General features: G+C 68.2%; 47 protein-coding genes and 1 pseudogene (1 of these 48 only partly in view). 15 read left to right on the top strand and 33 right to left on the bottom strand.

The window, feature by feature from the left end:
- Positions 1 to 3193 carry the 5' portion of an ATP-dependent helicase gene (locus JK358_RS18265; protein ID WP_201948971.1) on the bottom strand. 362 nt of this gene lie to the left of the window's left edge, so only the first 3193 of its 3555 coding nucleotides appear in the window; its start codon is at positions 3191 to 3193; its stop codon lies off the left edge, out of view.
- Positions 3194 to 3560: 367 nt separating this feature from the next.
- Here JK358_RS18265 and JK358_RS18260 point away from each other — a divergent pair, with 367 nt between their 5' ends.
- Together JK358_RS18260 and JK358_RS18255 are read left to right on the top strand one after the other, a co-directional pair.
- Positions 3561 to 4349, top strand: a complete 789-nt coding sequence (locus JK358_RS18260) for an alpha/beta hydrolase (RefSeq protein ID WP_201948970.1) — start codon at positions 3561 to 3563, stop codon at positions 4347 to 4349.
- 4 nt (positions 4350 to 4353) lie between these two features.
- Positions 4354 to 4659 (top strand): MGMT family protein, encoded by a 306-nt coding sequence (locus JK358_RS18255; RefSeq protein WP_201948871.1) that lies wholly within the window; start codon positions 4354 to 4356, stop codon positions 4657 to 4659.
- A gap of 7 nt (positions 4660 to 4666) precedes the next feature.
- Here JK358_RS18255 and JK358_RS18250 read toward each other — a convergent pair whose 3' ends face one another.
- The 3 genes from JK358_RS18250 to JK358_RS18240 all read right to left on the bottom strand — a co-directional run bounded on the left by JK358_RS18250 (position 4667) and on the right by JK358_RS18240 (position 7193).
- Positions 4667 to 5419: an MmyB family transcriptional regulator gene (locus tag JK358_RS18250; protein ID WP_232851419.1), complete on the bottom strand. Its 753-nt coding sequence runs from the start codon at positions 5417 to 5419 to the stop codon at positions 4667 to 4669.
- 330 nt (positions 5420 to 5749) lie between these two features.
- Complete coding sequence (locus tag JK358_RS18245; RefSeq protein WP_201948869.1) at positions 5750 to 6538, bottom strand: AfsR/SARP family transcriptional regulator; 789 nt, start codon at positions 6536 to 6538, stop codon at positions 5750 to 5752.
- Positions 6539 to 6797: 259 nt separating this feature from the next.
- Positions 6798 to 7193 carry a DUF7144 family membrane protein gene (locus JK358_RS18240; protein ID WP_201948868.1) on the bottom strand — a complete coding sequence of 132 codons (396 nt, stop codon included), beginning with the start codon at positions 7191 to 7193 and terminating at the stop codon, positions 6798 to 6800.
- Positions 7194 to 7294: 101 nt separating this feature from the next.
- On the opposite strand from JK358_RS18240, the gene JK358_RS18235 reads away from it, so the two are divergent.
- The gene (locus JK358_RS18235) at positions 7295 to 10291 is read left to right on the top strand and encodes a helix-turn-helix transcriptional regulator (protein WP_201948867.1); all 2997 of its coding nucleotides are present in this window, start codon (positions 7295 to 7297) and stop codon (positions 10289 to 10291) included.
- Between the two features lie 135 nt (positions 10292 to 10426).
- Here JK358_RS18235 and JK358_RS18230 read toward each other — a convergent pair whose 3' ends face one another.
- The gene (locus tag JK358_RS18230) at positions 10427 to 12283 is read right to left on the bottom strand and encodes a glycoside hydrolase family 15 protein (protein WP_201948866.1); all 1857 of its coding nucleotides are present in this window, start codon (positions 12281 to 12283) and stop codon (positions 10427 to 10429) included.
- A gap of 193 nt (positions 12284 to 12476) precedes the next feature.
- Between JK358_RS18230 and JK358_RS18225 the strand changes: the two genes are divergently transcribed.
- The gene (locus tag JK358_RS18225) at positions 12477 to 13217 is read left to right on the top strand and encodes a VOC family protein (RefSeq protein WP_201948865.1); all 741 of its coding nucleotides are present in this window, start codon (positions 12477 to 12479) and stop codon (positions 13215 to 13217) included.
- Between the two features lie 36 nt (positions 13218 to 13253).
- Here the strand turns inward: JK358_RS18225 and JK358_RS18220 are convergent, their stop codons facing one another.
- Positions 13254 to 13508 carry a WhiB family transcriptional regulator gene (locus JK358_RS18220; RefSeq protein WP_201948969.1) on the bottom strand — a complete coding sequence of 85 codons (255 nt, stop codon included), beginning with the start codon at positions 13506 to 13508 and terminating at the stop codon, positions 13254 to 13256.
- Between the two features lie 80 nt (positions 13509 to 13588).
- Positions 13589 to 14011, bottom strand: a complete 423-nt coding sequence (locus tag JK358_RS18215; protein WP_201948864.1) for a hypothetical protein — start codon at positions 14009 to 14011, stop codon at positions 13589 to 13591.
- Between the two features lie 221 nt (positions 14012 to 14232).
- On the opposite strand from JK358_RS18215, the gene JK358_RS18210 reads away from it, so the two are divergent.
- On the top strand, positions 14233 to 15066 hold the full coding sequence (locus JK358_RS18210) for an alpha/beta fold hydrolase (protein WP_201948863.1): 834 nt from the start codon (positions 14233 to 14235) through the stop codon (positions 15064 to 15066).
- Here JK358_RS18210 and JK358_RS18205 read toward each other — a convergent pair.
- The gene (locus JK358_RS18205) at positions 15042 to 15827 is read right to left on the bottom strand and encodes an MmyB family transcriptional regulator (RefSeq protein WP_232851418.1); all 786 of its coding nucleotides are present in this window, start codon (positions 15825 to 15827) and stop codon (positions 15042 to 15044) included. The genes JK358_RS18210 and JK358_RS18205 overlap by 25 nt on opposite strands.
- Before the next feature lie 397 nt (positions 15828 to 16224).
- On the opposite strand from JK358_RS18205, the gene JK358_RS18200 reads away from it, so the two are divergent.
- Positions 16225 to 17973, top strand: a complete 1749-nt coding sequence (locus JK358_RS18200) for an NTP transferase domain-containing protein (protein ID WP_201948862.1) — start codon at positions 16225 to 16227, stop codon at positions 17971 to 17973.
- Between the two features lie 6 nt (positions 17974 to 17979).
- Here JK358_RS18200 and JK358_RS18195 read toward each other — a convergent pair whose 3' ends face one another.
- The 7 genes from JK358_RS18195 to JK358_RS18165 all read right to left on the bottom strand — a co-directional run bounded on the left by JK358_RS18195 (position 17980) and on the right by JK358_RS18165 (position 26595).
- A complete protein-coding gene (locus tag JK358_RS18195) occupies positions 17980 to 19152 on the bottom strand; it encodes a thiolase family protein (protein ID WP_201948861.1) in 1173 nt (390 codons plus the stop codon).
- Between the two features lie 20 nt (positions 19153 to 19172).
- Positions 19173 to 20345 (bottom strand): AMP-binding protein, encoded by a 1173-nt coding sequence (locus JK358_RS18190; RefSeq protein ID WP_201948860.1) that lies wholly within the window; start codon positions 20343 to 20345, stop codon positions 19173 to 19175.
- 210 nt (positions 20346 to 20555) lie between these two features.
- Entirely contained in the window at positions 20556 to 21341 is a 786-nt protein-coding gene (locus JK358_RS18185) for an MmyB family transcriptional regulator (protein ID WP_307817601.1), read from the bottom strand.
- A gap of 217 nt (positions 21342 to 21558) precedes the next feature.
- Positions 21559 to 23250, bottom strand: coding sequence for a dipeptide ABC transporter ATP-binding protein (locus tag JK358_RS18180; RefSeq protein WP_201948859.1), 1692 nt, complete (start codon positions 23248 to 23250; stop codon positions 21559 to 21561).
- Positions 23247 to 24053, bottom strand: a complete 807-nt coding sequence (locus JK358_RS18175; protein ID WP_201948858.1) for an ABC transporter permease — start codon at positions 24051 to 24053, stop codon at positions 23247 to 23249. Before JK358_RS18175 ends, JK358_RS18180 begins: the two co-directional genes overlap by 4 nt.
- Entirely contained in the window at positions 24050 to 25009 is a 960-nt protein-coding gene (locus tag JK358_RS18170) for an ABC transporter permease (protein ID WP_201948857.1), read from the bottom strand. Before JK358_RS18170 ends, JK358_RS18175 begins: the two co-directional genes overlap by 4 nt.
- A complete protein-coding gene (locus tag JK358_RS18165; RefSeq protein ID WP_201948856.1) occupies positions 25006 to 26595 on the bottom strand; it encodes an ABC transporter substrate-binding protein in 1590 nt (529 codons plus the stop codon). Before JK358_RS18165 ends, JK358_RS18170 begins: the two co-directional genes overlap by 4 nt.
- 168 nt (positions 26596 to 26763) lie before the next feature.
- On the opposite strand from JK358_RS18165, the gene JK358_RS18160 reads away from it, so the two are divergent.
- Positions 26764 to 29076 carry an arylsulfatase gene (locus JK358_RS18160; protein ID WP_201948855.1) on the top strand — a complete coding sequence of 771 codons (2313 nt, stop codon included), beginning with the start codon at positions 26764 to 26766 and terminating at the stop codon, positions 29074 to 29076.
- A 4-nt stretch (positions 29077 to 29080) separates the two neighbouring features.
- On the opposite strand, the gene JK358_RS18155 is transcribed toward JK358_RS18160, so the two are convergent.
- Entirely contained in the window at positions 29081 to 29818 is a 738-nt protein-coding gene (locus tag JK358_RS18155; RefSeq protein WP_201948854.1) for an alpha/beta fold hydrolase, read from the bottom strand.
- A 121-nt stretch (positions 29819 to 29939) separates the two neighbouring features.
- Positions 29940 to 30569 carry a TetR/AcrR family transcriptional regulator gene (locus JK358_RS18150; RefSeq protein ID WP_201948853.1) on the bottom strand — a complete coding sequence of 210 codons (630 nt, stop codon included), beginning with the start codon at positions 30567 to 30569 and terminating at the stop codon, positions 29940 to 29942.
- Between the two features lie 71 nt (positions 30570 to 30640).
- Between JK358_RS18150 and JK358_RS18145 the strand changes: the two genes are divergently transcribed.
- Positions 30641 to 32089, top strand: coding sequence for a carotenoid oxygenase family protein (locus JK358_RS18145; protein WP_201948852.1), 1449 nt, complete (start codon positions 30641 to 30643; stop codon positions 32087 to 32089).
- A gap of 39 nt (positions 32090 to 32128) precedes the next feature.
- On the opposite strand, the gene JK358_RS18140 is transcribed toward JK358_RS18145, so the two are convergent.
- A complete protein-coding gene (locus JK358_RS18140) occupies positions 32129 to 32569 on the bottom strand; it encodes a YdeI/OmpD-associated family protein (protein ID WP_201948851.1) in 441 nt (146 codons plus the stop codon).
- Between the two features lie 441 nt (positions 32570 to 33010).
- Between JK358_RS18140 and JK358_RS18135 the strand changes: the two genes are divergently transcribed.
- Genes JK358_RS18135 through narI form a run of 4 tightly spaced genes read left to right on the top strand, consistent with a single transcriptional unit; the run spans position 33011 to position 39886 of the window.
- The gene (locus tag JK358_RS18135; protein ID WP_201948850.1) at positions 33011 to 36730 is read left to right on the top strand and encodes a nitrate reductase subunit alpha; all 3720 of its coding nucleotides are present in this window, start codon (positions 33011 to 33013) and stop codon (positions 36728 to 36730) included.
- A gap of 11 nt (positions 36731 to 36741) precedes the next feature.
- Positions 36742 to 38478 carry a nitrate reductase subunit beta gene (narH, locus tag JK358_RS18130; protein WP_201948966.1) on the top strand — a complete coding sequence of 579 codons (1737 nt, stop codon included), beginning with the start codon at positions 36742 to 36744 and terminating at the stop codon, positions 38476 to 38478.
- Positions 38475 to 39155, top strand: coding sequence for a nitrate reductase molybdenum cofactor assembly chaperone (narJ, locus tag JK358_RS18125; protein ID WP_201948849.1), 681 nt, complete (start codon positions 38475 to 38477; stop codon positions 39153 to 39155). Before narH ends, narJ begins: the two co-directional genes overlap by 4 nt.
- Positions 39152 to 39886 (top strand): respiratory nitrate reductase subunit gamma, encoded by a 735-nt coding sequence (gene narI / locus JK358_RS18120; RefSeq protein ID WP_201948848.1) that lies wholly within the window; start codon positions 39152 to 39154, stop codon positions 39884 to 39886. Before narJ ends, narI begins: the two co-directional genes overlap by 4 nt.
- A gap of 6 nt (positions 39887 to 39892) precedes the next feature.
- Here narI and JK358_RS18115 read toward each other — a convergent pair whose 3' ends face one another.
- Genes JK358_RS18115 through JK358_RS18105 form a run of 3 tightly spaced genes read right to left on the bottom strand, consistent with a single transcriptional unit; the run spans position 39893 to position 41038 of the window.
- Entirely contained in the window at positions 39893 to 40093 is a 201-nt protein-coding gene (locus JK358_RS18115) for a hypothetical protein (protein ID WP_201948847.1), read from the bottom strand.
- Entirely contained in the window at positions 40090 to 40728 is a 639-nt protein-coding gene (locus JK358_RS18110; RefSeq protein WP_201948846.1) for a hypothetical protein, read from the bottom strand. The genes JK358_RS18115 and JK358_RS18110 overlap by 4 nt, the downstream gene beginning before the upstream one ends.
- 52 nt (positions 40729 to 40780) lie before the next feature.
- On the bottom strand, positions 40781 to 41038 hold the full coding sequence (locus JK358_RS18105) for a three-helix bundle dimerization domain-containing protein (RefSeq protein ID WP_201948845.1): 258 nt from the start codon (positions 41036 to 41038) through the stop codon (positions 40781 to 40783).
- Positions 41039 to 41219: 181 nt separating this feature from the next.
- Here JK358_RS18105 and JK358_RS18100 point away from each other — a divergent pair, with 181 nt between their 5' ends.
- The gene (locus JK358_RS18100) at positions 41220 to 41606 is read left to right on the top strand and encodes a VOC family protein (protein WP_201948844.1); all 387 of its coding nucleotides are present in this window, start codon (positions 41220 to 41222) and stop codon (positions 41604 to 41606) included.
- 34 nt (positions 41607 to 41640) lie between these two features.
- Positions 41641 to 42252 carry a PadR family transcriptional regulator gene (locus tag JK358_RS18095; protein ID WP_201948843.1) on the top strand — a complete coding sequence of 204 codons (612 nt, stop codon included), beginning with the start codon at positions 41641 to 41643 and terminating at the stop codon, positions 42250 to 42252.
- A gap of 27 nt (positions 42253 to 42279) precedes the next feature.
- Here the strand turns inward: JK358_RS18095 and JK358_RS18090 are convergent, their stop codons facing one another.
- From JK358_RS18090 to JK358_RS18070, 5 genes are all read right to left on the bottom strand, one after another.
- Complete coding sequence (locus tag JK358_RS18090) at positions 42280 to 43062, bottom strand: SDR family NAD(P)-dependent oxidoreductase (RefSeq protein WP_232851417.1); 783 nt, start codon at positions 43060 to 43062, stop codon at positions 42280 to 42282.
- 26 nt (positions 43063 to 43088) lie between these two features.
- Positions 43089 to 44774: an N-acyl-D-amino-acid deacylase family protein gene (locus JK358_RS18085; protein WP_201948964.1), complete on the bottom strand. Its 1686-nt coding sequence runs from the start codon at positions 44772 to 44774 to the stop codon at positions 43089 to 43091.
- A gap of 66 nt (positions 44775 to 44840) precedes the next feature.
- Positions 44841 to 46499, bottom strand: coding sequence for a steroid-24-oyl-CoA synthetase (gene casG, locus JK358_RS18080; RefSeq protein WP_201948842.1), 1659 nt, complete (start codon positions 46497 to 46499; stop codon positions 44841 to 44843).
- Positions 46496 to 47647, bottom strand: a complete 1152-nt coding sequence (locus tag JK358_RS18075) for a serine hydrolase domain-containing protein (protein WP_201948841.1) — start codon at positions 47645 to 47647, stop codon at positions 46496 to 46498. Before JK358_RS18075 ends, casG begins: the two co-directional genes overlap by 4 nt.
- Before the next feature lie 13 nt (positions 47648 to 47660).
- A complete protein-coding gene (locus JK358_RS18070; protein WP_201948840.1) occupies positions 47661 to 49028 on the bottom strand; it encodes a flavin-containing monooxygenase in 1368 nt (455 codons plus the stop codon).
- Between the two features lie 114 nt (positions 49029 to 49142).
- Here JK358_RS18070 and JK358_RS18065 point away from each other — a divergent pair, with 114 nt between their 5' ends.
- Positions 49143 to 49775 (top strand): TetR/AcrR family transcriptional regulator, encoded by a 633-nt coding sequence (locus tag JK358_RS18065; protein ID WP_201948839.1) that lies wholly within the window; start codon positions 49143 to 49145, stop codon positions 49773 to 49775.
- A gap of 7 nt (positions 49776 to 49782) precedes the next feature.
- Here JK358_RS18065 and JK358_RS18060 read toward each other — a convergent pair whose 3' ends face one another.
- From JK358_RS18060 to JK358_RS18030, 7 genes and pseudogenes are all read right to left on the bottom strand, one after another.
- The gene (locus JK358_RS18060; protein ID WP_201948838.1) at positions 49783 to 50187 is read right to left on the bottom strand and encodes a nuclear transport factor 2 family protein; all 405 of its coding nucleotides are present in this window, start codon (positions 50185 to 50187) and stop codon (positions 49783 to 49785) included.
- Between the two features lie 180 nt (positions 50188 to 50367).
- Positions 50368 to 50541: a hypothetical protein gene (locus tag JK358_RS18055; protein ID WP_201948837.1), complete on the bottom strand. Its 174-nt coding sequence runs from the start codon at positions 50539 to 50541 to the stop codon at positions 50368 to 50370.
- Between the two features lie 96 nt (positions 50542 to 50637).
- Positions 50638 to 51501, bottom strand: coding sequence for a sirohydrochlorin chelatase (locus JK358_RS18050; protein WP_307817599.1), 864 nt, complete (start codon positions 51499 to 51501; stop codon positions 50638 to 50640).
- A gap of 431 nt (positions 51502 to 51932) precedes the next feature.
- Positions 51933 to 53075: pseudogene (locus JK358_RS18045) on the bottom strand (uroporphyrinogen-III synthase); the annotation flags it as partial.
- Complete coding sequence (gene nirD / locus JK358_RS18040) at positions 53072 to 53464, bottom strand: nitrite reductase small subunit NirD (RefSeq protein WP_201948836.1); 393 nt, start codon at positions 53462 to 53464, stop codon at positions 53072 to 53074. The pseudogene JK358_RS18045 and the gene nirD, both read right to left, overlap by 4 nt.
- A 65-nt stretch (positions 53465 to 53529) precedes the next feature.
- Positions 53530 to 56079: a nitrite reductase large subunit NirB gene (gene nirB, locus JK358_RS18035; protein WP_201948835.1), complete on the bottom strand. Its 2550-nt coding sequence runs from the start codon at positions 56077 to 56079 to the stop codon at positions 53530 to 53532.
- Between the two features lie 29 nt (positions 56080 to 56108).
- Positions 56109 to 57578, bottom strand: a complete 1470-nt coding sequence (locus JK358_RS18030; protein WP_201948834.1) for a nitrate/nitrite transporter — start codon at positions 57576 to 57578, stop codon at positions 56109 to 56111.
- Positions 57579 to 57671 lie beyond the last annotated feature (93 nt).

Genomic DNA, 57671 nt, shown 5'->3' with positions numbered 1-57671 from the left:
GGCCCAGTGCGTCTCGCTCCACCCGGTCCACGCGCCCGCTGATGCGCACCGCGTGCTCGCCCGGATTGCGGGCGGGCAGGATGCAGTCCACCGGCACCTCGACGCCCAGGGCCGTGAGTTCGTCGCGGGTGTTGCGCAGCCAGGCCAGGAAGGTGTCGACCATGGTTTCGGTGCGGCGCAGCTCGGCGCGCGAATGCCAGTTCTCGCCATGCTGGGCGCTGGGATCGACCTTCTTCCAGGCTTTGACGAGCGCCTGTTTGACCTGTGCCTCGTCGACCTGGCCCGCGAGCGCCTGCACCAGCGTGTGCACGAGATTGCCCTTGAGCGCGTGCGGGTTCTCGCCGTCGCTGCCGCCGTGGCGTTCCAGCGCCCAGCGCAGCGGGCAGGTTTTCAGCTGCTCCACCGTGGAGGGCGACAGTGAGATGGAGCCGTCTTCGCTGTCCCACAGCGGGTTCTCGGAGGACAGTTCGGCGGTGCCGTACCAGTCGCGCGGATGCGCGCCGCGGACACCGGCCTGCGCCAGGCGGGCCAGTTCGTGGGCGGCGCGGGCGCGGCGCTCCGGCGGGGTGTCGGGATCGCATGCGGCGCCGCGCAATTCGGCGATGAGGGCGTGCATGGCGAGCGCCCGGCCGGGGTCGACCGGCGGGGGCACCCGGCCCGGCTGCCCGTCCTCGCCGTCGGCGTCGAGTTCGGCGAGGAAGCGGGACGGGACCAGATCCTGGTCTCCGGTAACGGATTCCACGGCGGTGACCAGCAGGGAGCGTCGGGCACGGGAGCAGGCCACCAGCAGCAGCCGGCGTTCCTCGGCCAGCAGCGGTGCGGCACGGCTCACCCGTTCGCCGGTAACACCCACGCCCGCAACGAGATCCACCAGTTCCTCGACCCCGAGCAGCGAGCCGCGCGGGCGCAGGTTGGGCCAGATTCCCTCCTGCACGCCCGCCACCACGACGGTGTCCCATTCGCGGCCCGCGGCGGCGTGCGCGCTGCACACGGTCACCGCCTCGCCCGGATCGGTGTGCGGGGCGTTGTCCTGCGGAATCTCCTGCTGCTCCAGGTATTCCACGAATCCCTCGATGGTGGCGCGCGGCAGGCGGTCCACATACGAGGCGGCCGCTTCGAACAGGCCGACCACCGCGTCCAGGTCGCGGTCCGCCTGCATGCCGACCGCTCCCCCGCGCTCGGACTGCCCGACCCAGCGCTTCTCCAGCGTGGACCCGGTCCACACGCCCCACATGACGTCTTCCAGCCCGCCGCCCTCGCGCCGGGCCTTGCGCCCCTTCCCCAGCGCCGCGAGCACGCGCCGCAGCGGCGCGGACTCCACCTCGGTGAGCCGGTCGAGAATCTCCCGATTCCCCACGCCGACAATGAGATCCCGCAGAATCTCGGCCGACGACCGATCGAGATCGGCATAGCGCTCGGCGGCAGCGGCCGGATCGTCGACCGGCTCGACCCCCGAATTGCGCTCGCGCGCACCGGGAATCGGCTCGTCACCGTCCTGCTCGGTGGGTGTCCGCTCGGGGTACCCGAGTTCGAGCACGGTCCGGCGGATACCACGCCGCAGCCGCCGCAGGCTGATCTGATCCGCACCGCCGAGCGGACCCGCCAGCATGTCGAGCGCGTCCTCGGCGCCGAAGGGAATCGGCCGCGGGAAAGCCACCCGCGTGGGATCACCCGCGGTAACAGCCCGCAGCGCGAGCAACATCCACGCCGCACCCCGGCGACGCGCGAGCGGCACATCCGCCGGCGGCTGCCGCACCGGAACGCCGGCCGCCAGCAGCGCCCGCCGCAGTGGCGCGAGCGACAGCGGCACCGACCGCACGATCACCGCCATCCGCGACCACGGCACACCGTGCGTGAGATGCGCCCGCCGCAGCTGATCGGCGACCAGCGCGGCCTCCTTCGCGGGCGTGGTCAGCACCTGCACACGCACCTCCCCTGCGGAAGTCGTTCCATCCCAGCCGATCCGCGCGGCCAGTTCGGCCGAGCTCGGCACGGCGGCGCCTGCGGCGTGGCGATCGGCGGCGGCGTGGCGATCGGCGGCGGCTTCGGCGCCCATGATGAGTTCGCGCAGGAAATCCGTTGCACCGGAGGCGGTCTCGCCGTCAGTGGGCAGGGTGCGGTGGGCGCTCGCGCCGGGCAGGCGGGCGGTGATGCGGGCGGCGAGTTCCTGGATGGCTGTGCCGGATCTGTGGTTGCGGCGCAGGATGATTCGGCGGTCGGCGGGGGCTTGCGGGTCGACGGCGAAGCGGGGGTCGGCGCCGCGGAAGGTGAAGACGGATTGGTCGGGGTCGGCTGCTACGACTGTGGTGGCGGGGCCTGCGCCGAGGGCCCGGATGAGTTGGGCGGCATGGGGATCCAGGTGCTGAGCATCGTCGACCAGGATGGTGCGCAGGCGGGTGCGTTCGGTGGTGAGGAGGTCGGGGTCCTCGGCGAAGGCGTCGAGGGCGGCGGTGACGAGTTCGGCGGCGTCGAGAGCGGGGGCGCTCGCCTCGGGGACGTCCATGCCGACGGACCAGCGCAGCAGCATGATCTGCTCGTAGCGTTCGAAGAAGCGGCCGGCGGCGACCCATTCGGGGTGGCGGTGGATGCGACCGAGTTCGACCAGGTCCTCGGGGCCGAGGCCGCGTTCGGTGGCGCGGAGCATGAGATCCCGCAACTGTTCGGCGAATCCGGCGGCGGGCAGGGCGGGGTGCAGGCGTTCGGGCCATTCGGGGGCGCCGTCGAGGAGTTCGCCGCGCAGCATCTCGCGCAGCACGATGTCCTGTTCGGAACCGGTGAGCAGGCGCGGCGGCGGATTGCCGTGCGTGGCGGCGAAGCTGCGCAGCAGACCGAACGCGTAGGAGTGCAGGGTGCGCACCAGCGGGCCGCGCGTGGCGCCGGGCACCCCGCCCAGTTCCGGATCGGCTTCCGCGATGCGGGCGGTGATCGCGTTGCGGACGGCCGTGGCCGCTCGCTTGGAGTAGGTGAGCACGAGAATGGAATCCGGCTCGGCGCCGCTCAGGATGCGCGCGGCGGCCAGATCCACCAGCAGTGCCGTCTTCCCGGTGCCCGGTCCGCCCAGCACCTGCCAGGGCCGCCAGCCGGGGTCGAGACCCGGCTCCTCGAACAGCGGGCGGATAGCGGCGTCCCACTCCCGGAGGGGGGAGGCTGCCGCTGCCCGGCGCACAAGCTGCACCGAGCTATCCGATCGCATCACGCCGGCTATTTCAACAGACCGCCCCGACAGTTTTCGTTTGCCCCGAGTTGGCGGGGAGTACAACTCTCGAAACTCTCAGGGGCTGCGCCCCCGAACCCCCGCCGTGAGCGCGGCGCACGCTGCGCGAAACTCTCACGGGCTGCGCCCCCGAACCCCCGCCGTGAGCGCGGCGCACGCTGCGCGAAGCACTCACGGACTGCGCCCCCAAACCCCGGCGGTGAGCGGGACGGACGCCACCCGAAGCACTCAGGGGCTGCGCCCCCGAACCTCGCAGTGAGTGTGGTGCACGCCTGACCGTTCCCACACTGTGAGCGTGGGGACTTTCACAGTGCTGGGCGCGGGGGTGTCGGGGCGAGGCAGCAGAATGGCGCTCGTGTGTGATCTTCATGTTCATCGGTTCGGTCCTGAGAACGGTCCGGTGGTGCTGGCTCTGCATGGGTTGACGGGGCACGGGCAGCGGTGGCAGGTGCTGGCCGAGCGGTATCTGCCCGATGTGCGGATTATTGCGCCGGATCTGCGGGGGCATGGGAGGTCGCCCGGTGTGCCGCCGTGGGATTTCGAATCGATTGTGAGCGACCTGGGGGAACTGCTGCGGGCGGAGGGGCACGGACCCGTGGTGGTGGTCGGGCATTCGTTCGGCGGGGCCGTCGCGGTGCATCTGGCGCGCGCGGTTCCGGAGCTGGTGCGGGGGCTGGTGCTGCTGGATCCGGCGATCGGGCTGGATCCGGAGCTGATGTTGCGGATCGCGAATTCCGTTCTGGAGCATCCGGATTACGAGAGTGTCGACGCCGCGCGGTTCGACAAGCTCGAAACCGCCTGGGCGGAGGTGGATCCGGAGGTGCTCGAGGCCGAACTGGCCGAGCATCTGGTGCCGACGCCGCAGGGCCGGGTGGCGTGGCGGCTGGCCATGCCCGCGATCATCTCGTACTGGGGTCAGCTGGCGCGCGAGTTCGTGCTGCCGCCCGCACATCTGCGCACGGTGGTGGTGCAGGCCATGAAGGTGCAGCCGCCGTTCGTGACGCCGGCGTTCCGGGCCGCACTCGCCGCGCGGCTCGGCGAGAACCTGACCGTGCACGAATTCGACTGTGACCACATGGTCGTGCAGGCGCGTCCCGAACAGTCCGCCGCGCTCGTGCGATCCGTGCTGGGATAGCCGCATGCCGACAACCGACGCCGATATCGAGCGGGTGCGTGAACTGGTGGCCGCCATCCCGCCCGGCCGCGTCGCCACCTACGGCGATATCGCGGCCGCGGCGGGTCTGTCCACACCGCGCACGGTCGGCTGGATCATGCGCACCGATTCCGCGGATCTGCCGTGGCATCGGGTATTGCGCGCCGATGGCACTCCGGCGGCGCATCTGGCGCACCGGCAGTTGCGGTTGCTCGCGGAGGAGGGCTGTCCGCTGGCGGGCGACCGGGTGGATCTGCGGCGGGCGCGTTTCGTGTTCGCTACGGGTGACTGATCGGCACTCACCCGGCCGTCAGGCTCAGCCGTTCGGTGGGAATGCCGAGGAATATCTGTATCCGGTCGGCATGGGCGACCGAGTCGACCCGGAACATCTGCACCACGATCGCGCGCCGCAGGCGGGTCCCGGGATCACGCAGATGCAGTAGCGGCCGATCCCGCCCGTAGGCCACGGCCTCCTCGTCCCACATGCGGCAGAAGTGTTCGTACTGGGCGAGTTCGGCGAGGAACGCGACCGAGGAGGTGGCGTCGCCGGAGCCGGCGAGCAGGCCGCGCAGCCAGTGCACGAGCAGCCGCACCTCCTGCTCCCATTCGACCACGGTCTGCCGGGCGATATCGTTGCCGAGCAGCCAATGCAGCATATTGCCCTGTTCGGTGAGCCCGGGAAATGCGTTCGCGAAGCTCTCATTGCTGGCCAGCAGATTCCATCGGGTGTCGAAATAGGCGGCCAGGTTGGGTTCGTGCAATGTGAGCGCGTGGTGCATATCGGGGGTGATCCAGGCGCGTAGCTGGTCGACCGCTGGATATTCGCCCGCGCCCAGTCCGGCGAGGTCGAGCAGATGCCGGCGTTCCACCTGCGACAGCGGGCCGACCCGGTCGAGATATCGGACGAGGGCGTGCAGCACCTCGCGGGTGGGGCGGTCGCGGTTTCCGTTCTCCAGATGTGTGATGTAACTACTGCTGACTCCCGCGTTGAAAGCGAGCTTCTCGCGGGAAACCTGGCGTTCGTCGCGCAATCGCCGCAGAAGTTTGCCCAATGTCGGAGGTTGCAGGCAGACCGGTCTTCGGGCGCATTCCGTATTCAAGGCCATGGCGTTCCTCACTGTCTGTGGTTGTACATAGATATAGCGACCCGCGAACCGTATTGCCACACAACGTGTTTCAGCAGCGTCCCAAGGGCCTTCCGAGCCGGGCACGCCACTGTGACCAGCAACACCGGCCGAATACGACTCGGCCGCACCGCTTTCGACCGAAAGTCACGCGAAAGTGCGGGCACGCGAATGACATCCAGTGGCTATCACTTCCCACGATGACTTATGCTCGGGATTTCGCTAACGATCAGCAATTGCCTTGCGCTATGGCAGATTTCACCGACCTTCCAGGTCCTGCGACTGGTTGAGAATCGCGGTCTCCAGCCGCTGCAACCGCCACCCGGGGTCCACGCCCATCTCCCGGACCAGGTATTCACCGGCACGCCGCAGGGTCGCCAGGGCCTCGGCCTGCTGCCCGAGCCGGTACTGCGCGGTGGCCAGCAGCCGCGCGGTCTCCTCGCGTTCGGGATGCTGTTCCAGCAGCGGCCGCAGGCCGGTGATCACCTCGGGCGCACGGTCGAGTTCGAGCGCGGCGCGGGCGCGCAGCTCGGCGGTGAGCAGCCACAGATCGGTGAGCCGGGCGGCCTCGGCGACCGCCCAGCCCGCGCCCTCGAAGGATTCGAAGGCGGGGCCGTGCCAGCAGGCCAGCACGGCGTCGAGCAGGCGGCAGCCCTCCGCCGGATCGGGTTCGCCGTGTTCGCGGACGCGGTCCTGGTAGGCGCGCACCATGGCTTCGAAGCGCCAGGAGTCGACCTGGTCGGCGGCCACGCGCAGCGCGTAGCCCCCGGATTCGGAGACCACCACCGCGGCGGGTGCGCGGCGCGGCCGGTGGGGTTCGAAAACCCTTCGCAGATTGTGGATTTGGACCTGGACGACGGAGGCGGCGCTGGGCGGCGGGTCGCCCGCCCAGATGTCGTCGACCAGGCGGTCGGTGGAGACCGCCCGGCCGTGCGCGACCACCATCCGGCCCAGCAGGGCGCGCTGGATTCGACCCCGGATCGGTGTCCGGTTCCCGTCGATCACGACCCGTAGCGGCCCCAGTACTCGTATCTGCCGTTCGTTCATCACAGCACCCGGTCCGCCTATATGTTTTCGAAGTACGTCCGGGGACCCCACCCCAGCTTGCTGCAGATTAGCCAGCCGGGCGGGTGTTCAGTTGAATATGCGCATTGCGTGTCACATTCCGACCCGAATTTTGTTGTCCTGTCATCTTTTCGGAACTGCGGAGAAAGTCGTCAGGAAGCGCGGTGCCGGAGGCTGCTGCTGGGACATTCGGCTACTCGGAGGTTTCGAATGCGCGGAAACGATTCACCGGCGCGGCCACTCATGCCGCGTAGCCCTTCCAGGTGGCGACGGCCCAGATCACGACCGCGTCCAGCGCGATGATGAGCACCGACCACCACGGGTAATAGGGCAGCCACAGGAAATTCGCGATGATCGACACCGCGGCGACGATCATCGCGGCGACCCGGCCCCAGGTTTTGCCGGTCAGCAGGCCCAGACCGGAGATCGCCAATACCACGCCGAGCACGATATGCGTCCATCCCCAGGTTGTGATGTCGAGTTCATAGATGTATTCGAATCCGGCCACATACATCGTGTCCTCGGCGACCGCGGCGATTCCCGCGAGAACCGACAGCGTGCCCACGGTCAGCAACAGGATCGACGCCCCGATGGATGTGCCGGCCGCAATGCCCTGGCGCACGGGATGTTCGGTCATGACAACCCCTATCTGTCGAGTGGAGACGGGTTCCGCTGATGAATGTCCACGGTCTCGCGGATTCCCGCCTCACCCATCGCGGATGACAAGGAGATCCTGGTATGCCGGAATTGACGTTCCCGTCGATAGCGCGGCCCGCGCTGTACGACAGTTTCGATGCCGCGATCAGGACCGGCGGGCGAGTACTGCTGCTGTGCGCCGCCGCGGGCACCGGGAAAACCGTGGCGGTCCGCGATTGGATTCGCCGACGGCCGGGCCTGCGCACCGAATGGCTCGATATCACCGGACCATTCGATCCGGCCGGGCTCTGGTCCGCCGCCGCGGATGCGGGCGGGCGGGGCCCGGGGCAGCCGCTGCTGCTGGTCCTCGACGACGCGCATCGGCTCACCGATCCGCACACCCTGGCCGGACTGGAGGACTTCCTCCGGCACCTCCCCGCCACGGTGACGGTCGTGCTCTGCGCCCGCTACGATCCACCGCTGCGCTGGCACACACTGGAATTGAGCGGCCGCGTCACCCGATTCGGCGCCCGCGAGCTGGCGCTGACCGAAGCGGAGGCGGGCGCGCTGTGCGCCCAGCACGACTGCCGGCCGGACGACCCCGCACTGGCCGAGGTCATGCGCCTGACCGACGGCTGGGCCGCGCTGGTCCGCATCACCGCCCGCTACCTGGCCACCCGCCCTGACGACCATCACGCGGCGCTGGCCATGCTGGCCCGCCCCACCCGCGCGGTCTCGGACTTCCTGACCGGCGAGCTGGTCGACAGCCTGTCTCCGGCGCTGCGCCAATTCCTCATGTACACCAGCGTTCCCGCCGCGTTCACGCCGCGACTGGCGGAGGCGCTGGCGGGCCCGTCGGCCCGGCACCAGCTGTGGGAGCTGGAGCGGGTCAACTATCCGATCACCTACACCCGCCGCGACGGCGAACTCTGGCTCACCTACCACCCGCTGCTGCGCTCGCACTTCCACGCCGAGATCCGGCACGCGAGTGTGGAATTGGCCGACGACCTGAACCTGCGCACGGCCACCTGGTACGACGACGCGGGCCTGCCGCTCGCGGCCCTGCCGCATCTGCTCGACGATGCGGCGCACGATCGTCTGGTCGAATTCCTGCGCCGCCGCGCCCTGGCGATCGTCCTCGACGGCGATGGGGCCACTCTGTTCGCGCAGATCGACAGCATGCGCCCGGACCTGTCCGGCGACCCCTTCCTCTGGCTGCTGCGCGCGATCGACGCCCTCACCCACGGCGACGCCCTCGCCGCCACGACCTACCTGTCCATGCTCGAAACACCCGGCGCCGCACCGGATTCCGTCGTGGAGTCGGCCTGGCTGCCGCCCCTGGTCGCGGCCGCGCGAGTGGACGCGGCCATCCTGACCGGTGATATCGCGAACCTGCCGAGCGTGCCGGAGCCCCCGCCGGGCCACCTCGATCTCGACTGCTATCTGGCGGTACAGCTCGCCACCGCCATGCTGCTGCGCGGTGACCGCGCGGGCGGCGAACACCACCTGCGCCGAGCCCTGATCCTGGCGGAGAGCAGCAACCAACCGCGCCTGGCACTGCGTTCGGTCACCCGGCTCGCCATCGCCGCGGGACTGGCCGGCGCGGTGACGGTCATGCGCGAGCGCGCCAACCGGGCACTGGACCTCGCGACGAACCGGACCCCGCCACCCGGCAACGCAACGCTGATGCGCGGCACCGAAACCGGAACGCGACTCCGCGCCGCCGCAGCGCGAAACGACGCCAAGGGCAGCACCGACGTCATACACACCGTCGAAGCGTCCGGCGTCCGCGCAGCGCACAGCGGACACCTCCGAACCACCACCGACGCCGCGATCCCAGACTCCACCCGCGACGCTGCGATCCCGGACTCCACCGGAGACACCGCGATCCCGAACACCACCCGCGACGCTGCGGCCCCGAACTCCACCGGAGACACCGCGATCCCGAACACCACCCGCGACGCTGCGGCCCCGAACTCCACCGGAGACACCGCGATCCCGAACACCACCCGCGACGCTGCGGCCCCGAACTCCACCGGCGTGGTTCATCCGGGGCGCGAACAGACCAGTGAGACACCGGCGATCGCCGCGATCGTGCCGGATGCGCCGCTCGCGGAGGGACCACCGGGCGTGGCGTCGGTCGACGCGGCGTCGAACGGCGCGGCGTCGATCGGCGCGGGCTCCGGGGCCGATATCGCGCATGCGGCGGCCATGGCGGCGTTCGGCGCTTATCTGCAAGGGGATTCGTGGTCCGGTGAGTTGGTTGACGCGACGCTGGTCATGTCGGAGAGCGCGGAGGGGCAGGTGCGGCCGGCGGGTGGGTGGTCCGCGCATGTGGTGGGGCAGCTGCTCGAATTCCACACCGCGGCAGACAGATACGCCGCCGCCGACGCGTTGCGGCAGGGGCTGGTGGCGATGTTCGAACAGGGTGGCCTGCTGCCGGTCGGGGCGCGGCGGTTGCTGTCGCATGTGGTGTGGGCGCTGCTGGCGGTGCGGGAGCCGCGTACCGCGCTGCTGCTGATCGAGCAGGCGCGGCGGGTGCTCGGGGACGGCCCGGAGATCGCGCTGTCGCGGACGGCACTGGCCTTGGACGCGAATCACGGTGCGGCCGTGGACACCCTGCTGGCTCCGGTACTGGCGGGTGATCTGCCCGAGGGCGCCTACGACCGGGTGGTCGTGGAGCTGCTGGACGCGGTGCGGGGCGCACTGGACGACGCACCGCGGCGCGCACGGCGCGCGTTGGAGAACGCGATCACCCGGGCCGCGCCGGAACGTTTGGTGCGGCCGTTCCTGGATGTGCCCGGAGTGATCGGCCTGCTGGACGAGCAGGCCGGAAGTTTCGGGCGGCACGAGGATTTCGTCGAGCGGATCCGGCATCACCGTGATGCGCGCCGGGATTCGGCGGGGCATCGGCTCACCGGCACGGAAACGACTGTGCTGGAGTATCTTCCGTCGGGTCACACGGCACAGCAGATCGCCGGGGAGCTGGGTGTCTCCGTGAATACGGTCAAGACGCATCTGCGCGCCATCTACGCCAAGTTCGGGGTGAATTCGCGTGCGGCGGCGCTGGATCGGGCCCGCCGCGCCGGGCTGCTCTGACCGGCGCGGCGGGTCCTGCGCGCCCGCGCGGGCGGGGCGGCACACCGCCCCCGTGGGCGGGCTCGGGCGCGCGGCAGGCCGAACCCTCCGCCGAGTACCCGGCCGCGCGGCAGGGGCGGGTACTCCGCAGACCGCTCAGCTGCGCAGCAGACCGGCGAACTGGAGCGGGTCGGACGCGCGAGCGCTGTCCATAGCGTGATCCAGGGTGATGGCCGCGTCGATGAGGGACAGGTGCGTGAACGCCTGCGGGAAATTGCCGAGTTGCTCACCGGTGAGGTCGATCTCCTCGGCGTAGAGGCCGACGTGGTTGGCGTAGGTGAGCATCTTCTCGAAGATCAGGCGGGCTTGATCGAGCCGGCCCGCGCGGGCGAGGGAGTTGACGTAGTTGAAGGTGCACAGCGAGAACGTGCCCTCGCTGCCCTGTAATCCGTCGGGTGCGGCGAGGGGGTCGTAGCGGTAGACGAGGCTGTCGGTCACGAGTTCGTCGGTGATGCCGTCCAGGGTGGACAGCCACATGGGGTCCTGCGGTGCGACGAAATCGACCTGGGCCATGCGCAACAGCGAGGAGTCGAGGACGTCGGAGTCGTAGTGCTGCACGAACGCCCGCCGATGCGGATTCCAGCCGCGATCCCACACCTGCTCGTAGATCTGGTCGCGCTGCTGCTGCCACTGTTCCACCGGTCCGGGCAGGCTGTGTTCGGCGGACAGTCGTACCGCGCGGTCGAAGGCCACCCAGCTCATCAGCCGTCCGTAGGTGTAATCGGCTCTGCCGCCGCGGGTTTCCCAGATGCCTTCCTCGGGCTGGTCCCAGTTGGTGGTCAGCCAGTCGAGCAGGTCGACGACATCGTGCCAGCCCTGGTGCCCGATCCGCAGGCCGCGCCGGTCGGCCTGGTAGATGCTGTCCAGCATTTCGCCGTAGATGTCGAGCTGCAGCTGTCCGGAGGCGTCGTTGCCGATGCGCACCGGTCGCGATCCCCGGTATCCCTCCCAGTGGTCGAGGATCTCCTCCCGCAGATCCCAGCTGCCGTCGACCCGGTACATGATCTTCAACGGCCCGCCGTGCGCCCGGTACCGCCCGCGCAGCCAGGTGGCGAAATCCGCTGCCTCCTCGGTGAATCCGAGTGCCAGCAGCGAGTACACCGAGAACGAGGCGTCGCGGATCCAGGTGTAGCGATAATCCCAGTTGCGTTCCCCGCCCAGCTGTTCGGGCAGTCCGGCGGTCGGCGCGGCGACGATGCCGCCGGTCGGCGCGTAGGTCATGAGTTTGAGCGTGATGGCCGAGCGGTGCACCATCTCCCGCCAGCGCCCGCGATAGGTGGATTGCGCCAGCCAGGTGTGCCAGAACCGCACGGTGTCGTCGAACAGGCCCTGCACCTCGGCCACCCGCAGCGCGCGCGGTGCGGTGCGCGCCCCGGATTCGAGGACGATGCCGCGCACCTGCCCGGCCTCCAGGGTGATCGACCCGTGTACGTGCCCGCCGCCCACCACCTGCAGCCGGGCCAGGCGCGCGTCGTCGGGTTCGCGGACGGCGTGCAGGGTGAGGATCTGGTCCCCGGCGTGGAACACCGCGCCGTCGGGGAGGATGTGGGTGGTGTGCGGCCGCCGGCCGTAGTCGAAGCGCGGCATCAGATCGAATTCGAAGCTGAGTTGTCCGCGCACACACCGCAGCATGCGCACCAGTCGATGGTTGTCGGTGGGTGAGCGATCGGTGAGCGGCGGCATGAAGTCGACGACCTCCCCGGTGCCGGAGTCGGTCATGAAGCGCGTGATGAGGATGGCGGTGTCCGGGAAGTACATCTGCGTACTCCGGTAGGGCCGGGCGGGCCGGATCCGGCAGTGCCCGCCCCGGCGGTCCAGCAGCGACCCGAACACGCTCGGAGAATCGAAGCGCGGCAAGCACATCCAGTCGACGGTGCCGTCGGTGGCCACCAGCGCGGCCGTCTGCAGATCTCCGATGAGTCCGTGGTCGGCGATCGGCGGGAACTGGTCCACGAGCAACTCCTTGTCGTCCGAGGGCGAACACGATGGCACGGCGTCATCGCGTGCTGGTCAGCGTGCCGGGCGCGGCGGCCGCCGCTCTCACCCGTTTCGGATGAAGTTGGCGGCGCGCGACCGGCGCTGTGACGCCGGATCGGTTCGGGCGAACCTGGCCCGCGGCGGCGGGCGTCCCGGTTACCGTTGGAGTATGTCCACCCGTCTGGCGTGCGTGGTGTTCGATTCGGTGGAGCCGAGGACTGCGGCCCGTTTCTGGGCGGAGTTGCTCGGCTGGGAGGTGATGGTGGACCGCCCCGAGGGGGTGGATGTGGCCGCACCCGATCCGGACGGATTGGATGTGGCGCTGACCTTCCTGCCGTCCCGGCACGCCAAATCGGCGAAGAACCGGATCCATCTGGATCTGTCCTCGCGGTCGCTGGATCATCAGCGGGTGCAGGTGGATCGGGCGCTGTCGCTGGGCGCCCGGCGCCTGGACATCGGCCAGGACGGGGTGCCGTGGACGGTGCTCGCGGATCCTGAGGGCAATGAGTTCTGCGTTCTGGAACCGCGCGAGCACTACGTCGACACGGGAGCGGTGGCCGCGATCGTGGTGGATACCCAGGATCCGCTACGCCTGGCCCGGTTCTGGTCCGCGGCGTCGGGCTGGCCGGTCACCCATGATTGTGCCCGCTATGCGGGCATTCGGTCCGCCACCGGGCAGGGCCCGTGGCTGGAATTCCTGCGCACCCCGGCGGCCATCGGGGAGCGCAGTCGGCTGCATCTGGATCTCATCGCCTTCCCCAGCGATGATCCGGCCGAAGAGGCGGCACGACTGCGGGCCGCCGGCGCCTTGCCGATCAGTCCGGGCACTCCCCCGGCGCATACGCCGGTGGTGGTGCTGGCCGATCCGGAAACCAATGAATTCTGTCTGCTGCGATCGGCTTCCGACTGATCCGGTTCGCCCGGCCCTCGAATCGAGCCCGGATTGTCAGGCCGCGCCGCGGTCGTAGCGGCGGCGTTCCCGCGGGGACATGCCGCCCCAGATGCCGAATCGCTGATCGTGGCTCAGCGCGTAATCCAGGCATTCCTTCTTGACCTCGCAGGATCCGCAGATCCGCTTGGCCTCCCGAGTCGAGCCGCCCTTGTCGGGGAAGAACGCCTCCGGATCTGTTTGGGTGCACAGTGCCTTCTTGTGCCAGGCTTCCGGCTCGGACTCGTCCCGGCGCGCGATGGTCTCGAACATGGCATCGAAATTCGTGAAAAGCAGCTTCACTTCTGAACACCCCTTCAATACGTCGATTATTCGATTACCCGAGCTGGTTTTCAGCAATCACCGACAGCGGCCAGCCGCGCCTGCTCTCCGGTGACGAAAACGCGGCGCGCGTGCACCGCGGCCGGGGTGGACGACCAGGGCGCCAATGCCGTGGTGAACATGAGCTCGCACCAGGACAGCGCGGGCACCTCGCCACCGGCCAGGGTGTTGAGCAAGGACAATTCGGAATCGCATTCGTTCCAGGCGGCGAACAGCCACGCGGCGTCGAGCCGGCCCAGGAATTCCTCGGCGTCCTCCGGCACGCCCAGCGGTGCGTCGACGGCGAGATGGACCACGGCCGCGATGGCGTGTCGCATACGGGCATCCAATCCGACGCCGTCGTGCAGAAGCAGTCCCTCCAGTGATTCGCGTAGACCCGCACCCTGATCCACACGGAAGTCATTGCGACGAGCGGCGGTGGTGATGTCCAGCATTTGTTTCCTCCCAAGTGATTGGCGCTTGTCCCAAAAACGCCACGGGCTGATTTAAATGCGCTCGACATCACGTTGTCCAGTTAGAGAGGGATCTGGAGCAAACCCCTAGCAGTACCGACACTGGCCAGTGTTGGTACTCATCGGGAACAGCACTGAAGCGTGCTCGGCACAGACCCGGCAAACAATAGGAAGCGGCCGGTTCGTCGTTTACGGTTCTGACCATGCCTTACGTGCGATCGGGTTCAGCCACAGTCCATTTCGTCACCAGCGACATTTCCGGCCCCACCCTGCTCCTCAGCCACGGCTTTCTCATGGACGAATCCATGTTCGAACCGATGCGCGAACCTCTGGCAGCGGCCGGCATCAACCTCGTGACGGTGGATGCGCGGTGCCATGGCCGCACCCAGACACCGGAGGGCGAACAGTTCAGCTATTGGGATCTGGCGGCCGACGCATTCGCGGTTCTGGATCATCTCGGAATCGAACAAGCGGTAATCGGCGGAATGAGCCAGGGCGGATTCACCGCAATGCGGATGGCGCTCGCCGAACCCGAACGCGTGCGGGGGCTGGCACTGATCGATACCGAGGGCGACGCCTGCTCACCCGCCGAATTGGCTTTCTACCGCACCTTTTTCGAGCGCTGGTGCAGCGCCGAGCCGATGGCCCCGCTGGTCGCCGAACTGGCCCCGCAGCTGATCGGCGGCACCGATCCACGGCTGTGGCGCACCTGGACCAGTCGCTGGTACGCCTGCGATCGCCAGGCCATCGCGCCCGCCGCGGACTGCCTGATGAATCGGCGTTCGGTGCTGCACCGGCTGTCCGAGGTCGCGGCGCCGGCGCTGATCGTGCGCGGCAGTCACGACGGCACCAGCACGGCGCAGAAGTCGGAGCTGCTGGCGGCCGGGCTCCGCGGCTCCGATGGCGTGGTGACGATTCCCGGCGCGGGTCACGGTGCGGCGTGGACGCATCCGGAGGTGCTGGCCCCGCTGCTGATTCGCCTGGTGCAGCGGGCCACGACCCGGGCGCTGGCCTACTCGCCCTCGGTCGCGCTGTAGAGGTGTCCCGGATCGAGTGCTTCGCCGTCGTCGGAGCACCAGGTCGGGATGCCCAGGAAGATTTGGATCTGACTGGGGTAGGCCGCGCAGAAGACGCTGAACATCTGCACCGCGATGGCACGGCAGCGATCGGCGATGATGTCGTGCAGATGCATGGTGGCGCGGGGGCGGCCGTAGGCGGCGATGCCCTCGTCCCACATTTCCCGGAACAGGCCGAAGCGCCCGAGTTCCGCGAGATAGTCGCTCGACCAGGCGGTATCGCCGGAACTGGCGATGAGTCCGCGCAGCCAGTGGATGGTGAGCCGGACCTCGTCCTCCCAGTCCAGCATGACCTCGCGCGCCGCCGGATTGCCGAGCAGCCAGCGCAGGATATTGACATCGGATTCGAGTCCGGGGAAGGCCCGCGAGTAACTGGCGTTGCATGCCAGCACATTCCAGCGGGTATCGACATAGGCGGCGAGATTGGGCTCGTGGAGATCGAGCGCGCGGCGCATGTCGTCGGTGATTTCGGCGCGTAACTGTTCCACGGTGGGGAATTCACTCACGCCGAGTCCGGCGAGGTCGAGCAGGTGACGGCGTTCCACGACGGAAAGCGGATCTATTCGGTCCAGGTATCGCAGCAGCGCGTCGACCACCTCGCGGGTCGGATGGCCGCGGTCGCCCTTCTCCAAATGGCTGATATAGCTGGCGCTGACACCGGCATTGAAGGCGAGGCGTTCGCGGGAGACGCCGCGGGCGTCGCGGAGCTTGCGGAGGAGCAAACCGAAACTGGGAGGTCTCAGCTCCTCGGGTCCACTATTCGGTTTCACGATCAACGCCACTTCGTTCCCTCTCCACAAACATTCAGCAACCGTCCTTCATCGGTGCGGGCACCGGTTCCCCGCGAGCGAGAACCAGGTCGTATCGCCTCCTGTGAACCACGTCGAATCGCCATGTACGACGCCAGTTCTGGGATCGGATACTGCCATACCGCAATGTGCAACAGTCCAAAACGTCTCCATTTCTACTATGTGTCGCGACACATCGCATAGTCGCTAACAGCTGAGCAATTGCTTAGCAAGCCCCATTCGGGGGTAACGCGCTCACCGGTACACGACGGGGAAACAGGGAGCTACTACGATCGGCAGTCATGATCGACTACGCGCCGGAGTTCGCCTCGTGACGACTGTCGACGCGATTGTGCTCGCCGGCGGGCGTGCCAGCCGCATGGGCGGCGTGGACAAGCCCGCCATCGTCGTCGGCGGACAATCCATGCTGGATGCCGCCCTCAGCGCCGTCGCCGCCTGCGCGCGCACGGTGGTGGTCGGACCGCATCGGCCGGAATTGCCGCCGGAAATCCTTCAGGCACAGGAGATACCGGCCGGCGGCGGGCCCGTCGCGGCAATTGCCTCCGGCATGGGAGTACTGGCCGACTGCGATTTTCCGGCCGGACTGATCGTGGTGCTGGCCGCCGACATGCCATTCCTGACCGCCGCCGCCGTAGACGAATTGCTTTCTCATGCAAGGGAATCCGGAAGCGACGCGGTATTCGCCGCGGACGGGTCCGGGCGGCCGCAATATCTCGTCGGCGTCTGGCGGCGGGCAGCGCTGTGCGAGGCGTTGAACAATCTCGAATCGCTGGTGAATCGGCCGATGAAAGCCCTGGTTCCGGTGGATACCGCGACCGTGCGACTGGACGGGGTCGCCGACTGCGACACCCCCGACGATATCCGCCACGCGCGCGCCGCCGCCGCCCGCGCGGCCGCGCCACTGGATCTGGACGAGGCACGAGAGCTGGTGCGCCGCACCATTTCCCGGCTGCCCAGCCGGCGCACGGCGGTGCGCTCGGCGCGCGGCGCGGTACTGGCCGAACCACTGCGGGCCGCGGAGGCGCTGCCGCGCTTCGACGTGTCGGCCATGGACGGATACGCGGTGAGCGGCGACGGGCCGTGGCAGCTGCGCCGCGATATCGGATTCGCGGGCGGGCAGCGACCGGTGGGGCTGCTGGCCGGAGAAGCCGTGCGCATCGCCACCGGAGCGCATGTCCCCGACGGCACCACCACCGTGGTGCGCGACGAATTCGTGGAGATCGCCGCCGACGGTGCGCTGCATCGCCTGCCGGACAGCCCGATTCGCGACGATGTCCGTCGCCGGGGCGAGGATTGGCAGCCGGGGGCCGAGCTCGCGCCCGCGGGCACGCCGGTGACGCCGGCCCTGGTGTCGGTCGCGGCGTCGGCGGAGGTGGGCACGGTCGCCGTGCGCGGGCCGGTGCGCGCGCGAATCGTCATGACCGGTGACGAGATTCGCAGCGAAGGGCCGCTGTACACCGGGCAGACCAGGGATTCCATCGGACCGGTGCTGCCGGACCTGCTCGGCTGGTACGGGGTCGTCACCGTGGATCGGGTGCACCTGCGCGACACCGCGAATGCCTTCGACGAGGTGCTGGCCGCCGCCACCGACTGCGATCTGCTGGTCATCGTCGGCGCGACCGGCGGCGGCGCGGCCGACCAGTTGCGCGCCGCCCTCGACCGCGCGGAGGCCCGCATGCTGGTGCACCGTCTGCGCCTGCGCCCCGGCGGTTCCACGGCGGTGGCCCAATTGTCCTCCGGCCCCGTGGTTCTCGGGCTTCCCGGCAATCCCTACGCCGCTGTCGGCACCCTGCTGGCCCTGCTGCCCGCGCTGCGGGAGGGCCTCACCGGTGCGGCACGCTCCCGCCCGCTCCGCGGCCCGCTCGACAACGCCTCCGACATCGCCGGTCCGGTAGCGCGAATCGTCCCCGCCCGCGCCCTGCCCGAGGGCGGCTGGCACGGCGACGCCGCCCTGCGCACCGCCCACCTCGCCGGCCTCCTCGACCGCGACGGCCTGGTCATCGTCCCCGCCGACGCCGCCGACGGCACGACGGTCGAGTTCATCCCCCTGCCGAACTAGCTCGGGTCAGAGGGCCTCGATGATCATGGCGTTGGCCTGGCCGCCGGATTCGCACATGGTCTGGAGGCCGTAGCGGCCGCCGCGGGCGCGCAGGGCGTGCACGAGGGTGGCGGTGATGCGAACACCGCTGGCGCCCAGGGGATGTCCGAGGGAGATCGCGCCGCCGTGGACGTTCACCCGGGTGAGATCGGCGCCGGTTTCCCGGGCCCAGGCGAGGATGACGCTGGCATAAGCCTCGTTGATCTCGATGAGGTCCATGTCGGCGAGGGTCAGGCCGGTTTGCTTGAGGGCGCGCTCGGTGGCGGGGACCACCGCGGTCAGCATGAGGAAGGGGTCGTCGCCGACCGCGACGTGAGAACGTATGCGCGCCAACGGGGTCAGGCCCAATAGCCGGGCGTGTGCACTGGTGGTGACCATGACCGCCGCACTGCCGTCACCGAGCTGGCTGGCGTTTCCGGCCGTGATGTGCCAGTTGATCTCGGGGAAGCGGCGCGCGATCGCCTCGTTGTGGAAGGAGGGCGGCAGCGCGTTCAGGGCGCGGGCCGAACTGTCGTAACGAATACCCTCGTCCACCGCCAGATCGTGGATGGGCCCGGTGAGTTCGGCTTCGAAGCGCCCGTCCCTGGTGGCCGCGGCCGCCCGGCCGTGGCTTTCCAATGCGTAGTCGTCGAGTTGCGCCCGGCTCAATCCCCAACGGGCGGTGATGAGTTCGGCGCTGATCCCCTGCCACGGCACGCCGTGCGGATACCGTTGCATGAACGCCGACCCCACCAGATTGTCGGCGTCGAGCAGGCTGGTGCCCATGGGGATCCGGCTCACCGATTCGACGCCGGTCGCGATCACCACGTCGCAGTCCCCCGCGATCACCGCGTGCGCCGCGAACCGCAGCGCCTGCTGGCTCGCACTGCACTGTCGATCAATGGTGCTGGCCGCCACCGATTCCGGCAGTCCGGCGGCCAGGGCGGCGCGGCGGGTCATATTGGTGGCCTGCTCTCCGACCTGGCTGACCACCCCGCCGATCACCTCGTCGACACGCGCCGGATCGATCCCGGTGCGCTCGACGACGGCGCGCAGGCTGTGCGCCATCAGATCCACGGGGTGCACGCCGTCGAGCGCACCGCCCGGCTTCCCGCGTCCGATCGGCGAACGCACCGCGGCGACAATGACCGCATCCCGCATGAGATCCGCACCTTCGTGAACTACTGCTGATGGGAGGAACCGCCGCTCAGGAATTCCCGGACGGCGCGGCGATCGATCTTCGAATTCGGCAGCAGCGGAAGGGTTTCGCCGAACACGATCCGCTTCGGCGCCGCCGCGCGGCCCAGCCGCTCCCGGACATGCGCGCGCAGTGCCTCCGGATCCGGCGGCGGGAATCCCTGGCGCACAACGATGTACGCGCCCACCGCCGCCGCCCATTCGGGATCGGGCAGTCCCAGGATCACCGCGGTGTCGACCCCGTCGAACTCGGCCACCGCGGCCTCGATCGCCAGCGCGGACACCTTCATCCCACCGGTGTTGATGAGGTCGTCCACCCGCCCGGTGGGCACGAGCAGCCCGTCGGACCAGTGCCCGCGATCGGCGGTGCGATACCAGCGCCGATCACCATCGGTGTAGAAGCAGGCCGAATCCGCAAGCGCCGCACCCAGATACCCGTCCGCCACCACGTCGCCGCCGAGGTGGATCACCCCGTCGACCAGCCGCACCTGCACCCCGTCCAGCGGCCGCCCGTCATAGACGCAGCCCCCGCAGGTCTCGGTCATGCCGTAGGTGACCACCGCGCCCGTGATCTCCCGCAACCGCCGATCGCTCTGCGCGTCCAGTGGCGCACCACCTATCAGCACCTTGTCGAACAGCGCCAGCGCCGCCCGCCCCTCGGCGTCGGCCAGCAGCCGCTTCACCTGTGTGGGAACAAGAGACGTATACCGCGTGCCCGCTCCGAGCCGCCGCGCGGCGGCGGCGAAACCGGCGGCGTGGAAGGCCCCACCGCCCAGCGCCTGCACCCGCGTACCGCCGAGCACTGCCCGCGACACCACCTGGAAACCGGCGATGAAACCGGCTGGGAGGCACAGCAACCACTCCCCCGCCCCACCGAGCCGCGCCGACGACGCCCGTGCGGAGGCCGCCAAAGCGTTCCGCGACAGCATTGTCCGCTTCGGCACCCCGCTGGATCCGGAGGTGGACAGCACCACCGCGACGCTCTCCGGCACGGTCTCCGGAAGCGCCCGCACCTGTTCGAGATTCGTGACCGGCGCGATGGCCGCCCCGCCGCGATGCATCCGCTCGATCTCCTGACGCAACAGCACGACAGCCTGCTCGGCGTCCTCCGGCAGCAGGAGCGGCCGGAGCGGAACGGTGGATGCGGCGGTGGTCATCAGCGCACCTCGAGCTTTCCGGATCAGGGGGTGGTCGGCGGGGGGTGGTCGAACACCGATCTGGCTACCTGTCAGCGACTGACGCTAACCAGCCCGCACAGCACTGTCAATTCCGCCGTGAGTGCGAAGATCCCTGCGACGCTTGGCGTTTCACGAGGACCGATTCCGAGGTGTGGGCAAACATTCAGTGTGGGGTGCGTCACAGCACGCTCAGGCCGGGATCCCCAGAATCGCGACGACCTGGCCCGGGTACAGGGCGTTCTGCAGCCGGCCGGCCTGGGCGACGACCTTGCGGCGCAGTCCGGTCACCGGGTTGCGCAGCTGCATGGTCCACACGTGAGGCGCGAACTCGACGCCGCCCTCGGCCCAGACCTGCCGGAAGATCGGGAACTCGCCGAGTTCGCGCAGCAGGTCGATGAAGCCGTCGGAGTTGCCGGAGCGGCCGATGAGCCCGCGCATCCAGTGCACGGTGCGGCGCAGGTCGGCCTCCCAGTTCACCAGCACATCGGCCGACATCTCGTGGCTGAAGAACCAGCGCAGCATATTGCCGTCCTGGGAGGCGCCCGGAAAAGCCTCGTCCCAGCTGTCGTTGCAGGCCAGCAGGTTTCCGCGCATATCGACGTAGGCGGCCAGGTTCGGCCGGTGCAGGGTCAGCGCCCGGTGCATGTCGGCGGTGACGACGGCGCGCAGTTCCTCCACGGTCGGGAGTTCACCGGCGTCGAGTCCGGCCAGGTCGATGAGCTGGCGCTGATCGACATCGGTGAGCGGCACCAGCCTGCCCAGATAGCGGGTCAGCGCCTCCACCACTTCGCGGGTCGGATTTCCGCGGTCGCCTTTCTCCAAATGCGTTATGTAACTTGCGCTTACACCCGCGTTGAAGGCGAGGCGTTCCCGGGAGACGCCGCGCTGATCGCGCAGCCGGCGCAGCAGGCTTCCGAAAGTCGGGGCCTCGAGTTCGCCGGAATACTGTCCGCATCCCATATCGGCGACCACCACAGTCCCTCCTTACCCGCTGCGCTATCGAGTTCGTCCTACCTTCGAATGCTCCCATGAATACTCGGCCGGACACGTGCGCTGAACTGTTCCTGTTTGTATCAGTCACAAATCCTGTCAGGACTGGCGAGGGGTGGCGAGCCCGTTGAAATACCTGGTTGACCGCCCGGACGGAATGCTGTCTCCGCCCGTCCGGACGGTATGCCATGCGGTAGCGAGATTATGCGCCTACCGCGACCGGTGCGGAAGTATCCGGGCGAACCCGTTCCGGATCGGGAATGGGAACCGCGTCCAGCAGCCGTCGCGTGTAATCCTGTGCGGGATTCCGGAAAACCGTTTCCACGGTGCCGGTTTCGACGATGGAACCCTGCCGTAGCACGATGACGCGATCGGATACCTGATTCACCACCGCGAGATCGTGACTGATGAACAGGCAGGCGAATCCGTATTCGGCGCGCAGATCCGCGAACAGGTCCAATACCTGCGCCTGCACCGAGACGTCGAGGGCGCTGGTGGGTTCGTCGGCGACCAGCAGGCGCGGGGCCAGCGCGAGCGCGCGGGCCAGCGCGACCCGCTGCCGCTGACCGCCGGAGAGCTCCCCCGGTCGGCGGGTGGCGTACGCGCGCGGCAGCCGCACCGACTCCAGCAGGTCGCCGACCCTGCCGCGCAGCAGCGCACCGGAGGCGGCGCGATGCACGAGCAGCGGTTCACCGATGGACTCCTCCAGGCTGCGGCGCGGATCCAGCGAGGCGGTGGCGTCCTGATGCACCAGCGCCACATGCTTGCGCAGCCCACGCAGGTCCCGGCGGGACAGTCCGGTGAGCGGAACACCCTGCAGCACCACCTCACCCGCGGCGGCGGGGATCAGGCCGAGCGCGGTGCGGCCGAGTGTGCTCTTGCCCGAACCGGATTCGCCGACGAGGCCGATGACCTCGCGCGGGGCCAGGGTGAGCGAGACCTGGCGCAGCGCCTGGAACCCGCGCCCGCGCTGCCGGTAGACGACATCCAGGTCGGTGATGCGCAGCACCGGATCCCGGTCGGGATCCCAGGCTTTCGGGTCCGCCGGTACCGCGGCCGGGGTTTCGGCCACCGCGCTGATGGCGGCGCGCCCGGTGGCGTCGCCGGGCTCGGGCAGTTTCGGCACGGCGGCCAGCAGAGTGCGGGTGTACTCCTCGCGTGGAGTGGCGAACAGCCCGCGCACCGGCTGCTCCTCGACCACCCGGCCCGCGTTCAGCACCACGACGCGGTCGGCGATCTCGGCGACCACGCCCAGGTTGTGGGCGATGAACAGGATGGCGGTTCCCCTGCGCCGCTGGAGTTCCCGCAGCAGGTCGAGGATCTCGGCCTGCACGGTCACATCGAGCGCGGTGGTGGGCTCGTCCGCGATGAGCAGATCCGGTTCCCCGGACAGCGCCAGGGCGATGACGACTCGCTGCTTCTGGCCGCCGGAGAGCTGATGCGGGTACCAGTCGACCCGCTTGTCCGCCTCCGGAATATCGACCAGCGTCAGCAGTTCGACGGCCCGCGCGCGGGCGGCGGCCTTGGCGATCGGCCCGTGCGCCCGCAGCGCCTGGGTGATCTGGGTGCCGATGCGCTGCACCGGATTCAGCGCGGTCTGCGGTTCCTGGAACACCATGGCGGCGCGGGTGCCGCGCAGGGCGCGCAGCTCCTCGTCGGGTGCTGCGACGATCTCGGTGCCGCCCAGCAGGATCGAACCGTCGGCCCGTGCGCCCTCGGGCAGCAGGCCCAGCACGGCGCGCGCGGTCAGCGACTTGCCGGAGCCGGATTCGCCCACCAGCGCGACGGTTTCGCCGCGTCCGACCCGGACGTGCACGCCGTCGACGACCTTCCGATCGCCGAAACGCACCGACAGATCGTTGATTTCGAGCAGTGGCCGTCTGTCGTCGCTCATCCGATCCTCCGGGCTCGGCCCAATGCCTGGGCGATCAACAGGAATCCGAGGGTGAGCCCGGACACCACCAGCAGCGGTCCGATCGCGAACGCCGGATTGGCGTCCAGGTTGGCGATCGAGTCGGCGATGATGGACCCCAGCGACGGATCCGGCGGCCGCACGCCGATGCCGATGAAACTCATGGCGGCTTCGACGAATACGGCCAGCGACAGCGACAGCGACAACTGCACGGTCAGCGGTTCGATCACCTGGGGCAGCACGTGTTTACGCAGCGTCCACCAGGTGCCCGCGCCGATCACCTCGGCGGCCTCCACGAACGCCTGTTCGCGCACGGCGAGAATGGCGGTGCGGATCTGCCTGCCGAAGACGGGGATCTCGGCGGCCGCGATCACGATGACCACCGCGTGCGCGCCCGGCCCGGTGACGGCGGCCAGCGCGATGGCGAAGATCAGCGTCGGGAAGGCCAGGATCAGGTCGAACACCCGCTGGGCGAGGACGTCGGCGACGCTGTTGACACTGGCGAGAAGCCCTGCGAGCGAACCGATCACCGCGCCCAGCGGCACCGCGAGGAAGGCGATGAGCAGGCTGGATCGAATCCCGTACAGCACCCGCGAGAGCAGATCCCGGTTGAGGTTGTCGGTGCCCAGCCAGTGCTCGCTGCTCGCCGTGAGCAGGTTCGCTCCTGGAATCTGGGTCAGCGGATCGTATTTCGTGAGCAGGCCCGCCGCGAGCCCGGCGGCGGCGATGACGCCGACCAGCAGCAGTCCGGCCAGGCCCTGCCCCCTGCGCAGCACCTCGCTCATGCCGTGCCGCCGATCCGGATTCGCGGATCCAGGTAGGCGTGGATCAGATCGGTGATCAGCGCGATCGCCACGAACACCGCGACCGAGAACAGCAGCAGCGCCTGCACCACCGGATAGTCGCGGCGGTTGATGCCCTGCTCGATCAACTGTCCGATGCCGGGCCACGCGAAGGCGGCCTCCACCAGCACCGCGCCGCCCAGCAGGTGTCCGGTCTGGATGCCGAGCACGGTCAGCAGCGTCGGCAGGGCGTTGCGCAGCGCGCCGCGCGTGACGATCTGCCGGTGCGAGATGCCCAGTGCCCGTGCGGTGAGCACGTACGGTTTGCGCAGTTCGGTGCGCAGCGCCTCGGTGAGGAATCGGGTGAGCGCGGCGGTCACCGGCAACGCGAGGCAGATGGACGGCAGCAGCAGATACTGCACGGCGATATCGGGATGGGCCACGAACCCGTCCGGCGGGACGCCGCCCGCGGGCAGGATCGGGATCGCGATGGCGAACACCAGCACCAGCAGCACGCCGGAGACGAAGGTCGGAATCGCGACGGCGACCGTATTCGCCGCGGCCACCAGGGCATTCAGCAACGGCCGATTCCACAGCACCGCGGACACGCTGACCGCCAGGCTCACCACCACCGCGAGCAGCAGCGCGGAAATGGTGAGCACCAGCGTATTGGTGAGCCCGCGCCCGACCAGGTCGGTGATCTGCCCGCCGATGATGTAGGAGCGGCCCAGATCACCGGTGAACGCGCCGCCCAGCCAGCTCAGGTACTGGGCCGGAATGGACCGGTCCAGCCCGAGCTGATGCCGGATGGCGGCGACGGTCTCCGCGGTGGCGTCCGGCCCGGCCAGGGTGGTGGCCGGATCGCCGGGCACCAGCCGCAGCAGCAGGAAGATGAGCACCGACGCGCCGAACAGCACCGCCACCGCCGACGGCACCCGGCGCAACAGATACGCGGTCATGACAGGAACGCGTCCGTGAGCAGGATTTCGCGGCGCTTGGTCCAGTCGAAGCCGTGCAGCTTCCTGCTCGCCCCGGCCTGCGCGAAGCGCACGCCGATCTCGATCAGGAACAGGCTGTCCAGCAGCTGGTCGCTGAGCGCCTGGTAGGCGCGGGTGGCGTCGGGGCCGGTGGACTGCGGCAGCTGCCACGCCGCGTCGGCCACCTTCACATAGTCGGGAGATTCGTAGCGGGAGGCGTTCTTTCGCGCGTTGAACGGGTACGCGCTGACCGTGAGGGTGGAGGGTACGAACTGTGCCCAGGAGTGATCGGTGACCCACAGCCCCGGGAACTGGGCCCCGATGAGCTGCTTGATGAAGGTGCCGTTGTCGGTGGGCACCAACTCCACCTCGACGCCGATCTCGGCGAGGTTGGCCTGCACGATCTGCGCGACGGCCTCGTAGGTGGCCACCGACGAGTTGTAGGTGAGCGGCAGTTTCGCGGGCTTGGGCAGGGTGGACAGAATCTGCCTGGCCTTGTTCACATCTCGCGCGTAGCGGGTGTTGCGGGCGGCGTCGAAGGCCGGGGATCCCTTGGGCCACGGCACGTTCAGCGCGTAGCCGGTGCCGCGGAACACCTCGTCGATGATGCGATCGCGGTCCAGCGCGTAGGCGATGGCCTGGCGCACCCGCACATCGGCCAGCGTCGGATCCTGCACATTGGCGCCGACATACAGCTGCAGTTCCGCGCCCTCGTACACGATGGTCTTGAAACCGTCTGTCTTGGCGAGGTTTTCGCTGTCGCGGTAGCTGATGCCGTCGGCCAGCTGGATCTGCCCCGATTTGAGGGCGTTGAGCTGCGCCTGATTGTCGGCGATGACGGTGAATTCGACGCGGTCCAGGTACGGGCGCTCCGGCACCCAGTAGTTCGCGTTGCGCTCGAATACCAACTGCGAGTTGGGCACCCGGCTCACGAACCGGAACGGACCGGTACCGATGATTTTGTCGCCGGTGGCCAGCTGATCGATGGATTCACTGTCCAGGATCGGCGCCGTGTCGAGCATGTCGAACAGGTTGCTCAGCGGATGCGCCAGCGTGAGCGTCACCCGGTGCGGATCGGTGGTGTCGAAGCCGGTGATGGCGGCGGCGGTGCTTTTGAGCTGCGCCGACCACTTCGGATCGGCATAGGTCTTCAGCGAGAACTCCACGTCCTTGGAGGTGAAGGCGCGCCCGCTGTGGAACTTCACGTCCTCGCGCAACTGCAATGTGATCGACCGCCCGTCCGGCGCGACCGTCCAGCTCTTCGCCAGTTTCGGCTGCGGCTCCAGCGTGTCGTGCGGGTAGCGCACCAGTGATTCGAAGACCAGCCCGACCACATACGGCGTGGTGCCGGTATTGGTGAGCAGGTTGGACGGGATCAGATCCACCAGCACGCCGTACTTCAGGGTGCCGCCGCGCACCGGCTGCGCGTTGTCGTCCCCGCCGCCCTTCTGCTGGTTCACCGCCGAGGTGCAGGCGGCCAGCGCCGCGCCACCGAAGATGGCGGCGGCGACAACGCCGGAGCTACGCAGGAAACGACGGCGATCCAGATCGCCGGGGGACGAATTCATGTGGGATACCTCGGAATACGTGCCGTGGGGAGACGGCGGGTGCGTGGACGGCACCGTGGGGACCTTGAGTAGCGGCGACGCTAACAGCCGGATCAGGAGCGGACAGCGGTTGTACGCAGCGTGCGTGAAACCCTGGAAAGAACCGTTTCCCGGAACTTTGCTGGGACCATGGCTGTCCCCTCCCATGCCCGTGGCTACGAGAACTTCAGCGGCGATATCGGCCGCACCACCGCCGACTCGACACCGGAATGGAGCTATCCGCCCACCGCTCCCGCGGGGTCGCCCAACATCATCGTGGTGCTGGTCGACGATATGGGATACAGCGATATCGGGCCGTTCGGCTCGGAGATCGAGACGCCGACACTGGACCGGCTGGCCGCGAACGGATTGCGGCTCACCAACTTCCATACGACGCCGCTGTGCTCGCCCTCACGGGCGGCGCTACTGACCGGCGTCAATTCGCACCGGGCGGGATTCGGATTCGTGGCCAATGCCGACCCCGGCTATCCGGGACTGCGGCTGGAACTGGCCGACGATGTGCTGACCCTGCCGGAGATCCTGCGCGCCAACGGATATGCCACCTACGCGGTCGGGAAATGGCATCTGGTGCGGGATGCCACGCTGCATCCGGCGGCGAACCGGGATTCCTGGCCCACGCAGCGCGGGTTCGACCGGTACTACGGATCCTTGGAGGGACTGAATTCCTTCTACTATCCGAATCAGCTGGTGTCGGACAGCTCGGCCGTCGAATTCGACGAGTACCCGCGGGGCTACTACCTCACCGACGACTACACCGACAAGGCCGTCGGCTACCTCAAGGAGCTGCGGGCGCACGATGCGACCAAGCCGTTCTTCCTGTACTTCGCGCACACCGCCATGCACGGGCCGCTCCAGGCCAAGCCGGATGATCTGGCCAAGTACCGGGGCCGGTACCGGGAGGGCTGGGATCGGTTGCGGCAGAGCCGATTCGCCAAGCAGCTAGCCGAAGGGCTCTTCCCCGAAGGCACACAGCAGAAGCCGCGCAATACCGAGCCGGGATACGAAGCGCGCGAATGGGATTCGCTGACGCCGGAGCAGCAGTCGCGGTTCGAGCGGTACATGGAGGTGTACGCCGGCATGGTCGACAGCATCGACCAGAGCCTGGGCCGCATCGTCGACGTGCTGGAGCGGTTCGGCGAACTCGACAACACCATCATCGTGTTCACCTCCGACAACGGCGGCACCGCCGAGGGCGGGCCGGAGGGCACGCGCACCTACTTCGCACAGTTCGCCCAGGTGGACGAGCCGGACTGGGAGCGCGACGTGCCGCACGACGACTCGCTCATCGGCACCGCCGAGCTGGGGGTGCACTATCCGCGCGGGTGGGGGCAGGCGTCCAATACGCCGTTCCGGTTCTACAAGGGCCAGACCTTCGCGGGCGGAGTGCGGGTGCCGTTCGTGCTGTCCTGGCCGAAGGGGCTGCCGCGCATCGACGGCGATTCGGGTATCCGGCAGGAGTACACCTACGTCACCGATCTCGCGCCGACGCTGCTGGAGCTGGCCGGGCTGTCCCGGCCGTCGGTGCGTAACGGGTTGCCCGCCAAGGATTTCGACGGGGTATCCGCGGTCGAGGTGCTGCGCGATCCGGCGGCCGTCTCCCGGCACACCGAGCAGTACTCGGAGATGACCGGTCATCGCGGGTTCTACCGGGACGGCTGGAAACTGCTCGCTCTGCACGAACCGGGCCGGGATATCGACGATCCGCGCTGGCAGCTGTTCGATGTGCGCACCGATCCCACTGAGCTGCACGATCTTTCGGAGCAGTTTCCGGAGAAGGTCGCGGAGCTTTCGGCCGCGTGGGACGAAGCCGCCTGGCACAACACGGTTTTCCCGCTCATCACGCGAAGTGACCTGGCGCGGCGACGGCCAGAGGAGGAGCGTTTCGGCGAACAGGTCCGCATCCTGCCCGGCACGCCGACGCTGGAGCGCTACCGCTCACAGCGCCTGATCGCCTACCGCGACTTCAGCATTGCCGTCGAACTCGAGGGGTACCGCAGCGGCGACGAGGGCGTGCTGGTCGCCCACGGCGACCCGCTGGGCGGCTACCTGCTCTACATCGAGAACGGCCGCCTGCACTTCGGCTACAACGCCTACGGCCGGTTCACCACCGTGGACGCGGGTCCGGTCCCGTCCGGCAGCCGGAATCTGACGGTGACCGCACGGGTGCGGCCGCACCTGCGCTGGGATTTCGGCGTGGGCATCGATGGCGTCCGCACCGCCGATCTGCCGAATCAGGTTCAGCTCGTGGGCATGTCACCGTGGACGGGCATCTCCGTCGGTCTCGACGCGCGCGGACCCGTCGACCGGGAGCTGCGCGAGCGGCGCGGCGTCTTCCGCTACACCGGCGACCTCCGCGCGATCATCTACCGTCCCGGCACGATCGGCGTCGACGAGGCAACCCGGCAGGCGCTGGACTCGGAGGCCGAGCTGATCGCCGAGTAACCGGCTATCGGGTTGGTGCGAGCCATTTCTCGATCTGCTCGCACACCCACGGCCCGTCATCGAGCGGCAGATCATGGCCCGCGTCGGGGTGCACCGCCGACGCGGCCCCGAAGCGGGCCGTGATCCGTTCCGCCATACGGTAATCCGCCAGCCGATCCCCCTTCGACGCGAGCACCAGCAGCGGCACCGGGATGCGGGCGGGCAGCCGGAACGTGGCCGCGGCGGCCGCCTGCCCCAGCACACTCGCGTCGAGCGGCCCGGCCTCCCGCTGATACCGCGCCCACGTCGCCGCCAGCTCGGCCAACTCCTCGACCGGCCGGTTACTGGTCAACCGCAGCGCCGCCGCCTCGTGCGCCGCCACCGTCCGGAACCGCTTCCCGGCAATGAGCGACGCCAGCCCGAACCGCAGCTGATGCGGCCGAATCAATTCCGCTGCACCGGTATTCACCACTACGCACCGCCGGAAATCCCCGGGATACCGCGCCACCCAATTCATCGCCATCATCCCGCCGAGCGAAATCCCCAGCAGCGACCACTCGTCGTCACCGGGTTCGAATCGCGCCCGAATATCATCGGTGATGGCCGCGATGGACCTCGGCGACACCCGCCCGTTCTGCGTCCCGAACCCCGGCGGATCGATCGTCACCACCCGTCCCCCGAGCCGCGCCGCCATCTCCCCCGGAAAACTCCCCCAATGCCGCCGATCTCGCGTAAGCCCCCGCAGCAAAAGCCAATTGGTCACAGCACACCTTTCCCCCGCACGTCGTCCCGCGCCATCGTCCGCCGGTGAAACCACACGGGTCAATGTGCCGATGACAGAATCCGGCACCCCGGCCCTGTCGAATTTCACTACTACGGTGCCGCTAGCCGCGATTCCGGATGACCGCCAGGCACATTCGCGTGCACTCGGCGGCGAGATCGGCGGTGCTCATGGTGATGGCGCCGTCGAGCCACGCCTCGATGAGCTGATTCACCCCGCCGGTGACGAACATGGCGGCCCGGCGTAGCTGCGCCGGATCGTGGTCGTCCACCGCGAGCACGGCGGGTGCGTGCTCGACAACCAGGTCGGCGATGGTGGCCAGTACGTCGTGGCGGCGTTCGGCCAGTCCGGGAATGCCCGCGGTATCGCTGGTCACGATGCGCATGATCTGTGGATCAGCCTGGGCGGTGTCGAGGAAGGACTGCAATGCCGCCCGCAGTTTGACGGCGGCATCGCCTTCGGCGGCGAGCCCGGCCTGAACCATGGCGGTGAGGAGCTGATCACGGACATCGTCGGCCACCGCCAGCAACAGTGCGTCCCGATTGGCGAAGTGCTCGTAGAAGTAGCGGTCGGTGAGACCGGACAGCGCGCAGATGCCGCGCACCTTCACGCCGGTGGGACCGGAATCGGCCCAGGCCGCGCGCCCTGCGGCGAGCAATCGGCGGCGGCGGTCGGCGCGCCGCTCCTCCGCGCTGACGCCGCCGTAGCTGCGGGCTACTTCCCCTCTGCTCATTGACATCACTCTAGATCTCTCCCAGAATTGGATGACAGTCGTCATCAGATTATTGGTTCAAGGGAGAACCCATGACTGTCGATAAAGGCATCGCACCTGATCAGGACCGGACCGCGCGGGTGTACGCGGCACTGCCCGAGGAGCATCACTACACGATCGAGCAGGTCGACGGAGCGCTGCCGAAGGATTTGACGGGGACGCTCTATCGAATCGGCCCCGGTCGGCATCAGGTCGGTAAATCGTTGTTACACAACATTTTCGACGGTGACGGGATGGTTTCACAGTTCGTGCTGGACGGGAGCTCGGTGCGATATCGCAACCGATACGTGCGCACGCGGCACTTCGAGCACGGGCAGCGGTCGGATCGGATTCGGTATCGCGGGGTGGGGACGCAGATTCCGGGTGGGATGCTCGCCAATGTCGGGCGATTGCCGGCGAACGTCGCCAATACCAATATCGTCAACTACGACGGCGGGCTGCTGGCGCTGTGGGAGATGGGGAATCCGCATCGCATCGACCCCGACAGCCTGGAGACGCTGGGGCGCTTCGATTTCGACGGGAAGCTGGGATTCCTCGGCGCGTTCTCCGCACATCCGAAATGGGATCCGGCCACCGGGGACATGTACAACTTCGGCCTGGATCTGCTGCCCACTCCGAGGATTCGCACCTACCGGGTGGATCGGTCCGGCCGCCTCCATACGCTCGCCACCGTGCCCATGCTCGATCTCGTGTGGAATCACGACTTCGCGCTGACGCGACGCTATCTGGTGTTCGTCCTCGATCCGCTGCTGCCGGATCTGACGAAGATCGCGCTCGCCTCCCACTCCTTCATCGATTCACTGCGGTTCGATCGCCGGAAGGGGACGCGATTCCTGTTGGTGCCCAAGGCCGGTGGGCGACCGCGCATCATCGAGCACGAGGCGCTGCTGCACTTCCACCTCACCAACGCCTATGACGACGGCAACGACGTGGTGGTTGAACTGGTGCGGTTCGACACCCGGTGGAGCGAAGTCCGTCGCGCCACGAACTCCGTCAATTCCATTTCAGCGGACGGTCCGCGATTCCCGGACTCACGCCTCATGCGATACCGGATCACCGCCGGGGGCACCGTGATCGAGCAGGAGCTCGCCGATCGTTCCGTCGAATTTCCCCAATACGATTGGCGTCTGTCCACCCGCCGACACCGGTTCAGCTATCTAGCCGGGAAAGGCACCCGGGCGGCCGCCGTCTACGACTCGATCATCAAGGTGGACAACGAAACCTGTGCCACGACACTGTGCGAGTTCCCCGGCGGTTCGGTCGGCGAACCGCTGTTCGTACCGCGCAGCCGGGATGCGGGCGAGGACGACGGCTGGCTGCTGGTGCTGAATCATGTGCTGGCGGAGCATCGTTCGCAGCTGGTCGTGCTGGATGCACGGGATGTGGGGCGAGGTCCGGTGGCTACGGCTTGGCTCGAGCATCACATTCCGTGGGGGTTTCATGGCACGTTCAGTCGGCGAATTGCCCGGTTGGAGGAATAGACGCGCCAACCCGGCTACGTAGGCCCCGAGTACCGCCCCTCACCACCCTCCAAGTGCCCCAACAGTTTTGGCGATGCGAGCGGCCCGCGTCTCAGTCTTCTTCGCCTCGCTGATGCTCTTGACCTGTTCACGCCGACGGGAATAACTGAGCGCGTCGAATGCCTCTCGTACGCCAGCGGCGGCCAGAGCCTCAGCTAGATCTGCAGGCACCTCCACAACACGTTCGGCGGTGTCGCGCTCCACGGTGACCGTCACCGTGTCACCAGGGTGCTTGCGCAGGTCGTCACGGATTGCTTTCAGGATGCCCAGGCACGGTCCGTCGCCCATGTTGGTGATGGATCCGGTGTAGGAAATGCCGTCGAAGGTTGCGCGGACGGGGATGCGGCCGCCGCCCCCGAGCGCGGTGATGACGTCCTCGGGAATGGGGATATACGCGCCACCGCCGTTGGCCGAGCGGATCGTGCCCACGAATCGCTGCATGGAATGCATGCTATTCGGACAGCCCTGCGAAGTGACGCACATTCCTCGGCGATCGGTCAGCAAACTGATTCGAGTGGGAGTTGCGCAGGTCACTGTGAGCGGGTCGCGTGTTTGCTGTATTGGCGGAATTTCGCGTTGAGCGACCCTTCCGAATCGTGTTAACAAATGTAAACCCGCGAAGAACCAGCCGTTTCCAAAGCTTCACCGACCTGTCTCCGAAACACCCCCAGGCACACCGATTTCCGACATCCAGGACACATCGCCCCAGGTCGACGGGTATTCTCACCCGCACTGCCGCTATCCCCCAGTGACCGTCACGTTGCGCCGACCTCACAGCTCACAACAGGCCGGGGCGCACTGTGAGAGAACCGTTTTGACGCCCGCAACGACGTCTTTACAGTCGACGCAGCAGCCCGGTTTTTCTCACTCGATGGGGGCGTCATGGCAAACTCGCACACGGGATCCTCATCCGCGGAGACACTGCTTCGGTTGGGCAAATACTTCAATCGCGGTGACGTGTCCGAGGATCTGCGCACCCTGCACAAAGTGGGTGGCCGCAGTGCCGACGAGTTCTACCGCGACCGCTGGGCACACGACAAGGTGGTGCGCTCCACGCACGGCGTGAACTGCACCGGCTCCTGCTCGTGGAAGATCTACGTCTCCGACGGCGTGATCACCTGGGAATCGCAGCAGACCGACTACCCGTCGGTCGGCGCGGACAAGCCCGAATACGAGCCGCGCGGCTGCCCGCGTGGCGCGTCGTTCTCCTGGTACACCTACTCGCCGGCGCGCATCCGCTACCCGTACGTGCGTGGCGCGCTGCTGGAGATGTACCGCGAGGCCAAGGGCAAGCTCAAGGATCCGGTGCTGGCGTGGGAGTCCATCGTCGAGGACGCCGAGAAGGCCAAGGTCTACAAGAACGCGCGCGGCAAGGGCGGCTTCGTCCGGGCCGAGTGGTGGGAGGCAGCCGAAATCGCCGCTGCCGCACACGTTTACACCATCAAGCAGTACGGACCGGACCGGGTCGCGGGCTTCTCCCCCATTCCGGCCATGTCGATGGTGTCGCATGCCGTGGGCGCGCGGTTCATCTCGCTCATCGGCGGCTCCATGCTGTCGTTCTACGACTGGTACGCCGACCTGCCGGTGGCGTCCCCGCAGGTGTTCGGCGATCAGACCGACGTACCGGAATCCGCCGACTGGTTCGACGCCGGATACCTCATCATGTGGGGATCCAACGTCCCGGTCACGCGCACCCCGGACGCGCACTACATGACCGAGGCCCGCTACCGGGGCCAGAAGGTCATCGTGGTCTCCCCCGACTACGCCGACAACACCAAGTTCGCCGACGAATGGGTGCCCGCGCGACCGGGCACCGACGCCGCGCTGGCCATGGCCATGGGCCATGTGGTGCTGAAGGAATTCTTCGTCGACAAGACCACCGAGTACTTCGACGACTACATCAAGCGCTACACCGACCTGCCGTACCTGGTGACGCTGGACGAGCAGCAGGGCGGCTGGAACTCCGACGGCGAGTACAGCGGGCACGTCTACACGCCCGGCAAGTTCCTCACTGCCGCCGATCTCGGCCACACCGGTGAGGGCGTCGACTTCCAGACCGTGCTGCTCGACCAGGACGGTGATCCGCAGGTTCCCAACGGTTCCCTGGGCCACCGCTTCACCGAGGCGGGCAAGGGCAACTGGAACCTGGATCTCGGGGACGTCGATCCCCTGCTGACCCTGCACGGTCGCACCGACGACGCTGCGGCCGTGCAGTTCCCCCGCTTCGACGGGCCCGCCGCGGAGATCCTCACCCGCGGCGTGCCGACCACCGTCATCGCGGGGAAGCGTGTGACAACGGTGTTCGACCTGTTGCTGGCGCAGTACGGCGTCGCCCGGTCCGGCCTGCCCGGCAGCTGGCCGACCGGTTACGACGATCCCAACGAGCCCTACACGCCCGCCTGGCAGGAGGCCATCACCGGCGTCCCGGCCGCGCAGGCCGCACGCATCGGACGCGAATTCGCCGACAATGCCATGCGGTCCAAGGGCCGGTCCATGATCCTCATGGGCGCGGGCACCAACCACTGGTTCCATTCCGACCAGATCTATCGGTCGTTCTTCACGCTGACGCTGCTCACCGGCTGTCAGGGCGTGAACGGCGGCGGCTGGGCGCATTACGTCGGCCAGGAGAAGTGCCGCCCGGTAACCGGTTGGGCCACACTGGCTTTCGCCTCCGACTGGCAGCGGCCGCCGCGTCAGATGCAGGGCACCGTGTTCTGGTACCTGACCAACGACCAGTGGCGCTACGACCCGTTCACCTCCGAGAACTTCTCCTCGCCGCTGGGCACGGGACAGTTCGCGGGGCGGACGGCGGCCGACAATATCGCGCTCGCGACACGTTTGGGCTGGATGCCGTCGTATCCGACGCTCAACAGGAACCCCCTGGACCTCGTGGACGAGGCGGAGGCGGCGGGGAAGGCTCCGGCCGACTATGTCGTGGACGGGCTGAAGTCCGGTGATCTGCGGTTCGCCTGCGAGGATCCGGACGCGCCCGAGAACTTCCCGCGCGTACTCACTGTGTGGCGCGCCAACCTGCTCGGCTCCTCCGGCAAGGGCAACGAGTACTTCCACAAGCATCTGCTGGGCGCGGACTCCAATCTCCAGACCGGCGAGGCCACCGGCGTGCGCCCGCAGGAACTGGAATGGCGTGACGAAGCCGCCACCGGAAAGCTGGATCTGCTTCTCTCCCTTGACTTCCGGATGACGAGCACCACGCTGTTCTCCGATATCGTGCTGCCCGCCGCCACCTGGTACGAGAAGCACGATCTGTCGTCCACCGATATGCACCCGTTCGTGCACGCCTTCACCCCGGCCATCTCGCCGCCGTGGGAGGCGCGCACCGACTTCGAGGCGTTCCACCGCATCGCCCGCGGCTTCTCGTGGATGGCGGAGAAGCACCTCGGCATTCGCAAGGACCTGGTCGCGGTACCGCTGCAGCACGACAGCGCCGACGCGCTCGCCCAGGCGGGCGGCAAGGTGCTGGACTGGAAATACGGTGAGTGCGAACCGATTCCGGGCAAGACCATGCCGAAACTGGTTGTCGTCGAACGCGATTACCCGAATGTCGCGGAGAAGATGGCCGCGCTCGGACCGCTGGTCGAAACCCTCGGCGTCACCACCAAGGCCGTCACCACCATCCCCGACGAAGAGGTCGAATACCTCAAGGGCGTCAACGGCACCATAGTTTCCGGTATCGCGCAGGGCCGTCCCTCACTGGCGAAGGACACCCACGCGGCCGAGGCCATTCTCGCGCTGTCCGGCACCACCAACGGACGGCTCGCGGTGGAGGGCTTCCACGCGCTCGAAAAGCGCACCGGCACACAGCTCGCCGACCTGGCCGCCGAACACGAGGGAAAGCGGATCACCTTCGCCGACACACAGGCTCGGCCGGTGCCCGTCATCACCTCCCCGGAATGGTCGGGCAGTGAGACCGGTGGACGGCGGTACTCGCCGTTCACCATCAATACCGAACGGCTGAAGCCCTGGCACACGCTGACCGGGCGGCAGCACTTCTATCTGGACCACGACTGGATGATGGAACTCGGCGAGCAGTTGCCGATCTTCCGTCCGCCGCTGGACATGTCGGCGCTGTTCAGTGAGCCGGGTGTGGGCAATGTGAGCGCCAACGGTGTCACCGTGCGCTACCTGACCCCGCACTCCAAGTGGTCCATCCACTCCGCCTACCAGGACAACCTGCACATGCTGACGCTCTCGCGCGGCGGGCAGGCCATCTGGATGTCGGAGAAGGACGCCGCGAAAATCGGTGTGGCCGACAATGATTGGATCGAAGCCATCAACCGCAACGGCATCGTGGTGGCGCGCGCGATCGTGTCGCACCGCATGCCGGAGGGCACGGTGTTCATGTACCACGCGCAGGACCGCGCCGTGGCCGTACCGCGTATCGAAGGCGCGGACGACACCAAGGCGGGCAAGGGTAAGCGCGGCGGTATCCACAATGCGCTGACCCGCATCATGATCAAGCCGTCGCACCTCATCGGCGGCTACGCCCAGCAGTCCTTCGCGCTGAACTACCACGGCCCCACCGGAAATCAGCGTGACGAGGTCACCACCATTCGCAAGCGCTCGCAGGAAGTGGAGTACTGATCATGCGCGTTATGGCTCAGCTCGCCATGGTCATGAACCTGGACAAGTGCATCGGCTGCCACACCTGCAGCGTCACCTGTAAGCAGGCGTGGACCAACCGCGCCGGCACCGAGTACGTGTGGTTCAACAATGTGGAAACCCGTCCGGGACAGGGATATCCGCGCCGGTACGAGGATCAGGAGAAATGGAAGGGCGGGTGGACCCTCGATCGCAAGGGCCGCCTGCAGTTGAAGTCCGGGTCGCGAATGAAGCGGCTGCTCAACATCTTCGCGAATCCTGATCTGCCCACGGTGTCGGACTACTACGACCCGTGGAGCTACGACTACGACAATCTGCTGTCGTCGCCGCAGATCGACACCACGCCGACGGCCAAGCCCAAGTCGCTGATCACCGGTGAGGACACCAAGGTCACCTGGGGCGCGAACTGGGACGACTCGCTGGGGTCGGGGCCGGAGCAGGTCGGCAAGGATCCGCTGCTGGCCAAGCTGTCCGACAAGGTCAAACTCGAATTCGAGGAGACCTTCATGTTCTACCTGCCGCGCATCTGCGAGCACTGCCTGAACCCGTCGTGTGCGGCCGCCTGCCCGTCCGGTGCGATCTACAAGCGCTCCGAGGACGGCATCGTGCTGGTGGATCAGGACAAGTGCCGTGGCTGGCGGCAGTGTGTCAGCGCGTGCCCGTACAAGAAGATCTACTTCAACCACAAGACGGGCAAGGCGGAGAAATGTACTTTCTGCTACCCGCGGGTGGAGGTCGGCATTCCGACCGTATGCTCGGAAACCTGCGTGGGACGGCTGCGCTACATCGGCGTCATGCTGTACGACGCGGACGCCGTGCTCGAGGCCGCCTCGGTGACCGATGACAAGGATCTGTACCCGGCACAGCTGGGCGTGTTCCTCAACCCGCACGATCCGCGCGTGGTGGCCGAGGCCGAGCGGGCCGGGATCTCACCGGAATGGATTCAGGCGGCGCAGGATTCGCCCGTCTACAAGCTGATCGTCGACTATCAGATCGCGCTGCCGCTGCATCCGGAATACCGGACCATGCCGATGGTCTGGTACGTGCCGCCGCTGTCGCCGGTGGTGGACGTGCTCACCGAGACCGGGCACGACGGCGAGAGCGTGCGCAACCTGTTCGGCGCGATCGACGCGCTGCGAATTCCGCTGGAGTACTTGGCCGAACTGTTCACCGCCGGGGAGATCGGGCCGGTGCGCGCCTCGCTGCAGCGGCTCGCGGGGATGCGGTCGTTCATGCGGTCGATCAACCTCGGACAGGAACCCGATCTGAGCATTCCGGATTCGGTGGGGCTCGAGCCGGAAGAGATCGAGGCCATGTACCGGCTGCTGGCCATCGCCAAGTACGAACACCGGTACGTGATTCCCTCGGGCGCGACTTCGCGTGCGCACGAACTGGATTCGCTGGCCACCGGCTGCTCGCTGGACACCGACGGCGGGCCGGGCATGACGGCCTTCGACTACATGGCCGAGAAGTTCCACCTCACCGACACCAATGACGCCGCGCCGGACGAGAAGTCGACGCGCATCAACCTGCTGAACTGGGACGGGAAGAACACCAGCGGGCTGATTCCGGCGAAGAACGGCTCGAACGGCAACGGGGCCAACGGATCCCATGACAGCACGGCCGCGACGACGAACGGCAGCAACGGCGCTGCCGCGAGCTCGGCGAATGGCAGCAACGGCGCTGCCACCGCCGAGGCCGTGCCGGAGACGAGCGGAGCCCACCGATGAGCCTGCTGAAACTGCGCCGGCGGCCCGAGCCCGCGGTGGCGCTGTCCGAACGGGATCGCCGCCTGGTGTGGCGGATCGCGGCGCTGCTGCTGGACTACCCGGGCGAGCAGACCCTCGCGATGCTCGACGAATTGGCGAGCGCCATAGCGGAATTGCCCGCCACCGTGCGCCCGCAGTTGGAGACCACGCTGCTGCACCTGCGCACCACCGCGCCCATCGAACTGGCCCAGCAGTATGTCGAGACCTTCGATATGCGCCGCCGCGCCAGCCTGCATTTGACCTTCTACGCCTACGGCGACACCCGTAAGCGCGGCATGGCGCTGCTGCGGTTCAAGCACGCCTACCGGCACGCGGGCGTGGAGCTCGGCGATCACGAGCTGCCCGATCATCTCGCGGTGCTGCTGGAGTTCTCCGCCACCGTCGATCCGATCGGCGGCGAACGACTGCTCGGCGAGCACGTGCCGGTGCTGGAACTGCTGCGACTCTCGTTGTCCGACAGTGGTTCTCCCTATGCGGGCGTGCTCGCCGCCGTGACCGCGACGCTGCCGCCGGTCACCACCGCCGACCGCCGCCGCATCGCCGAACTCGCCGCCCAGGGTCCGCCCGAGGAGGAAGTCGGCCTGGAGCCCTTCGCCATGGACCCCCTCAGCTTCACCGGATCGGAGTCCCGCCGATGACCACCACCCTGTGGATGACCCTGCCCTACGTGGCCTTCACCTCCTTCGTGCTCGGCCACCTCTGGCGCTACCGCAACGACCAGTTCGGCTGGACCACACGGTCTTCGCAGATCTACGAGTCGCGGCTGCTGCGCCTGGGCAGCCCGCTGTTCCACTTCGGCATGCTCGGCGTGATCGGCGGACACGTGATCGGCGTGCTGATTCCGGAGTCGTGGACGGCGGCGATCGGCATCTCCGAGCACACCTACCATCTGTTCTCGGTGACGGCGGGCACCATCGCGGGCGTGGCCGTGCTGCTCGGCACCGCGATTCTGGCCTACCGCCGGATCACCGTCGCCGCGGTGCGCAAGGCCACCTCCACCAACGACAAGATCATGTACATCCTGCTGGGCGCGGCGCTGATCACCGGCCTGCTGAACACCGTGGGCAGCAACCTGCTGTGGGGCACCTACAACTACCGCGAGACCGTATCCCCGTGGTTCCGTAGCCTTTTCACCGCGAACCCGGAACCCGGCCTCATGGTCGGCACCCCGTGGACCTTCCAGGCGCACGGCCTGGTCGTGCTCGCCCTGATCGGCATCTGGCCCTACACCCGCCTGGTGCACATGTTCTCGGCCCCGATCGGCTATCTGGTGCGGCCCTACGTGGTGTACCGCAGCAAGGAGCACAACGCGGTCGACAAGCGCCGCTACTCGCGCGCCTGGGATGCCCCGGTGCTCCCGCCGCGCTAGCCGGGCTCAGCAGGTCGGACCGGGTTCGGGCCGGTCAGCGGGATGCGCGTCGTCGGCCAGCTGGTCGACGACCGTGGCGATGAGCCACATGTCCAGCAGCTCCAGGTTCGTGCGGGCGCGGATGCGGGCGCGGTGCTCCTCGGTGATGGGGATGCCGCGCCGATCCAGCATGCGCAGGATCGCGTCGGCCAGGCTGTCGTCTGTCACGAAGCCGTTCCGGATTCGATCCGCGGGGCCGATTCGAGGGCGAGACGGGCGAATTCGGCGAAGAGGGCGCGATCCTCGGAGGTGGCTCGGCGCAGGGCCAGGGAGAGGGCGCGCAGGGTCGCGGCCTGTTGCGGGCCGGTGGCATGGGCCAGGGCCGACAGTGTCGCCAGGGGCAGGTCTTTGGCCGCCTTCTTCGGGTCGGTGACGAAGGGGACGTTGTGCGGGCCGAGGGTGAGCGGGCGGACCGACAGGCTGGGCCAGTGCGGCAGGCCGATCTCGGGCGGGTGCGCGGCCCACATGGCGGTGACCTTGTCGCGGCACACGACCAGCAGAACCGGTGGGAGCTGGTACTTCTGGTGCAGGTGCGCCAGGTGCTGGGCCCAGACGCCGGGCTTGGCCGGATCGTCGTAGGCCAGCGCCTGCACCAGCAGCAGGTACGCGCCGACCTGAGTGGTGATGCGCAGCAGGGTATCCGGGCGTAGCCGGGGGGCGGGGGCGTCGGCCGGATCCGGTTGCAGCAGCGCCACTTCCACCGGATCGGGTAGTGGCAGGTTCAGGGCGCGGAAGGTTCGGGCCGGGGTACCCGGACCGGCGTGGTGGATCCTGTGCAGCTCCTCGCGCGTGGAAACGACCATGGCGATGAGGGTACCTCGAGATTCGAACCTTTGTTCGATGGATTCGGCGGGTCTACGACGGCGCGTCGGCGCGGGATTGCAGGCGCCGGCGGGCATCGCGTTCGGCCAGCAGCGGAAGGAAGACCTCCACGGTGGCCTGGCTCGCGACCCGGTCGTAGGCGGCGCGGACCAGGCTGTCCACGGTGCCGGACGGGATGCGGTCGCCGAACTCCTCGGTGAGCCGCGCGGCGGCGGCACGCAGGGCCGTTCGGGCGTCGAGGGGCGGTTCGCCGCGGACGTTCTCGGCACGGGCGACGGGGCTCTCGGTCATGCCGCCTCCGATGAGCTTCAGGTAGCGGACAGAACGGACACCAATCGGGAGTTCCCGGCACCGATGGACGGCAGGCGACGCACAGGTGGCCATTCGCTGAACACTGCGGAACCGGCGGTGTCGCGGAGCCCGTCTCCGCGCTAATCTCGAGTAGCCAAATTTGGCTAGTAAGGAGATTGTGATGACCGCAGTAACTCCCTATGTGATGGTGGACGACGCCCGCGCGTACCGCGCGTTCCTGGAGCGGGCCTTCGAAGCCGAGATTGTCGAAATGGTGCCGCTGGCAACGGATCCGGCGCGTTTGGTCCACGCCGAGGCTCGAATCGGGGACGCCTCGGTGTTCTGCGCCGACTCCGGGCCGACGGGCGGGCGGTGCCTGAGCTCCCCCGCGGAACCGGTGCACGTCCAGCTGTGGGCCACCGTGCCCGATGCGGACGCGGCCCACGAGCGCGCGCTGGCGGGCGGGGCCACCGAAGCCGCGGCGGTGAGCGTTCAGGAGGATGGAAGCCGCCTGGGCGGATTCGTGGATCCGTTCGGCACGCTGTGGTGGGTGAGCACACCCGCCTGAGCACAGGCACGCTGAAAAGGTAAGGGAGAGACGCATGTCCGCGGTTCGGTTGCTCGTACTCGGTGCGGTGCGCCGCCGCGGGCGTGCGCACGGGTATCAGGTGCGCACGGATCTGGAGTCCTGGGGCGCGCACGAATGGGCGCGCGCCACATCGGGATCGGTGTATCACGCGTTGAAATCGGCGGCCAAGGACGGCCTGCTGACCGCACAGGACACCGCCCCCAGCACGGCGGGCGGGCCACCGCGCATCGAATACGAGATCACCGCGGAGGGCGAGCGGGCATTCCTCGAAATGCTGCGGACAGCGCTGTCCAGCCGGGATCCGCGACTCGATCAGCTGGCCGCGGCGGTCGGGTTCATCGACGACCTGCCGCGCGCGGAAGCCCTTGCGCTGCTGCGGGATCGAGCCCGGGAACTGGCGCAGTGGCGGGCGAGCATCACCACGCACCTGCCACCCGGCACCGACCTCGAGGAGTGGGGACCGGTCGGGGCCGTGCTCGGACTGTGGCTCGACACCGCCGACAGCCGCGCGCGGTGGACGCGCGGGCTGATCAAGCGGCTCGAAGGCGGCGCGTTCACGATGGCGGATGACGAACGGGCCGCAACGGATTCCTCGGATTCCTCGGATTCCGCGGAGCAGAGCTAGCCTGCCGCTCGTACCCCGCGGACCGGATCAACCCGCGAGTTTCGCGAGGTTGGGGAAATTGCTGATCTCCCAACCGCCGTCCACCACCAGTTCGGTGCCGGTGATGTAGGAGGCGTCATCGCTGGCCAGGAACAGGCAGGGGCCTGCCACCTGCTCCGGAGTGGCGGCCGTGCCCAGCGGAATGCGTTCCAGGAACATCTGTTTCGCGGGCTCGTAACCCATGATGGCGGCCACCAGCGGGGTGTCCACCAGGCCCGGGAGCACCGAATTGACGCGGATGCGATGCTGTGCCAATTCCAGGGCCGCGTTCTTGGAGAACATGACCACGCCCGCCTTGCCGGTGGCGTACGGGCTGCCGCCGGGCATGGGAATGCGGCCGTCCAGGGACGAGATGTTCACGATCGCACCGCCGTTCGCGAAGTCGCGCATCAGGCGGGCTTCGTGCTTGGTGCACAGGAAGACACTCTTCTGCACCAGGTCGACGGTGAAATCCCAATCGGATTCGGCGAGATCGGTGATCGCGCCGATCCGGGAGCCACCGGCCACGTTGAGGGCGGCGTCCAGGCGGCCGAATGTCGCTGCGACCGTGGCGATTCCCGCCTCGATCTGCGCTTCGACCGTCACATCGGCGGTGATCGGGAGGAAGGCGTCGCCCAGTTCGGCCGCCTTCTTCCGCAATCCGGCCTCGTCGATATCGAAGCCCGCGACCCGTGCGCCCTCGGCCACCAGGGCGGTGGCGATGGCCGAACCGATGCCGGAGGCGGCACCGGTGACGACCGCTGCGCGGCCGTCGAATCGTGCTGTGCTCAAAGGAAACTCCTCGAAATTGGAGCGGCTCAGCGGCGTCCGGCGCGCAGGAATTCGCCGATGCGGTTCTTGCCGAGGTCCGGGGCCTTCTCGCCCAGGCCGAAGACGGGCGCACCGTTCACCAGGACGGCGGTGACGGTGGCGTCGTTGCGGTTCACCATGCGGGACAGGCCGTCGAACTCCGGAATCGGGTTCTCGGCGTAGGCGTCCAGGCTGTCGTCCAGGCGGGCCGGGTCGACGATCACCACGTCGGCGCGGTCGCCTGCGCGCAGGTGGCCGGCGTCCAGGTCGTACCAGTCGGCCAGCTCGCCGGTGACGCGGTGCACGGCGTGCTCGACGGTCATGAACGGCCGGCCGGCCTGCTGGGCCTGGTGCACCCGCTTCAGCAGGCGCAGGCCGAAGTTGTAGAAGGCCATATTGCGCAGATGCGCGCCCGCGTCCGAGAAGCCCAGCTGCACACTGGGATCGGCGGCCAGGCGGTCGAGCACCTCGGGGCGGTGATTGGAGATGGTGGTGCGCCAGCGCACCTTGGACCCGTGTTCCACCACCAGATCCAGGAAGGCGTCGACCGGGTGCACGCCGCCGCGATCCACGCCCACCTGGCCGAAGGTCTTGCCGACGACACTCGCGTCCGGGCATTCGGTGATCTCGGCGTCGAAGAAGTCGCGGTGCCAGACGCGCGGACCCCACTTCTTGTCGTAGTCCTTGCGGAACCAGCGCCGGTAGTTCTCGTCCGCCAGCAGGTCGTGGCGCTGCTCCAGCTGATTCGACAGGTGCAATGCCGCTGCGCCGGAGCCGAATTCCTCGAACACCGGCAGGTCGATGCCGTCGGAGTACACCTCGAACGGCACCGGCAGATGCTGCCAGCGGAAGTCGCCGCCGAGCCGGTTCAGCACCTTCGCGATGAGCGGGAAGATGTGCACCACACCGGGAATCGCCTTGATATCGGCGGCCGAGAGCAGGCTCACCTTCAGGTTCGGCCGGAAGATGCCGAGGCTGGAGGCGGCCATGGCGACCAGGCTCTGCGGGCGCGCCACATCCGGGCCGCCCTGCAGCGTCCGCCGGCGGTCACGCAGAATCCGGTTGAGCCGCCGCCGTTCCCGTGTGGTCGCGTAGGTGGACGGCAGGGTGCGCGACCGGCACACCTCACCGTCGAGCTTGTCGAACATGAGCTGCTGCGAGGACATGCCGACGAAGCCGGCGTCGAGTGCCTCGTTCAGCTTGTGCTCCATGGCCTTCAGCTCGGATTCGGTGGGCGTCTCGTCCGGGCTGGTGGCGCGTTCCAGGCCCATCTGCGCGGCCCGGATATCCGAATGCCCGATGAAGGCGGCGATATTCGGGCCGAGCGGCAGGGATTCCAGCGCCCGCACATAGCCGTGCGCGCTGTTCCAGGTCTTGAGCCCGTCCACCGCCTCGACCACATGCTTGCGCGGGATCGCCTCCACGCGGCCGAACAGGTCGCCCGCGTCCGCGCCGCCGACATGGACGGTGGACAGCGAACACGAGCCGAGCAGCACCGTGGTGATGCCGTGCCGCAGCGACTCCGACAGGGTCGGATCCAGCAGCACCTCCACGTCGTAGTGGGTGTGGATGTCGACCATGCCCGGCAGCACCCACTGCCCGGTGGCGTCTATGACACGGCCGCAACCGGTTTCGTCGAGAGCCTCCGCGCTCACCGTGGCGACCCGGCCGTCCCGGATGCCGAGATGGCGCATGGCCGAGGGCCCGCCGGTGCCGTCGAACCAGCGGCCGTTCTTGATGATGGTGTCGTACACGGGTTCTCACTCCCCCAGCGACAGTTCGCGGCGCAGCACCTTGCCGGTGGCATTGCGCGGCAGCGCATCCGAGGTGATCAGCCAGCGCGCGGGCACCTTGAAGTAGGCCAGCCGCTGCGCCACATGGTCGCGCAGTTCGTCCGCGGTGAGCGACTCCGGGTCGGTGACGACGACGATGGCCGCCACCTCCTGGCCCAGATCCTCGTGCGGGACGCCGATCACGGCGGACTCCTGGACGGCCGGATGCTCGTCGAGGGCGTTCTCGATCTCGGTCGGGTAGACGTTCTCGCCGCCCCGCAGGATGAGATCCGAACGGCGACCGGCCATCTGGAGGCGGCCCTCGCGCAGGAAGCCGAAGTCGCCGGTGCGCAGCCAGCGGTTCTCGTCGATGGCGGCCTTGGTGGCGGCCTCGTCGTTCCAGTAGCCGAGCATGACGTACGGGCTGCGCACGCAGATCTCGCCTTCGGTGCCGTCCGGCACCACCTTGCCCTCGGGATCGCGGACCTCGATCGAGACGCCGACAATGGCGCGGCCCACCGTCTCCGGGTTCGCCAGCAGTTCCATGGGGGTGGCGACGGTGGCGGCGGTGCCGCTCTCGGTGCAGCCGTAGCTGGTGGTCAGAGCTACCTGGGCGACCGGCAGGCGCTCGCGCAGGCGCTGCTGCAGGGCGGGCGAGGACGGTGCGGCGTTGAGGGAGAACGCGGCCAGCGAGGACAGGTCGTATCGGGACAGGTCCTCGTCGAGCAGGCGGCTGGCCATGGTCGGCACGGCACCCCAGTTGGTGATGCGCTCGGATTCGATCAGGCGCAGGATCTTGTCGGCTTCGAAACCGCCGCTGGGGAAGATCACGGCGTCGCCGGTGACGATGCGCGGGATCACCAGGTTGTGCAGGCTCGCGATGTGGAACAGCGGCGAACTGATCAGGAAGCGGCGATCGGTCGGACTGCCGTCCCACGGCAGGCCGCGGAAACCGGCCGCGAACGCATCGGTGAAACGGTGATAGTCGCTGACCGCCACCATGTTCCGATGCGAGTGCACCACGCCCTTGGGGCGGCCGGTGGTGCCGCTGGTGTAGAGGATGCAGGCCGGATCCTCTTCGGACAGCGCGGTTTCCGGGTACTCGCCCGTGTATTCGGCGACGAGGGTGGGCAGGTCGTGGTCCATGGTGAGCACCGGGATGCGGGTTCCGGTCTCGGCCAGCGCCTCCGCGCGTTTGGCGTCGGCGACCACCACCACCGGCTGGGTGTGCTCGAGGCCGTAGGAGATCTCGCGCGGCGCCCACCAGGCGTTGTAGCCGACCGGGATCGCGCCCAGGCGCTGTGCGGCCCAGAAGGTCAGCACCCATTCGGGGCCGTTGGCGGCGAGAATGCCGACGCGGTCGCCCTTTCCGATGCCGTAGCGCTGCGCCAGCGCCGCCGCCAGCGCGCCCGCCGCCTCGTGGTGCCGGGCGAAGGTGTAGCGGTTCTCCCCCGCGACCAGGTAGTCCCGGTCGCCCAATTCCTTGGAGGCGTCCAGGATTTCGAGCAGGTTGCGGCGGCGCTCGCGGAACACCGGGATGGGCGCGCCCAGCACGGATTCCACGGTGATCTCGAACGGCCCGCCGGGACCGGTGAGCTTGCCCGCGATCTGGGCCGCGAGTGCTTGCAGGTCAACGGCATTGGTCATGATTCACGTCCTCGAACGACATCGAATGTGGCTTGCAGGTAGGCATCGGCGCGCTCCGAGCCGATCAGTCCGGGAGCCATGCGGTTCATGGCGTAGGCGACGGTGACCCGGTGCTCCAGGTCGTTGACCACCATCGAGCCGCCCAGCCCGCCCCACCAGCACACCCGGCCATCAGGAACATGTGGAACGGTCTGTTGCTGCGGCAGACCGTAACCGATACCGAACCGCAGCGGCACCAGAATCGCCTGATCCACACCATCGGACTGCTGCTCGAAGATGAGGTCTATCGTCTTGTCCGACAGGAACTTCCGGCCTGCCAGCTCGCCGCCATTGCTGATGATCGACTGGATGCGGGCGATGGAACGCGCATTGCCGTGACCGTTCACCGCGCCGATCTCCGCCTGCCGCCAGCCCGGGGTACCGCATTCGGCGAAATCCAGCAGGGGCTGGAAGAGGGTCTTGTAGAGGACGGTGTCCTTGGGGATCAGGGACTGGTCGAACTCACCGAACTCCGGCGGCACCAGGGTGGCGATGCGGTCGAAATCGGCTGGGCCGGTGCCGATCCGGAAATCGGCCCGCAGCGGCACGGCCAGCTCCTCGGCGAAGAACGCGCCGAGGGTACGGCCGGTGATGCGGCGGATCACCTCGCCGACCAGATGCCCGTAATTGAGGGCGTGATATCCGGACGCGGTGCCCGGCTCCCACCAAGCCGACTGCGCGGCCAGGCGCGCGGTGGAGGTCTGCAGGTCGTAGATGTCCGCGAGTTCGATCGGCGCTTCCCAGCCCGAGACGCCGGAGGTGTGCGAAAGCAGGTGCCGCACTTCGATATCGGCCTTGCCGTTGGCGGCGAACTCGGGCCAGTAGTGCGCGACCTTCTCGTAGACATCCAGCTCGCCACGGTCGACCAGCAGCAGGGCGCACAGGGCGACCATGGTCTTGGAGATGGAGAAGGTGTTGACCAGGGTGTCCTCGCCCCAGGGCGTCTGCCGTTCCGGGTCGGCGTGGCCGCCCCACAGGTCCACCACGGATTCGCCGTTCACGGTCACACACAGGGAGGCGCCCAGTTCGGCCCCGGACTCCACCTGTTCGGTGAATGCCGCCCGGACACCGGCGAATTCGTCGGCGCAGAAGCCGGCCACGTCGCTCATCTGTTCCGCCCTCTCAGACTCGGGCGGCCGCGCGGGCCGGGATCGGGAGTTGGTAGCCGTAGGTGGCGGCGCGCTTCGCGCCCCGGGCGATCTCCTTCTGCAGATCCCGGACGTAGGGCTCGAATTCGATCTGGATGGTGTGGCGCGGCGAATCGTAGTACCGGTCCGAACGATTCTCCTCGACCTCGCGGATGCCCGCGTTCATCTCGGTCTCCGAGGGCAGCCGGTAGTTGCCGGTCAGATACGCGGCCACCAGCTTCGACTGCTGCTCGGCGAAATTCACCAGCGTCGGCATGGGCTGCGCCAGGCCCAGATAGAAGAGATTGTCCACGCCCGGCTTCACCATCTGCCGCCACAGCGGGAGCTTGTTGCTCGCGTCCGGGAGCAGCTTCGCATCGGAGAAGAACGGGAAGCTGATGTGATATCCGGTGGCGCACAACACCACATCGACCTCCTCCACGGTGCCGTCGGCGAAGTGGACCCGATTTCCGTCCAGCTTCGAGATGGCGGGCTTGAAGGTGATGTCACCACAACCCGCGCGGTGCAGGAATTCCTCACTGGCCGACGGATGCGCTTCGAACGGCAGGTGATCCGGCTTGGGCAGGCCGTAATCCTCCATGTGCCCGCGATTCTTGACCACGAAGCGCTGCTTGAGTTTCAGCGCCAGCTTGGGCGGCATCCACGGCGGCACCGACTGCTTGTCGCCGACCTTGCCGTTCACGTACTTGGGCAGCACCCAGACGCCGCGGCGCGCGGACAGGAAGAACTTCGAGGCGATGAAGCGCTGTGACAGTTCGGTGGCGATGTCCAGGCCCGAATTGCCCATACCCACCACGACGATTCGCTTGCCACGCATATCGATCGGGTCGAACGGGTCGTTGTAGGCGTGCGAATGCATGAGGACGCCGTCGAATTCGCCCGGGTAGTCGGGCATCCGGGGATCCCAGTGGTGGCCGTTGCACACCAGCAGCACGTCGTAGACCTCGGTGCGGCCGGTGTTCGTGGTGATCACCCACAGGCCGTCGGCGTCCCGCTCGGCCCCGATCACCTTGGTGGAGAAGTGGATTCGATCGCGGATTCCGAAATGATCGACGTAATCCTTGAAGTACTCGTGCAATTGGGTGTGGTGCGGGAAATCCGGCCACTCCTCCGGAGCGGGATAGTCCTCGAACGCCAGCCGGAATTTCGAGGTGTCGATGTGCAGGCTCTGATAGCAGGCCGACATCCCGTTCGGGTTCCGGTAGTACCAGTTGCCGCCCACCTCGTCGGAGGCCTCGTAGCAATCGAAGGGGATGCCGTATTCGGCGAGCCGCTTGGCGGCGGTGATTCCCGACGGTCCGGCGCCGATGACGCACACCCGGGGCAACTCACGTGTATCCAATTCACTCTCCTGGTTCGGCGGGTCACATTCCCCTGCCGGACGTGATCTGACCCACACGCTAACATTCACTAGACACCATGTCTAGTGAATGTACGACCGTCTATCATTGGCCGCATGCAGACCGAACAGCCCGCCGAGGCCACCCGTCGCACCTCCCTGCGCGACGAGCAGAAACGCCTCACCCGCAGCCGTCTCATCGAGGCCGCCAAACAGCTGTTCACCACCCAGGGGTACGCGCCCGTGCGCGTCGACGACATCGCCGCCGCCGTCGGCTGCAGTCGCGCCACCTTCTATCTGCACTTCACCGGGAAACCGGATGTCCTGCGCGCCATCGCCGAACAGGGCACGCTGCCCAGCGTCCAGCACTTCTACGAGGATCTGGACCATGTGCTCGACAGCGGGTCACGCGAGGAATTCGCGGCCTGGATGCGGCGCGCGATCGAATGGTTCCAGGAGTACAAGGATCTGCTCCCGGCGTGGGACGAGGCCACCACGCTCGAACCCGAATTCCGGGAGGTGGCGCGCGAAGGCATTCTCGCGCTGCCCAATGTGATGACCTCGTATCTGTCCCGCTGGCCCGAGGCTCAGCAGGACGAGGCGAAACTGCGGATAGAGCTGCTCGTCGCGCAGCTCGAGCGGTTCTTCACGCGATGGGCCATGCAGGGGACGCTCGATGTCACCGCCGAACAGGCCGCGGTGGTGCTCACCGATATCTGGTATCCGGCGCTGCAGACGCCCGGGAAGTAGCGGCGGATCAGCTCAGCGGTGTGACCCGCGCCCGCGGCAGCTCCCAGAAGGCCCGCAGCGCAAGGATTTTGCCGTCGGCGGCGACGCGGTAGGTGAACGCGCCGTCCACTTCGACCGCGCGGCCGTCACGCTCGCTGCGGATGGTGCCGACGAAGGCCACCTCGTCGCCGCAGGCGAAGGAATCGGTGAAGCGGAAGTCGATGACGCTGTTCGCAATGGCCATGTCCCAGAAGGCGGCGATGGCCGCATGGCCCAAGTGTCCGCCGCCCACCGGGTCGTAGGGCGAGACGCCGATCGGATCCTCCACGCGGGCGTCGGCGGCGAACAGGGCCAGCCATTCGTCCTTGCGCTTGGCGCGCACCGCCGCCTGGGAGGCGAGACCGGCGCGGCGGGCGGGATGTTCGGCGGACATGCCACCATCGTGACCCGGCGTGCGACGGGAAGACATCACCGTCCCGGTCACCGGACGCTGTCGCGTCAGGGCACCACGGCCTCGGTCACCCATGCGGCAGAGCCTTGATCACGGCAGCTCGCGCAGTGAACGCAGCTCGGGCCGGTGCCCGATGGCACCGGCCCGTGAGACGGAGGATTCCTACTTCTTGCCGTCCAGGATCACGCGGCATTCGGCGGCGGTGTGGCCCGCGTTCAGGCAGTTGGCCCAGTCGATCTGGTCCTGGACCCACGGGTCCGGAGCGGCCTGCGCGGTGCCGAAAGTGGCTGCGGCACAGGCGAGGAGCAGTCCGGTGGTGGCGACGAGCTTCTTCATGAAAATCCCTCCCGATCTTGCTGTGGTCGCACTCCAGTGTGCGGCACCAGCCTGGAAAGTACTGAAGGGTTTCTTGTATCGCTGGTCAGGCGGTGATCACGCCACGCGGGCGGGCACCAGGGTGTGGGCCCCGGCGTGGTAGCGGTCGGCGATCAGGCGGACCACCGACGGGTGGACGCCGATGGGCTCGGCCACGCCGTCCGCGCCCGCCTGGTGCAGACGCTCGTGGAACAGGCCGTGCGCCAGGAGGTACGAGGCGACGAACACCCGGCGGGCACCCGAAGCACGCACGGCGGCAACGACTTCCGGTACTCGCGGTGCACCGGTGGCGATATAGGCCAGGCGGACCGGCGCACCGATCTGCTCGGCCAGCATGCCCGCGGCACGCTTGACATCCTTACGCGCCCGCGCGTCCGAAGAGCCCGCGGCGGCCATGACCACCGCGTCACCCGGACGCCAGCCCGCGTCCACCAATCGCATCCGCATGACCGCGGCCAGCGCCGGATCCGGACCCATCGCGTGGGTGACCGCGACCGCTGCGTGCTCGCTCGCGGCCACCTCTCGCGGCACGTCCTGATAGACGTGATAGCCCGAGGCCAGGAAGGCCGGAACCACCACGGCGGGAACGGGATCCAGATCCCGCAGCACCTCGGCCGGGGACGGCCCCAGCACATCCACGAACGCCGTCCGCACCCGCGGTACCGGCGCGGCCCCGAAAACCGCACCGGAAATCGCAGGGGCAGAGCTGAATTCGGGACGACCACCGGGCACAGCGGCCGACCGCCCGCACTCGTGGATACCGGCCGCATTGCCCGGCGCACCGAAGTCAAGGGCGTTACCGCTCACCGGGCTCGGGCCGCTGAACTCATGAGCCACAGCCTCCGCCAGCGCGGCGATCATCTGTACACCGCGCGCGCTCCTGGTGCCGTGGGCGACCAGGACCAGCGCCGGGGTACTCACCAGACCCCCGCGACGGGAGCCGGACGAGTGGCGCGAACAGGTGCGCCGGAGCCCGTCACCGGACGCGCGGCGCTGTTCACCGGGGTCGTCGCCGGGCGGGCGGCGGTGTTCACCGGGGTCGTCGCCGGACGCGCGGCATTGTTCACCGGCGTGGCCGCCGGGCGGGAGGCGCTGTTCACCGGCGTCGCCGCCGGACGCGCGGCGCTGTTCACCGGTGTGGCCGCCGGGCGGGCGGCACCGCCGATCGGCGCGGACGGGTGAGCGCTACCGCCGGTCGAGGTGACCGGCGGACGTGTCGTCCCGTTGATGGGCGGGGTGGCCGGGCGCGCCGCGCCGGTGCCGCGGGTTGCCGGGAAGTCCTGGCGGGGGCCGAAGGCGGCCCGGCCGGGACCGGGGCGGGCGGCGGCGGGCGGGGTGAGGGGGCGGGGGTCGTCGGCGCATTCAGCGGGGTCGAGGGCCAGGCGGTAGCCGCGTTTGACCACGGTTTGGATGGCTTTGGGGGTGCCGAGGCCGGCGCGGAGGCGGGCGATGGCGGTTTCGACGGCGTGGGTGTCCTCGCCGCCGCCGGGGAGGGCGGCGAGCAGGTCCTCGCGGGAGACGACGCGGCCGGGCTGGCGGGCCAGGGAGCGCATCAGGGCCATGGGGGCGGGGGCGAGCTGGCGGACCTGACCGTCCACGACCACGCAAGCGCCGCGGACGGACAGAATGTGGCCGGCGGCCTGAATTCGGTTGGCGCGCCGGGGAAGTTCTTCGGCGACGTGGCGGGCCAGGGCGCCCAGGCGGGCGCGTCCGGGCATGGAGGTGGGCACGCCCAGCTCCTCCAGGGGAGCCGCGGTGATCGGGCCGACGCAGGCGGGCAGCACCCGGCCGCGCAGCGCGTGCAGCACCGCTTCCAGCAGGCCGGTTTCCTTGGCGCGCATGAGCAGTGAGGCCACGGCCGGTGCGCTGGTGAAGGTGACGCAGTCGATGCCCGCCGTCACGATGGCCTCGATGAGCCGGTCCATCGGGGTGCGGTCCTCGGGCGGGATCCAGCGGTACACCGGCACCGGAACGACATCCGCTCCGGCACAGCGCAATACCTCACAGAAGTCCGGCACCGGCTCCCACTCGGTGGTCGCGCCGTGCAGCTGCACCGCGATGCGCACGCCCTCGACCCCTTGGGCCAGCAGATGATCCAGCACCTCGGCGGAGGATTCCGAAGCGGGAGACCATTCTTCGCGCAGCTCGGCGGCGCGGATGGCGCCCTTCGCCTTGGGTCCGCGCGCCAGCATCCTTGTGGAGCCCAGGGTTTCGCGCAGTTCCTCGGCCAGGCCCCAGCCCTCGGCCGCCTCCATCCAGCCGCGGAAGCCGATTCCGGTGGTGGCCACCGTGATCTGCGGCGGCTCGGCCACCAGCTGGCGCGTCACGCGCTCCAGCTCGGTGTCGTCCGCCAGCGGGATGATCCGGATGGCCGGAGCGGAGACGATGTTCGCGCCCCGGCGCTGCAGCAGCGTGGCCAGCTCGTCCGAGCGCCGCGCCGCGGTGATACCGACGGTGAAACCGGCAAGCGGGGTACCCGCGTCGACCTCGGTCATGCCGTACCGCCCGGAAAGGCCAGGGGGTCGTTGGACACCGAGACCACACCGTCGGCGACCTTGACCGCGTAGACGGGCAGGCTCTGCGCCTCGTCGTCCAGGCAGCGGCCGTCGATCAGCGAGAACGCCTGCTTGAGCAGCGGCGACGCCACCACCGGCACACCACCGCGGTCACCCACCAGGCCGCGCGACATGACCGCCGCACGCCCGAACGGATCGATATTGCCGACGGCGTACAGGGTGCCGCCGTCGGTCAGGAACAGGGCCGCCTGACGGCCGCCCTTCAGCAGAACCGCCACGCCGCGGCCTGGAATCAGGTAGTCCAGCCGGCAAGCCTGGGTCCAGCCACTGATGCTGGTGTGGGTACCGGGTGTGTCGATTACGGTCATCGGTAACTCTCCTCCGAACGCCTTACCTATTGGTACCGACGCCCTGTTTCCAAGCGGTTAAGCGGTCATTTCCCGTGCGTGGCGGATGCTGTGTCGCCGGACACCGCGACCGGAATGTCCGGAATTCCGAGCAGTACGGGCACCTTGCGCTCACCGCTGTCGTCGAAGGAGATGGTCGGGTCGGCCTCTTCCGGGGCGTTCACGAAGGACACGAAGCGCGAGAGCTTGCCCTCGTCCTCGAGCACCGCGGCCCACTCGTCCTTGTAGCCGTCCACGTGGCGTTCCATGGCTGCTTCCAGGTCCTCGGCGATGCCAAGGCTGTCGTCGCAGATGACGGCCTTGAGGTAGTCCATGCCGCCCTCGAGGGCCTCCTGCCACGGCGCGGTGCGCTGCAGCCGGTCCGCGGTGCGGATATAGAACATCAGGTAGCGATCGATGTAGCGGATCAGCGTCTCATCGTCCAGATCACCGGCCAGCAGCACCGCGTGCTTCGGGGTCAGACCACCGTTGCCGCCCACGTACAGGTTCCAGCCGTGCTCGGTGGCGATGACGCCGACATCCTTGCCGCGCGCCTCCGCGCACTCGCGCGCGCAACCCGACACGGCCAGCTTCAGCTTGTGCGGGGAACGCAGACCGCGGTAACGCTTTTCGAGCAGCACCGCCATGCCGACCGAATCCATCTGGCCGTAGCGGCACCAGGTGGAGCCGACGCAGGACTTCACCGTGCGCAGCGACTTGCCGTACGCGTGACCGGATTCCATGCCCGCGTCCACCAGGCGCTTCCAGATCAGCGGCAGCTGCTCCACGCGCGCGCCGAACAGGTCGATGCGCTGACCGCCGGTGACCTTCACGTACAGGCCGAACTCCTTGGCCACCTCACCGATGGTGATGAGCTGCTCGGCGGTCACCTCACCGCCGGGCATGCGCGGCACCACCGAGTAGGTGCCGTTCTTCTGCAGGTTGGCCAGGAAGTGGTCGTTGGTGTCCTGCAGTGCGGCCTGCTCGCCGTCGAGGATGTGATCGCTCGAGGTCGAGGCCAGGATGGAGGCGACGGTCGGCTTGCAGATATCGCAGCCGGTGCCCTTGCCGTACTTGGCGATCAGCGCCGAGAAGGTGCGGATGCCGGTCGACTGCACGATGTGGAACAGCTCGGCGCGCGACTGCGAGAAGTGCTCGCACAGCGACTTCGAGACCTCGACGCCGGACTGCTCCAGCAGCTTCTTGAGCATGGGAACGCAACCGCCGCAGGAGGTTCCGGCGTTGGTGCAGCTCTTGATGGCGGGCACGTCGCAGGCGCCGTCGGCGATGGCCCCGCAGATCGCGCCCTTGGAGACGTTGTTGCAGGAGCAGATCTGCGCCTCGTCCGGCAGCGCGTCCGCGCCCAGTTCCGCACCCGCCGGGGAGATCAGCGAGGCCGGATCGGCGGGCAGCTTGGAACCGACCAGGGGACGCAAGGCCGCGTACGCCGAGGCGTCACCGACCAGGATGCCGCCCAGCAGGGTCTCGGCGTCATCGGAGACGACGAGCTTGGCGTAGGTGCCCTTGGCCGCGTCGTGCAGCACGACCGACAGCGCGCCCTCGGTGGTGCCGAACGCGTCACCGAAGGAGGCCACGTCCACACCGAGCAGCTTCAGCTTGGTGGACAGATCCGCGCCCGGGAACTCGCCCGCGCCGCCCAGCAGGCGGTCGGCGACGATCTCGGCGGTGCTGTAACCGGGGGCGACCAGGCCGTAGCAGACGCCCTCCACCGCGGCGACCTCACCGACGGCGTAGATGTACGGGTCGGAGGTCTGCATGCCCAGGTCGGTGATGACACCGCCGCGCTGGCCGACCTCCAGGCCGGCGTCGCGGGCGATCTGGTCACGCGGGCGGATACCGGCGGAGAACACCACCAGCGAGGCGTCGATGACCGAATCATCGGACAGCTTCACCTGCAGGCCGTTCTCGGACTCCTCGATGGCGGCGGTGCCGACACCGGTGTGCACATGCAGGCCCAGATCGGTGACCAGCTTCTCCAGGATCGCGCCGCCGCCCTCGTCGACCTGCACCGGCATCAGGCGCGGTGCGAATTCGACGACGTGCGGGGTCATGCCCATGAGGCGCAGCGCGTTCGCGGCCTCGAGACCGAGCAGACCGCCGCCGACGACCACGCCGACCGCGCCGGGACCGGCGGCCTCGGCGGTGGCGCGGATGCCGTCCAGATCCTCGATGGTGCGGTACACGTAGCAGTTGGCGTGATCGTGGCCGGGCACCGGCGGCACGAAGGCGTACGAGCCGGTCGCGAGAACCAGTGCGTCGTAACCGATCACGTCACCGGTGGAGGTGACGACCTTGCGGCCGTCCCGGTCGATGGAATCGGCGCGCACGCCCAGGCGCAGGTCCACCAGGGTGTCGCCGTCGTAGGTATTGCCCTGCAGCGCAAGGGCTTCCGCCTGCCAGGCGCCGACGTAGGAGGACAGTCCCACGCGGTCGTAGGCGGGCAGGGCCTCCTCGCTGAGCACGACGACCTGCCAGGTCGCGGCCTCGTCGCGGGAGCGCAGCGCCTCTACGAAGCGGTGTCCGACCATTCCGTGGCCGACAACCACCGCGGTCTTGCGTTCGACTGTGTTCGTCATGACAGTCCTTTCGGTGGAAGGGGATTCGGTCAGGCTCGCGCCGACGAGGTGGACGTGGGATCGGAGTGTGCTTCGGCTTCCAGCACCAGCGCCTCGGCCTCGACCACGACATCGGAGTCGGAGGCCAGGGACTTGGCGCTCGGGCGGCGGATGAACACCGTCCAGCAGACCGTGGCGCACAGCACGTAGAAGGCCATGAAGACGCAGAACGCGGTGGTCGCGGAGTTGGTGGAGGCGTAGGAGGTGCGCAGCATCAGGTTGATGCCGACGCCGCCCAGCGCGCCGATCGCGCCGACGAAACCGATGAGCGATCCGGAGCAGTTCTGCGACCAGGCGGCGCGGGTGGCCGAATCACCGGGCAGGCTGCGGGATTTCGCTTCGAACACGGACGGGATGATCTTGGTGACCGCGCCGTTGGCCAGACCCGAGATCACGAACAGCGCCACGAAACCGGCGATCATCAGACCCAGCACCGGACCGGTCGGGCGGCCCGCCCGATCCCCCAGCGCACTCGCGGTGATCACCAGCACGGCCGCGGCGGTCATCGCGCCGAACATGTACAGGGTGACCCGGCTGCCGCCGATGCGGTCGGCCCACTTGCCGCCGTACGGGCGGACGATCGAACCGAGCAGCGGGCCGATGAAGGCGATCGACGCGGCGTGCAGCGCGGCCTGGGCGGCCGTCGCGCCACCGGCCTTGAAGTTGATCTGCAGCACCTGGCCGAAGGCGAAGGAGTAGCCGATGAACGACCCGAAGGTGCCGATGTAGAGGAAGGCGATGGCCCAGGACTGCGGCACCTTGAGCGCCGTGATCATGAAGGACAGATCGGCCTTCTGATTCTTGACGTTGTCCATGTACAGCGCCGCGCCGAGCGCCGCGACCACGACCGCGATCATGTAGATCACGCAGACCACCGAGGCGTTGCCGTAGGCATTGCCCAGGGTCGCGATCACCGCGAGACCGATCAGCTGGATCACCGGCACGCCGATATTGCCGCCGCCCGCGTTCATACCCAGCGCCCAGCCCTTGAGCCGCTGCGGGTAGAAGACGTTGATATTCGACATCGACGACGAGAAGTTGCCGCCGCCCAGACCCGCGAACGCCGCGATGATCAGGAAGGTCGTGTACGAGGTGCCCGGCTGATTGATGAAGTACAGCGTCAGCAGCAGCGGCACCAGCAGCGCCAGCGCGCTGAAGATGGTCCAGTTACGGCCGCCGAAGCGGGCGGTCGCGACGGTGTACGGAATCCGCATGAAACCGCCGACCAGCGTCGGCACCGCGCCCAGGAAGAACTTGCCCGCGGGATCGATGTGGAACACATCGGTCGGCATGAACAGCACCATGACGGACCAGATGGTCCACACGGAGAAACCGATGTGCTCGGCGAACACCGACCAGATCAGGTTGCGGCGAGCGATGTCCTTGCCACCGGCCTCCCACGCCTCGACGTCCTCGGCGTCCCAGTGTTCGATGTCGCGATTGCGCGTCAGCGTTCTCAACTCGGCCCTCCTGAAATCTGGATAGGCCCAAGGTAGGAAACCGGTATTGCCGGAATGCTGCGCGAAATGACCGTTGAATCAACGGTTGCTCAC

The sequence above is a fragment of the Nocardia acididurans genome (genome assembly GCF_016741815.1).
In the GTDB taxonomy this organism is placed as follows: Bacteria; Actinomycetota; Actinomycetes; order Mycobacteriales; family Mycobacteriaceae; genus Nocardia; species Nocardia acididurans.
This window is presented reverse-complemented; position numbering and strand designations above follow the sequence as displayed.

Bases quoted from the DNA above. Each gene is read 5' to 3' on its own strand.
- JK358_RS18260 (WP_201948970.1), top strand. From the start codon at position 3,561: ATGGCGCTCGTGTGTGATCTTCATGTTCATCGGTTCGGTCCTGAGAAC.
- JK358_RS18255 (WP_201948871.1), top strand. From the start codon at position 4,354: ATGCCGACAACCGACGCCGATATCGAGCGGGTGCGTGAACTGGTGGCC.
- JK358_RS18245 (WP_201948869.1), bottom strand. From the start codon at position 6,538: ATGAACGAACGGCAGATACGAGTACTGGGGCCGCTACGGGTCGTGATC.
- JK358_RS18240 (WP_201948868.1), bottom strand. From the start codon at position 7,193: ATGACCGAACATCCCGTGCGCCAGGGCATTGCGGCCGGCACATCCATC.
- JK358_RS18235 (WP_201948867.1), top strand. From the start codon at position 7,295: ATGCCGGAATTGACGTTCCCGTCGATAGCGCGGCCCGCGCTGTACGAC.
- JK358_RS18225 (WP_201948865.1), top strand. From the start codon at position 12,477: ATGTCCACCCGTCTGGCGTGCGTGGTGTTCGATTCGGTGGAGCCGAGG.
- JK358_RS18220 (WP_201948969.1), bottom strand. From the start codon at position 13,508: ATGTTCGAGACCATCGCGCGCCGGGACGAGTCCGAGCCGGAAGCCTGG.
- JK358_RS18215 (WP_201948864.1), bottom strand. From the start codon at position 14,011: ATGCTGGACATCACCACCGCCGCTCGTCGCAATGACTTCCGTGTGGAT.
- JK358_RS18210 (WP_201948863.1), top strand. From the start codon at position 14,233: ATGCCTTACGTGCGATCGGGTTCAGCCACAGTCCATTTCGTCACCAGC.
- JK358_RS18195 (WP_201948861.1), bottom strand. From the start codon at position 19,152: ATGCGGGATGCGGTCATTGTCGCCGCGGTGCGTTCGCCGATCGGACGC.
- JK358_RS18190 (WP_201948860.1), bottom strand. From the start codon at position 20,345: ATGACCACCGCCGCATCCACCGTTCCGCTCCGGCCGCTCCTGCTGCCG.
- JK358_RS18180 (WP_201948859.1), bottom strand. From the start codon at position 23,250: ATGAGCGACGACAGACGGCCACTGCTCGAAATCAACGATCTGTCGGTG.
- JK358_RS18175 (WP_201948858.1), bottom strand. From the start codon at position 24,053: ATGAGCGAGGTGCTGCGCAGGGGGCAGGGCCTGGCCGGACTGCTGCTG.
- JK358_RS18170 (WP_201948857.1), bottom strand. From the start codon at position 25,009: ATGACCGCGTATCTGTTGCGCCGGGTGCCGTCGGCGGTGGCGGTGCTG.
- JK358_RS18165 (WP_201948856.1), bottom strand. From the start codon at position 26,595: ATGAATTCGTCCCCCGGCGATCTGGATCGCCGTCGTTTCCTGCGTAGC.
- JK358_RS18160 (WP_201948855.1), top strand. From the start codon at position 26,764: ATGGCTGTCCCCTCCCATGCCCGTGGCTACGAGAACTTCAGCGGCGAT.
- JK358_RS18150 (WP_201948853.1), bottom strand. From the start codon at position 30,569: ATGAGCAGAGGGGAAGTAGCCCGCAGCTACGGCGGCGTCAGCGCGGAG.
- JK358_RS18145 (WP_201948852.1), top strand. From the start codon at position 30,641: ATGACTGTCGATAAAGGCATCGCACCTGATCAGGACCGGACCGCGCGG.
- JK358_RS18140 (WP_201948851.1), bottom strand. From the start codon at position 32,569: ATGCAGCGATTCGTGGGCACGATCCGCTCGGCCAACGGCGGTGGCGCG.
- JK358_RS18135 (WP_201948850.1), top strand. From the start codon at position 33,011: ATGGCAAACTCGCACACGGGATCCTCATCCGCGGAGACACTGCTTCGG.
- narH (WP_201948966.1), top strand. From the start codon at position 36,742: ATGGCTCAGCTCGCCATGGTCATGAACCTGGACAAGTGCATCGGCTGC.
- narJ (WP_201948849.1), top strand. From the start codon at position 38,475: ATGAGCCTGCTGAAACTGCGCCGGCGGCCCGAGCCCGCGGTGGCGCTG.
- narI (WP_201948848.1), top strand. From the start codon at position 39,152: ATGACCACCACCCTGTGGATGACCCTGCCCTACGTGGCCTTCACCTCC.
- JK358_RS18110 (WP_201948846.1), bottom strand. From the start codon at position 40,728: ATGGTCGTTTCCACGCGCGAGGAGCTGCACAGGATCCACCACGCCGGT.
- JK358_RS18105 (WP_201948845.1), bottom strand. From the start codon at position 41,038: ATGACCGAGAGCCCCGTCGCCCGTGCCGAGAACGTCCGCGGCGAACCG.
- JK358_RS18100 (WP_201948844.1), top strand. From the start codon at position 41,220: ATGACCGCAGTAACTCCCTATGTGATGGTGGACGACGCCCGCGCGTAC.
- JK358_RS18095 (WP_201948843.1), top strand. From the start codon at position 41,641: ATGTCCGCGGTTCGGTTGCTCGTACTCGGTGCGGTGCGCCGCCGCGGG.
- JK358_RS18085 (WP_201948964.1), bottom strand. From the start codon at position 44,774: ATGCGCCATCTCGGCATCCGGGACGGCCGGGTCGCCACGGTGAGCGCG.
- casG (WP_201948842.1), bottom strand. From the start codon at position 46,499: ATGACCAATGCCGTTGACCTGCAAGCACTCGCGGCCCAGATCGCGGGC.
- JK358_RS18075 (WP_201948841.1), bottom strand. From the start codon at position 47,647: ATGAGCGACGTGGCCGGCTTCTGCGCCGACGAATTCGCCGGTGTCCGG.
- JK358_RS18065 (WP_201948839.1), top strand. From the start codon at position 49,143: ATGCAGACCGAACAGCCCGCCGAGGCCACCCGTCGCACCTCCCTGCGC.
- JK358_RS18060 (WP_201948838.1), bottom strand. From the start codon at position 50,187: ATGTCCGCCGAACATCCCGCCCGCCGCGCCGGTCTCGCCTCCCAGGCG.
- JK358_RS18055 (WP_201948837.1), bottom strand. From the start codon at position 50,541: ATGAAGAAGCTCGTCGCCACCACCGGACTGCTCCTCGCCTGTGCCGCA.
- nirD (WP_201948836.1), bottom strand. From the start codon at position 53,464: ATGACCGTAATCGACACACCCGGTACCCACACCAGCATCAGTGGCTGG.
- nirB (WP_201948835.1), bottom strand. From the start codon at position 56,079: ATGACGAACACAGTCGAACGCAAGACCGCGGTGGTTGTCGGCCACGGA.